We start from the raw sequence: 57671 nt of genomic DNA, 5'->3' as shown, positions 1-57671 counted from the left end.
TTATAGTAGAATCAATAATCCAAATTTGGAAATATTAGAAAATAGATTATGTCTTTGGGATAAAGCAGATGATTGTGCAGTTTTCGAGAGTGGAATGTCTGCAATTAGTACGGTATTACTAGAGTTTCTGAAACCTGGTGATTTATTGGTGTATAGTAACCCTGTATATGGAGGAACGGATCATTTTATTCATCATTTTTTGGATAAAATTGGAGTAGATACGATAGGAGTGATGCCTAACCAAAGTATTGAAGAAGTAGAGGGAATGATTAAAGCTTCTGGTAAGGCTGATAAACTGGCAATGATTTATTTAGAAACTCCCGCTAATCCTACTAATGATATTGTGGATATCGAAAAGTTTAGTCAGATTGCCACTAAGTATAGTACAGAAGAAAGAAAAACGTTAGTGGCCGTTGATAATACTTATATGGGACCGTTATGGCAACATCCATTACAGTGTGGCGCTGATCTTGTATTATATTCTGCCACAAAATATATTGGTGGTCATAGTGATTTAATTGCTGGAGCAGTATTAGGAAACGCTGAATTGATGGTGCGTGTAAAAACATTACGTACATTCTTGGGTAATATGGTGAGTCCCCATACAGCTTGGTTATTGCTAAGAAGTTTGGAAACTTTGAAAGTGCGAATGGATCAGCAAACTCAGAATGCTCAGATTGTTGCTGATTATTTGGATAAACACCCTAAAGTTGAAAAAGTATATTATTTAGGATTATTGAAAGAAGGAACAGAGGCACATGGTATTTACAAGAAGCAATGTTCTGCTCCGGGAGCAATGGTATCTTTTGATATTGTTGGAGGAGAAAAAGAAGCATTTATGTTCCTTAATAATCTTAAGTTAATGAAACTTGCGGTAAGTTTAGGAGGAACAGAAAGCTTATCCGAACATCCTAAAACTATGACACACGCTGGTGTAGATGAAATACAGCAACAGCAAATGAATATTACAGATCAATTGATAAGATTGTCTATTGGAGTAGAAAGTGCTAAAGATCTGATTTGGGATTTAGAACAAGCTTTGGAAAAAGTAGAAGCTCCTAGTACATTAGAAATAGAAACTGTATAGAACAGACAACACTATATTTGAAAGCTCAGATAATATCTATCTGAGCTTTTTTTTTGGAAAATTTATTCTTGCGAAAATTTTTCGGTCAACAGATCCCAAAACTCAGAATAACCATCATCATATCCCAGTGCCCAAATTCCAACTCCTCCGATCTTGTTACTCTTTATCCAATCATATTTAATAGATAATGATTTTACATCTTCAAAAAATAATTGTCTATATTGATTAGTATCGTCTTTGATAATGATATAACTAGAGGCACTTTTTGGGTCAAATTGTATGGGGATTTTTAATGAATCGATATATAATCGTCTTATTGATTGATACCTTGGGTGAGATTTAAATTTCGTAACTACTGTGCCTGTTTCGGGTTTTTTAGTATACCATTCCACGCCATAATAAGGTAATCCAACAATTAGTTTATCAAAATGAACGCCTTTGTTTTTATAGTAATTAACTGATGTTTCAAGACCGTTTCCAAATTTCTTACTATTTTTAAAAGGGGTAACAGGTCCAGTCTTTTTACTAAAGCTTCCGTAATAGTCATATCCCATCAAAGTATAAAAATCTATATATGGATCTACGGCTTTTATATCAAAAATATCATTCCAATCGATAGCATAAAGACATAGAGAAACCATATAGTTGGGGTTTTCTTGTTTTAGGCTTTTTGAAATCTCAATTATAAATTTGGTAAAGTATTTTTTGTCTTTTTTTGGAACTCCTTCAAAATCAATATTTATTCCGTCTGCGGATCTCAAGGCTAATAAACTGGATAGACTATCTATTAGGGTATTCTGAGCTTTTTGATTTCTCAAGAAAGTGGTATTATTTTTACTTCCAAAATTAGAAACTGAAAAAAAAACTTTACAACCTTTTGTTTTAGCACTATCAATCAAAGAGGTTGTTTTCCATTGATGAATACTCTTATAACTACCAGTTTCTGGTTGAACGGCGTATGAAAAATACGAGAGTCCCCATAGCATAGAGAAATTATAGTTTTTATAAGTAGAACCATTAGAATAGATATGCCACCCAAACGTGCGAATATCAGGATGAACTTTTCCTTTTTTATGAAGTACTTTTTTATGAGTAATAGTATTTAAACTATCCCACTGTTCTTCTGTTTTAAAATTAAGAGTATCAAACTTTTGATTTTGTAAATGACGCTGACTAATAAAATCGATGTTATCTATTGAGTTTGGCGAGTTTTCACTATTATCCTTGGATGTGCGATCAATGTTACAGCTAATTGATAGGGCTAACGGAAAAATCGCAAAGAATAGTTTTTTCATATAAATTGATATAACCTATGAGTGTGCGTATTAAAGATAACGATATACCTTTCATATTTATATTATTAGTAGCAATTAAGATAAAATCTTGTTATAAAACGCTTCTTTTTATTGATTAATTATTTGTGTAAATAATTGTTTTTAAGTTGACTGTGTAAGTAAAGGGGATATCATACTATACAATTTGGGTGTTTTCCCCCATTGTGCGATGTGTATTCCTGAAGTATATTTGTATTATAATTATAAAGAAAAATATACGAATCATTTTTACACTCACAATATTATGAAACTATTAAACATCAACTTCCGTTCTATTTTAGATTTTTTAAGAGAATTACCTAAAGCTTGCAGTCACGCAATCCACAGATAATAGATATAAGCTGTTTTTTTAGAAAACAGTATTAGATTTTTTTAATCTTATGTAATCAAAAAACTTTACAAGTACGTATATGAGGTATTTTGATATATAAAAGTGGTTTAAACTTTATTTTTTCACAAAAAAAGTATTATAAGATTTTTTATCAATAATTATCTTTAAAAAATAACTTCCAGAAGGTATGTTTTCTAAATTTATATTTACCAGATTTTCATTAGCAGTTGTTTTTCGCAAGAGCTTGCCCGTAAAATTATATACGTTGATTTGGAAAGACTTACCAAAATGATTATCAGATATTTTTACATTTAGAACACCATCTGTAGGATTTGGAAACAATATGATTTCTGATGTTTTTAAATCTTCTATACTTAAGGTTTGTTCTTCTAAAAATTCAAAATTAAATTCTCTATTTTGACTATTATTTGTCACACAATCCCATAATTGAAAATGTGTTCCGTCGGCACTATTTCCACTTTTTAGATCCAAGCATTTATTAGAAGTTTTGGCTATAATATTGAATTTACAATTGTTTGTTTCTAATATTTTCCATTGTTGACTATCATTACCAGAAAAAGCAGCTTCTTCAATATGATCTCCATTAGTATTACCTGTTGTACTCATATATTTACCGGTTTCGATATTTTTAATATAATAATATCCTGTATCGGCATTTTCTAAGTCCCATTTTCCAGTACTACTATCACTACAGCTTTGTTGTGTGATAGCATATCCATTACTTTCTATAGCATTTATACATTTACCATGAGTTGTTTTTATTCTATAAATACTCCCATCTTCAATCACAGCATTATCGCAATCTAGCACTTCTTCACTGCAATTACCGATTAGATATTTTTCAAAATCTATAAGAGGCCAAGCGATTTTACACCAGTTTGTTATTCTATTAGTAATACTACAATGAACAGTAAAATTATCTTTAATTCTAGGGATAATATCATAAAACTTATCGGCATAATGATATAATAATCTACCTTGATTAGGGTTTCCGAAATGTGGAACTGATATTAAATCTGTTGTTGTCTTAGAAACAGCATCTAACTGATAGTCTCCGCCATCTGCCGTTCTAGGCCAAGTACTTAAATCATATTTTTCGGCTTCATTAAGAAATTGGAGCAGCATAGCTTCTAATACCTTATCAGATAAACCAGCTTCTATGTTGTCTAGTTGTTTTACAATATCATAAGAAGGATCATGAAATTCCTGATTGCTATTACTACTTCCCATCATTTCCCATATACCTTGATTGGATATTCTAAACCCTTCATTTCCTGGGCCATTATTTCCTGACCAAGTACGTATTTGGTACATATGATTAATAGCAGAGAAACGGCGAATTGGTTCTGATATACCAGAATAATATGCTGAGAACCCCATAAAAGGTGTATGATAATTAAAGTCTGTAGGAGTGGTTCCTCCTACAAAACCATTTCCTCCATTAATTACAAATTGGAGGTTGTACCAGGCTGTTGTTTCATAATGGGCTGTCTTATGCTCTTGACCTGTATAATGTCTGCTATTGTCTGAAGTAAAATGAGCAGGGACTTCAAAAACCGAATACCATTTTACAGGCCATTGTCTTTCCAGAGGTTGATCTTCTTCTAAATTTGGAACTGTTTGAGGTGCTTTATTCTGTAGATTAAATTCATTCACTAATTCAAAATACTTTACGGCCTGAAGTCTAGCCATACTGGTTTTTGCCATTTCTAAATCAATACCGTCGGCTAAGTGTTGATTCGCATTTCCTCCTTCAGATCTCCAGTGTTTTGTATCAACTGCACCATGTTGGTAGAAATATCTAAAACCAGTTCTTCCGTCAAGTCCGATTCCTAAATACCGTAATTTTTGAGGAACATTAAAACTACTTATATTGTTAGGATCATAATTGTTTACAAATTGATCCCTTATAACTTCATAGTTTTTTATAGGGTTTTGAGGATCTGGTAAGGTAGTATTCCACCATTCATTTTTAGTATATGCATCTTTAGGATGTACAATTGGTAACCAATGTTTCCAATCAGGAAATTGTATTGCAAGCGGTAATAAAGTTCGATCATCCATTTTATCAGAATCAAAAACACTTCGAATACCTATTTTACTAGTTCCATTTGTAAAAATATAAGGAGCCATATCGGCATCATTTTCTAATACCCATTCTAAACCAGCTCCAGCTGCCCATTGTTCTATAGGTATATCTTTTAGTACAGGGCCAGGTTGATAAGGAGGATTCCAGGGTCTTCCGTATCTACCAACAGTAGAATTTGATGATAAACTTCTAATATAAGCAGCAATGTCTTTTCCTTCTTGTTCTGTCATTCCATGGAATTTGGAACGTTCTATTATTGATAGGTTAGAGTAGCCGAACATTTCAAGATCTCTTCCATCTTGTGTATGACAGTCTGTACATTTAGCTCTAATTGTTCTTCTATTAGGGATAGTCTTTCCATACCAAAATCCCTCATTATTATTTAATGTATAGTGATTCCATAAATCTTTATTATACCATAGATTTTCTCCATTTTGAACAGAACTATTATCTGGAGCTGTCCAATTACTTGGGGTGTCTTGTATAAAAGAATTTTCTGCTAAAAGTCTAGTGTTATTTGAATCTATTAAATTCATTTTGATAACACGATATCCTATAGAAATACCATCAGATGTGTCAAATCTAAATTGTATAGTATTAGTACCTTCCTGTAATCCATTTGCAGGTATAGTAAGTCGGATAGTATTAAAACCTCCATATACCATACCACCGTAAGCTAACTCTTTTTGATATACTTCGGTTGTGTTATGATTTAAGGGTAGCCAAGGGTTGTCATTAATTTTTACCGATCCTTTATTTTGGTAACTTAGGTTATTAATCATTAACCAAATTTTGGAGGTATTATTTAGAGTTTGGTTATCTACAGTAAATATGCGTTCTACAATTATTCCTTCTTCTCCAAGAACTTCAATAGGCATCATAATACTATTGGTGGCTGTTATCGGTACATAGGTAGTTGTATTTTTATCAGTGAATTTAATTAGGAATAGTAAAAAGATAGATAAGTATATTCCGGATATAATACTATTTTTCATTACTGGTTATTTTTGGGATAAGTAATATAATATTAATCCTTTTAAACAATGTAGTTTTTTATCTACTATTTTGATTATAGCTTAGAGGAAATTGTAAAATTATTAGAAATCTGTATCTTTTTAGAATCTGAAAAGGGGTTGAAGATTTACATTATTTATCAACTAAAGAAGTAAAAGAAAGGTATTAAATCAAAATTTTAAAATAATTCAAAGAAATATGTAGATTATTATACTATTAAGAAAGGGGTTAAAATATTGTTATTTAATAAGTTATGTTTTTCAAGGGGATATCCCACTAGTCATTTCGGGTGTTTTCCCCCATTGCACGATGTGTATTCCTGAAGTATATTTGTACCAGAGATATTAATAAAAGATTTACTAATCATTTTTACACATACAATATTATGAACTTACTGGGCATTAACTTTCGTTTTATTTTAGATTTTTTACAAGAATTACCTAAAGCTAGCAGTCACGCTATTCATAGATAATAGTTAGCAATTACATTGAAGAATGAAATATGAACGTTATTACTTATTTCATTAGATAACAGAAAAAATCACTTTTATATTAAATAAAAAAATCAAGATCTATTCAACAACTTTACACAATAATATTATGAAACCATTTAGAATTAATTTCAAATTTATAAGAGAATTTTTAAAAGAACTTCCAAGTGCCTGTAGTCATGCGATACATAGATAGGATGTAATTGTAAATTGGGAGATACAAAATATTAGAATTTTGGGGGAAATTCTAATAGTTAGTTATAAAAATGGGGACAAAAAACCGGATGTGAAAGCATCCGGTTTTTTATTGACATTATTCAATACTTTATTAGTTAAATTATTGAATGATAAACTTACTACTAGTTTTATCAGATTTTAGAATATAAATTCCGCTAGATAATTTTGATATATCTAAGTCTAATTCATTAGAATCGATATCTAATTTCATAATTTCTTTTCCCGTTAGATCGTATAATTTTAGATACAGATTTCCTTTTTGATGTATAGTGATACTTGATCCTTTCGAAACAGGGTTAGGAGTTATCATAATAGCACTTGTATTTTCTTTTTCAAATCTAACTCCTCTTAAAGACTGAGGTAATGCAGTCAATATGATGATCTTTTTGGTTCTTTGTCCAGTATTATTTATGGCAACTACTTTAATTCTATAACTGCCTTCCGTAACATTTTGTAGTTCTGAAGCACCTCCCCAACCATACGGAGCTTCGGTATCGGTTCTAATAAGTTCTCCGTTAAGGTATAATCTAACTTCTTTGATTCCATCAGGATCATTAGCTGCTACATTGATAACAATGTCATTTCCTTCGATAATGGTTCCTGTTTCTAAAGATACGTTTGATACTGGATCTATAATAGTTTCTAAATTTCTTGGGTTTAAAATTGTTAATTCGGGGGATTGATTTTCATTACCATCATTGTTAGTATTAGTAATAAGCACAGTCCAATCCTTAGCGTTGTTATTAGGAGGGTTTCCAATACTTCTAGAACCACCACCACTTATATTTGTGATAGAGCCATTTTTAAGAGTTCCTCCATTACGAGGGTCATACCATTTTACATCAAAGGAGCCTGTAACTCCGTTAAGATTTAAGTTTTTGCTTCCTCCATTGGGTAAATATATAATGTATGTATCTCCTGTTTTTGCAAAACAATATCCATTACTATTGGTATTTGACGCATTCCCTATAAGATTGTTTCTGTTTTCCATTTCAGCAAATGGAATTTGATTATCTCTAAAAAAACGCAGTGCATATCTAGAATAATCCCAGAATGTATTGCGACTTCTGTAATTTTCTAAATTAAGATCTGATTGGTCAAATGCCCCTCCAAAATACCATTCATTTCCTGTTCCACCAGCCATAAAGGTTCCCCACAACACGTTTTGTCTACCTGATTTGTAATTACCAGGACCTACGTCATTATTTTCACTATCATTGGTAAGTCCGTGTCTTCCACTTCCTGGTTCGTCATAAGAAACTACCCATTGTTTACCTGCATCTTTAGATTTTTGTAACCATTCTAATACATCAGTATGTATTTCGTCAAAAGTTTCTTGTCCTCCTTGAAGTGATAAACCCGTAAGCTTAGAATTATTACCTAATAGTGGTGTATAGATAAGTTCTTTTTGTCTAGGATATGTATGTAATACCACGAGATGGCGATACGGATCATTGTCAAAGAAATATTGAGCCATATCCTTACGTTGTTGATCTGTTTGATCTCTATTTTCTTCACCAAGATTCCAGTTTAGTGCTAGATGATGTCCAAATCTTGCGATCAATTCGCGATAGTATAATTTACGTTGAGTTCCAAGGTTTCCATTATCTAATAATAGTTCATTTTCTGTTTCTTGAGTTTTAAAATGTAGAAACATCCCTTGAGTATCTGCGTAATTAAAAACTACTTCCCACTGATCAAGTCTAGAAACATCTAGACGAGTTCTATTAGCAGATTGAATGTAAGGAAATACATTTTCATCATCACCTTCAATATTCATGGTTAAAAATGAAAAAGCGTTTAAGTCTTCTGAAACTAAATAATTTATGGCTCCAATTATTCCTTTTCCTTTTCCATTTTTCCAAGTAGGATTTCCCTCTTCCCAATCTCGAATATGTGGTGACCAGGTTTTAATTCTATTGTCTTGTATGCCATCTGATTTGAAATTTCCGTCAAAATCTTGATATGCCAAAAAGTTTTCTGGAGAATCTGGTCCTTGTTTGATAAAATAGTCTCCAGTTTCAGACCATTTTAAATATCGAGTTCCATCGTATACCAGACGTCCTTTAGCGCGGTTATCTCTTCCTGTTTTATTAGAATTAGTAATTGAAAAGGATCCCGTTTCAATTCCATTAGCTTTTCCATTGATGGTAGCTGCGCTCCCTGCTGTAACAGATGCATTTACAGCAATATTATTTCCTCTTCTAAACTGCGTTTTATATGTCCATTCTCCTCTTTTTGAAGGAGCAAAATGTACTCTCCAGATATTTCCAGAATCAGCGCTAGAGTTACCAGCTATACCATCTGCGGCATAATATCCAGGGACGATATATTTTTCTCCAGTACTCGTATGTGTAAAAGTAACATTCAATCGATAGTTTAAGAAAGGATTATTTGATGCTGTTTCAGAAACATTAGGTCCTTCAAAAGCTATAGTAACTCTATGCCATTTTTTAAGTTCTCCATAGATACCTTTGCTCGTTGTATTTAATACTGCAGTGCCAGTTTGACTACCTCCGTTATCAGAACAGGTTGTTTCTTCAGTAGTGTTGGTGTTAAAGGCTTGATCCTCTGTGTATTCTGATTTTTTGTAAAAAATAATACGATCTACATTATTTTGCTTGGCACGACCAGACATAACGAATGTGTAGGTCTCGCCAGCTTTAAAATTATAAACAGGGTTTTTCTTAAATCTATTATCTACATCTAATTTCCTAGATCGACCCCATCTGTTTCTTTCTCCTCCAAATATCTTAGTATCACTTCGAAGATCTACTAGAAGCGCATCATTCTCATTTCCAGTAGCTGTATAATCTCCTTCCACGCGTACATAACAATCATTGCTTTTATCACCTAGATCAGTACCAGTAATGCGTTTCCTTGTTCTCATAAGAAGTTGATACGTACCTCCACTATTAATTTTGAAAGTATATGTAAGTGGTGATCTAGCAGGACCAGAGCTGGTATTATTTCCTGTGAACTCTAGATGTCCAGACCCCGTATAACCATCAACATCTGTTTTTTTTATCCATAGATCATAATCTGATTTCGTATTTTCAGCTTCGATAATAACAAGTCCATTCTGTTCTTCGTATTCTGTGCAATCACTTTGCGACCATGTAGGTAATGACGCGATAAAAAGAAATAAGAATTTTAGTGTATTTTTCATTTTTTTGGTTTTAAGATTTTTATAATTAATTAAAGTATTGGTAACGCGTATAATTATAAGTTGTGCGCGTTACCAAATTTCTTGTGTGTTTAATAATAGTATTATTGAATAATAAATTTACTGGTAGCGGTATCAGATTTTAGAATATAAATTCCGCTAGATAATTTTGATATATCTAAGTCTAATTCGTTAGAATCAATATCTAATTTCATAATTTCTTTACCCGTTAGATCATATAATTTTAGATACAGATTTCCTTTTTGATGTATAGTGATACTTGATCCTTTCGAAACAGGGTTAGGAGTTATCATAATAGCACTTGTATTTTCTTTTTCAAATCTAACTCCTCTTAAAGATTGAGGTAATACAGTCAATATGATGATCTTTTTGGTTCTTTGTCCATTATTATCTATGGCAACTACTTTAATTCTATAACTGCCTCCCGTAACATTTTGTAGTTCTGAAGCACCTCCCCAGCCATACGGAGCTTCGGTATCGGTTCTAATAAGTTCTCCGTTAAGGTATAATCTAACTTCTTTGATTCCATCAGGATCATTAGCTGCTACATTGATAACAATGTCATTTCCTTCGATAATGGTTCCTGTTTCTAAAGATACGTTTGATACTGGATCTATAATAGTTTCTAAATTTCTTGGGTTTAAAATTGTTAATTCGGGGGATTGATTTGTGTTTTGTTCTCGTTTGTAATGCACAACATACATTGAATATGGTCTTAAACGATATAATCCTCTATTTGGATTGATATTTGAAATACTTTTTTTTAGTCGAGCATCTTCTGAAGTATCATTAATAGCCCTTAAGAGGTTTTGATTTTTATCAGGTGTAATTTCTTTGAACTCTAAAATTTCGCCATCAAGATTATTTTCAAAAGAAGATTTTGATAATGTGTAAGCACTCTCTTTTTTATTAAAAATAATCGTGTAACCTTCTTTCGTATTTGGGTTATAAAAAGTGCCAGCATCGATTTCATCATATCGGCCTTCAAATCTCCCAAGACCATCGTACTTTTTTGAATTTTCTATTTCGGTTTTAATAAATTTTGTTGAATTTTTTACTGGATCTTTAAACATCTTAAAAAACGAGTAGTTTACTAATTCTTCGTATTCAAAATTATCAGGCATTAATTCTCCTCTTCTGGATCTAAAAGTTAACCATTGTTGAAAAGAATGCCAACTACTCAATTCTATTTGAGGATTACTGAAGAGCTTCATCATAAAATTAGCATTAAAGAGACCTCCTAAATAGGATAATCTCATTTTATATTGCCTTAGATTACCTCCAAAACCTCCTGTATGATATTCTGTAAGCCATATTTTTTTTGTTGGAAAATCTCTTTTAAGCCTGTTAAAAGTACTTTGCAATCTATTGTCGTTGTGAGATATACCATAAGTATATGAAGTTTCATAAGGAATGTAATTAGCAGGGTTGACATTACTTTCCATACCTGTCTCAGCATATAAATGAACAGCTAGTGCGTCATACCAATCTTGTGATAAAACATCTTCATACCAATTTTCTAGTCTGTTACCAATAGGAGCAGGACCATCTAAAAAAGATTCTTTTGTATAAAATTTAGCTGGTAATACCACGGCTACTTTAGCTTCAGGAAAAATAGATTTAATCATTTCTGAAGCTTCTCTTGCTTTTCTGAGATAAAAAGTACCACTGGGAAAAGGAGTTTCATAAGAGCCAAAAAACACTTCATTACCAATTTCGAAATGATTTATTGTAGCTCCTATATTTTTAATTCCTTGTAAAACTTCTCGATTTTCATTTAAAGTCATCGTAGATAGATTTATAATATAAGTAACTTCTGGATTTTCACTTTTAACAAACTTTGCAAATTCCCGCCAATCTTGCCCATTTTCACCTTTTCCATTTCTCCTAAGTCCTTCATTGGTTTCAATAACGTGTTTTTGAAAATCCTCTGGCGTCATTCTTCCTCTTACATAATTATTTGCAAAACCAGTTTTGATGTTTAGATAATTAGATCCCGTACCTGCCGGATATCTTACTGTTGGTTTACCAAGATCATTGTATACACTTTTAAAGGTATTGTTGGTAGAATAATAAGGTTTATTCAAGTTCTCATCATTATATCCATATACTTTCTTTTGTAGGCGTGTAGATTGATTGTAATCTAACGATACATTGATTCGATTCTGTGACGATCCTTTGAATGCAGATAATAGTATTGTGAGAATACATAATATCGTAAAGTTTAGTTGTAAACTGTAATTAATTTTGTTTTTCATTTTTTTGGGTTTTAAGATTTTTTTGGTTTTCATTTTTTTTGGTTTTCATTTTTTTTGGTTTTAAGATTTTTTGGTTTTAAGATTTTTTTGCGAATAGCTATAGTATTGGTAACACATATAATTGAGGGTTATATGTGTTACCAAATTTCCTATATCTGAGTTTATATTCTTATTGAATTATAAATTTACTAGTAGCGGTATCTGATTTAAGGATGTATAGTCCATTAGATAGTTCAGATGCATTTATGTTTAATTCATTAGAATTAACATCTAATTTCATGACCTCTTTTCCAGTTATATCGTATAATTTTAGATAAAGATTTCCTTTTTGATATACAGTAATATTTGATCCTTTTTTAACAGGGTTGGGAGTTACCATAATAGCAGGTATATTTTCATTGTCAAATTCTGCAACACGCAGTGATGGGGATATTGCAGTAAGTCTAATGATCTTTTTGGTTCTTTGATCATTATTATCTATGGCAACAACTTTAATCCTATAACTGCCTTCGGTAACATTTTTTAGCGCAGAACTAGCTCTCCAACTATAAGGAGCTTCTGTATCTACTCGGATTAGTTCTCCGTTAACATATAGTCTAACCTCTTTGATTCCATCAGGATCATTTGCTTCTGCTCTAACCACAATATCCTCCCCAGCAAATAGGGTAGTAGTCTCTTCTGTGGGTTGTAGTACTGTTAAAGTAGGAGCTTCATTTGTTCTATAATCTGCCGGGTTTATTCCGATGATATTAATTCTTATATCTACGCCAGTAGTCTCACCTGTTCCTCTATCGGTAATGAATTCTGTTAATGTGGTATAAACTCCTCTTGAGTCTTCTTCGATACCATACCTGTTTAAATAATCATCGAGTTTGTCTATGTTTTCAAAATCATATATTCTTTCTCGTATCGTAGGAAAACGGCGAAAATAACTATGTCCAAAAGGGTAGGATCCTAAACGATCGGTTATGGTTCCACTTACTACCACTTTAAAGTCTCCTCTATTTACATTGATTTGAGTGTCCATTTGCGCATTAGGCTCTAATTCTATATCGACATTCGTATTGAGTACATCTGCGGTATACACTTCTTTATTCGTATTATCTAATTCTCGGTAGATCCTATTATTATTAAACCCTGGAATTCGAACATTAACAAAGTTTAATTGATGATCTGGAGACGATTGAGTTCCTGATCCATCCGTAAAACCTTTATCTCCCCAATCATAGTAGGTCGTATTTACGACACATAAATTATCGGTAGAACCACCTAGAAGACCCGCACCATTACCATCCCAAAATTTTCCATTTCGAATCATATATCCAAAATTAGTCGTAATATATAAAGCTCTATTAGTGTTCCAGACTCTATGATTATCTATTATTGATAAATTATGATGATATGCCTGTTCAGCTCTAAATTTAGATCTAAACCCACTACTACAACCATATGCTTCATTATCCTTAAACTCTAATAAAGGAGCTGCTCCTCTATCTACATATTCTTGCAAAGGAAACATATCGACAGGATAGACATTAGTTCTTACTTTATCTCTTAACGTCATAACAGTACCAGCAGCATCATACGCATATGCCTCTCTAGAAGAAGCAGCTACATTATTAACCATCCTTACAGCTCTCCCTACGAGTGCATAAGCTTCGCCTGCTCTAAAATCATCATCTAATACTCGTTCTACTGTGGCATTAATAGTACTGGGTTCATCTCTATGTAATTGTGCAAAATAATAATTTGGATGATCAGCTCTGGCTGTAGTTACAAGATTATCTTTCCAAATACCAGTTTCGGAACCACTTTCTGCTACCATACCAGCACCGTTGATAAAATATACTACATTATCTTTAAATGAAGCATGACTATCGTGATGTACCATACCCCAACCTGGTGAACCCCAAACGGCTAATCCGTGTGCTTCTGCCATTCTGGTTTGAGAGTCTTTCATTCTATGGAAATGCATTGCATATCTACCACGTTGGTTTTCTATGTTTTGGGGTAGTGCTTTTTCTTCTACAAAATTTCTTATTTCTACAAAATCTTTGTCATCTTCATCTTTTTCACCTGTTCTAACTAGAGTGTACTTAAAATCATCCAGAATATTAGATTTGTTAGATCTCCCTAGGTCTTTAAACAACGCATTATGTATTTTTACATTTGTAGTTCTCATAAACATGGTGTGTCCACGACGTGTAACATCATCATTTTTATTATTGTTGTTGTCAGTAAAATCGATAGATTTAAAGGTGATGTTTCTTGTTAAATTTGATAGATGACAAAAAAGGTTTTCTTGCGCAATACCAGTATGGGCATAAATAGTTTGACGATCAAAAGTAATATCGGTTCCATCAATAGCGGTGATTATAAACTCCTCATCTTGGGATCTAGTGGGATTAGCAATAGAATTTCTGAAAATCGATTTTGTTCCAGATAGAACTACTTGATCACCTACTTCCCAGTTTTCAGGCACAGATTCTAATGATACGTTATTATCTCTTCTAGGGGTTGCTTCTGTAGTTCTTAAAAAACTAGTTTTTTCTTGTCCTAAAATAGTAACTTTTCCCATAGTCATTAGACCTAAACTAGCTTGTTCAGGATCCCATTCATATCTACCTAGAACACCAGGACCATCATTAGCCAATCTTCCATTAAAATGATTATTTACTCTTCTTCCATCAGAGTAGTGGTTTCTTGCCTGACCGTTCCATGGAGCACCATTGATACCTCCACTTTTCTTTCTTTCTATATCAAAAGGTTTAAAATGAATATCTATAGTACCATCACTAGGGCTCTGTGCCCGCATATCTAGCTCAGACATCATACCACAAAAGAACGTGTCGACTATTAATTTTCTATTGGCACCTCCAGGTGCTCTAAACGTTATTTTACCTTCGTTCCGTATCGCAAATATATGAGCGTTACTATTTACATTGTAATTTACGGTAAATCCATTTGGTATTACTACAATAGATGCTAATCCAGGAATATATCCTCTGTTCCAAGTGTCTGGGTCATTCCAATTTCCAGATTTAATTGCTGTGTGGGTTGCGGTATTATCAGGAACTATTTGTTGGAGCATAATCATTTGCGAATTGCCATAAAATGAGCAACAAATAAGGAGAACTAATAGATAAGAATATCTATACAAATTAAATTTTTTCATGATTTTGTAAACGTTAGTATTAATATTAAGATCCTTAAAGAAAAGGATCAATGAATTTTAAAAAGAACAATCATTCTTACAAATAAAAATCTGGCACAAATAATATATACCTTAAGTTTATTTATATAGTTGTTCTATTCGTGTTAATACTAGGGGGAAAAGATCGTATTTGTATGTGTAGATTTAGGGTTTTACATAGGCTTTTCTTTAAGATATTATGAATTTTGATTTAACAACTAATAAATGAATCTGGTAACATTTATAAAGTTTCTTAACTCAAAATTACTCTAAGAAGGTTTATTAAATTTAATTATAAGGTTGATTTTTGGTAATCAAGGTAACATTAGTAGGTTGATAAGAGGTAAACATTATTTTTTTAACTAATTGATATTTAATATTTTATGATTTACCTCTTTAGTTTTGACTTTGAGTATTGACTTTTTCTCAATTTGCAGATGCCGTCTTATTAATTTTTGTTTAGATTTAAATATCCAATGATTTGTTACGAATGCTAGTTCCATCATTACGTTATGAGGATCTATTCAGAATTTATTATGAAGAAAAGAATATGTTGTTTATTAGTATTGTGGTCTATAGGGTTAATGTCTCAAATAGTTTCAGAATCAAAAAGCTATAAAGAAATAGATAGTTTACTAAGTCAATTAGATATATATAACAGTTCATCGACGGATTTTTATATGCTATTGGATAGAAGTAGAGGTGAAGGTTATGAAGAAATAAGAGGAAAAATTTATCTTAAACTTAGTGTGTACTATAGAAAGAAAAAGATGATCGATAGCGCTTTTTACAATATAAACAAGGCAATGTTTATTTGTAGGGAGAATGATTTTAAGCCAGGTTTACATTATTCTTATCTTTCTTTAGGTAATTTATATGGAGAACTACAGAATTATGAAAAATCTTTAGAGTATTTTTTGAAAGCATATGATTTTTACAAAAAAGGAAAAGATACAGAACGGTTTAAAAATGTATTACAAGTTTTAACTATAAATATTGCATCTACTTATAGTTTATTGGGTGATTACGAAAAAGCAAGAACATATTATTACAATCATATTAATGATCCCTTATTTGATAAAAAATCGAGATACGGAATTCAATTGTATCAAAACATTGGTACTAATTATAAGAGAGAGGGAGATTATGATAATGCAGTATTATGGCTAAAGAAGGGATTAGAATCAGCCATTAAAAATAATTATTCAACGATAAAGAACGATATTTTACTGGATCTGTGTAAAACATTTCTTATTCAAAATAAAAATAAAGAAGCAAAATATTTTTATGATAGAATAGATACAGAAACTTATAATTGGGACAAAGATTATTACTTAGGAGTAATTTATCTAGGGATGAATAGGTTAAAAGTAGCTGAAAGTTTGTTACGGCAAAATGTTAAAGGAAAACAAAGTGCTTTAAAAAGAATGAATACGTTTTTAAAACTATCAGAAGTCTATTCCAAAAGACAAATGTGGGAAAAAGCATTTAACAGTAAAGAACGTTATTATCGAATAAAAGATAGTATAGGTATTGAGCGAAATAAATCTGTGATAAAAAACAACGAATTAGGTTTCAAGCTTATTGAAGAGGAAATGTCCAATAAGCAGTTAGAAACTGATAATAAGCTTCTACAATCTAAAAATCGTATCCAATTTTATGTTCTTATAGGTGTTGTTATATTTTCTTTTGGGGGTGTATTTTGCTTTTTTTTACTTATTAAGAACCTTAGAATCAATAAGAAATTAAAGGAGTTAAAAAAGGTAGAAAGAGAATTATTAGAGGATAAAGTACAACTTAGAGAGAATGAATTGAATATGACATTAATAGCAATTTCTAATAGACAAAAAATGCTGTCAGAAATCAAAAAAGAAGTTAATCAATTAAGTAATAAAGATAGCCAGGTTAAAAAACTTAGAAATAAGATAAATACTTTAATCATAAATGGCAATAATCTCACTGCAATAAGTGATCGAATCGAATCGAGATATCCAGGAATGGTAACGAAATTAAGGGATATGTATCCCAACCTATCCGATACAGAGATAAAATATTGCTTATTTGTAAAATTAAATCTTTCGACAAAAGAAACAGCCAATATTTTAGGAGTCACTCCCGATACTGTAAAAACTTCAAGAAGCAGAATAAAGAAAAAAATGAATATTCCAGAGTCTTTAACGCTTGGTATGTACCTGGAACAGCTTTAAATTAGGAGTAATTTAAAAATCCGAATTATAATATGCTTATAATTCGGATCTTTAGCTTGTATTGTATATTTATTTAAGAGCTCCAACCATATCTTCTGGTTTAACCCATTGGTCAAATTCCTCTTCGGTTACATACCCTAATGCTACAGCTTCTTGCTTTAGCGTAGTTCCATTTTTATGCGCTGTGTTAGCAATTTCTGCTGCTTTATAATATCCTATTTTGGTATTAAGAGCAGTTACCAACATCAATGAATTATTCAACAACTCTGTAATTCTTGCTTGATTTGGTTCTATTCCTTGAGCACAATGTACATCAAAAGAAACACAAGAATCACCTATTAATTGAGCACTCTGCAATAGATTTGCCGCCATAACAGGTTTAAATACATTAAGTTCAAAATGTCCTTGCATTCCGCCAACATTAATAGCAACATCATTACCCAATACTTGAGCACAAACCATAGTTAAAGCTTCACATTGAGTAGGGTTTACTTTTCCGGGCATAATTGAACTTCCAGGTTCATTAGCAGGAATGATAAGCTCACCAATTCCACTTCTTGGTCCTGAAGCTAACATTCTAATATCGTTTCCTATTTTATTCAGAGAAACTGCAATTTGTTTTAATGCTCCGTGCGTTTCTACAAAAGCATCATGAGCTGCTAATGCTTCAAATTTATTTTCTGCAGTGATAAAAGGTAAACTTGTAAACTGAGCAATAAATTCTGATACTCTTTTAGCATATCCTTTGGGTGTGTTTAGACCTGTCCCAACTGCCGTTCCACCTAAAGCAATTTCTGCTAAATGTGGCAATGTGTTTTCCAAAGCTTTAAGCCCATGATCCAGTTGAGAAACATATCCAGATAGCTCTTGTCCAATGGTTAATGGAGTAGCATCCATAAAATGCGTACGACCAATTTTTACAACATTTTTAAAAGCTTCTGATTTCTTTTTTAGCGTATCTCTTAATTGTGTAATACCAGGTATCGTAACTTCTAGAATCTTTTTGTAAGCCGCAATATGCATACCCGTAGGGAATGTATCGTTAGAAGATTGAGACTTATTTACATCATCGTTAGGTTGAATGGTTTTTTCTCCTTCTCCAATAGTTTTTCCTGCTAATTGATGTGCACGATTCGCAATAACTTCATTTACATTCATATTACTCTGCGTACCGGATCCCGTTTGCCATATTACCAATGGAAACTGATCATCGTGTTTTCCTTCTAGAATTTCATCACATACCTGAGCAATAAGATCTCTCTTTTCAATAGGAAGAACACCTAATTCGCAATTAGTAAAAGCAGCAGCTTTTTTAAGATACGCAAAACCGTATACTATTTCTAAAGGCATTGAAGATGGTGCACCAATTTTAAAGTTGTTTCTGGAACGTTCTGTCTGAGCTCCCCAAAGTTTATCAGCAGGCACTTTTACTTCGCCCATTGTATCTTTTTCTATTCTATATTCCATAGCTGTGATGATTTGTTTTTCGAACGGCAAATTTAAGAATTTGTATAGCTATTTCTGAATAAAGATGTACTTTTTAAAACAGAATTGTATTAAAGTTTTAGTTTTGAAAATAAATCATATTTATGTTATGAGATAAAAGGAAGAGTTATTATCTTTGGCAAAAATTGAAATTAGATTACTGTTATGTTCGAATTTGATCAATACCTTGGTTTTTTAGCATTCTTAACGATCCTTACAATAGGATTTTGGTTAATGATATTTTTATTAACCTTCGTGGTTCCTTACTGGATTTTTGGAGCTACTATTGAAAACTTTAAGTTAAAGCAAGAAGCTAAACGTAAGGCTAGAGAAGAAGCTTAAGTAAAAATATTAGTTATATATTAAAAAGAGGGATTGATTTATCAATTCCTCTTTTTTATTTCACTCTTATTGATATTTGTTATTCTGTTATTTAAAGGTTTATTGAGCCTAAGACGATGTACTGATTATTATGATAAATGGTAATAAAATAGTTTTTTTTATATTTTTTTTGAAAGTGAGTTTTTAAAAATATAACTTAGAAGAAGGTATTATGATTAGAGAGATGCTAAGTGATGTATTATGTTCATTGTAAGCCTATTGTGTCTGTCTAATGTTGTATTGAATTAACAGAAAAATAACAACGTTCATATTTTTTTGTGATTTGAAAGAATTTAGTTACAATAAAGACACAATATTTATAGTGCAAAATACGTTTGCGTTTTTTAGTTTTGCAGCTGTTTTTACGGGAAAATGCAAAAAATAAAAATTATAAAAATTATAAAATAGAGTTTATGAAAAAACTTATAAGTACTAACTTATTACTAGTTGTCTTTATTCTTTTTTCTTCCATTACCATGTATGCTCAGAGTCATAAAACTGCACTGTCATTAACCGGTGGTTATGCAGATGGAGGTTTTGCAGGATTAGCTGCGTTTGATTATAAGGTAAATGAATTTGATTATTTACAATTTGGTATTCAAACTAATTTTACAAAATTAGAGTATGAGGATATAAAAATACCTGTTAATTTGTATGCTTTTAACACAGGGTTCTTTTTTGATGTACTTAGGAATAATAAGAGAACATTTGCGCTCGCTTTAGGGGCAGGAGCAACCGTGGGTTATGAGTCTATTAATAATGGAGACGAGATTCTAGAAAACAATCAGGTTTTGAATATTGAGACAAGTAATGTAGTTTTCGGAGCGTATGCAGGATTAGATGCAGATATATTTTTAATTCCTACAGTGGCAATTAATATTAAAGCACAAGAGATATATCACTTCAATAGCGATATTGGAGAACTTACTCCTTATTTTGGTATTGGAATTAAATTAATACTGAAGTAATTTTTTCGGAAAGAAACTTCTGTAAAAGAAGTTTTTAACAATTGGATCATTAAAATAAACAAACATAATATAGATGAAAAAGTTTTATCAATATGTCGTTTCAGGTATCATTCTTCTATTTATTGGGATTGCCTGTACAAAAGAGATAACAGATGATTTAGTAGTGTTTTTTAAAGTAGAATTTAGCGAGACTACTATAGAAACATTTGTAGATACTAAAAAGGAATCTCAATTTACTATAACAAGTGGTGCAGATATCAATGCAGGAGATTACCAGATAAAATATAATGTTACGGAAGGTGCTGGATCATATTTTTTGAATACAGTAGCTATAGCAGAAAATGAATTTATTGATTTACCCGAAGGTCCTGAATACACAATAGAATACCAGGGAACTGCGATTGGTACCAATAAAGTAACTTTAACTATAAGAGATCAATCTAATAGAGAAGAAGAATTTGTGTTAACATATAATGTAAACGATACAGATTTCACATTTGATGTAATAACATCTCCAGAAGCTATTACATATGTTAATGGAGAGATTGATTTAAATCTTACTATCGAAGAAGTTAGTTCTGCAACGTATGATGTGCAATATGCTTTTGGAGTATCAGATGCGGATGTATCAGGAACAGGAAGTGTTATTGTAGATGGAACGGTTCTGGATCCAGAGACTGCGGTCGAAATTCCGGTTGGAGATTCTACTTGGAATTTCGAAGGACTAACCGTGGGAGTGGTTAAGGTTACATTTACTGCTACTAGTAGTTTAGGAGTTTCTAAATCAAATACTGTTAGTATAGAAGTAGGAGAAACACCAGATTTTACTTTTACAGCAGCAGCTACTGTAACCACATTGGCAACCAATACAGCTGCTGATATTAATTTCGAAATTATCGAAACTGTTGGTAATTCGTCTTATACAATGAGGTACAGATCTTCACAGGCTGGAAGTTTTGTTTATGATGACGTTATATATCAACCCGGAGATGAGATACCAGTTGTGGTAGGAACTTCTACAGGTCAATATACCGGTACTGTTATGGAGGATCACGATGTGGAATTTATTGTTGCTAATGCTAATACAACCCCTATAACTAAAATGGCAGAGGTGAATCTTACTTTTATCGATGCTGATACAGATTCTCCTGTAATTAATCTTAATGGTTCCGATATGCTTACGCTAACCGTTTTTGATACTTACACAGAAACCGCTACAGCAACTGATGACGTAGATGGTAATCTTACAGATCAGATAGTCTTTGGAGGAGATTTTGTTAACACAGATGCTCTTGGAACTTTTACAAGAACATATAATGTAACAGACGCATCCGGTAATACGGCTACAGAAGTTTCGCGAACAATTACTGTAGTTGATGATGTAATTCCAGTGATTACTATTCTTAGTCCTTCAATAAATGTTGGTGTTGGAGAAACTTTTACAGAAACAGTGTCAGCTTCAGACAATTTTGATGGAAATATTACAAACAACATCGAGTTTGGAGGAACCTTTGTGAATACAAATACTGTAGGGTCTTATACGAGGACTTACAATGTTATGGATTCTTCTGGTAACCCTGCGGTAGAAGTTGTACGAACTATTAATATAGTAGACAATGTGCAACCCGTAATATTATTAAATGGTCCTAGCACAATAACATTATCAGTTAATGAAACTTATATAGAAACGGCGACTGCTTCGGATAATTTTGATGGTAATTTAACTAACGACATTGTGTTTGGTGGAACATATGTCAATACAAGCACAGCAGGAACCTATACCAGAACATATGATGTGGTAGATTCTTCTAACAATCCTGCAGATCAGGTAACCAGAACTATTATTGTGGAAAGTTTAAGTACAGGGCCTACTTGGGATTTAAGTACAGGTCTTCTAACTGCGAATGCAGGAGATGCTGTAGAAATTAGTGTCAGTTCAGGAGGAAGTACCGGATATACTATTCAGGTAGAGGCAAGAGCAGACTCTCCATCGGGAGCATTACTTGGTAGTCTAAGTGCAGGAACAAGTAACTCTAGTGATTCAGACCTTTTTGTAATGCCTGCCAGTGGACAGGTGTATATTAGAGGAGAACATAACAGTATTGGTAGTGGATCTACTTTAACCATAGCAGTTGAGGGAGCTACAGTTGCTTCTGAAAATATGGGGCCTTCTCAGCCAGTTCCAAGATAGTGTAATACTACAGTAACTAGTTTTTAAGAATTGCAAAAAAAAGACTCGTTTTCTCCTGAAAACGAGTCTTTTTTTTTATAGAATATTGTCTCGTCCTGAAATATCGTTACACTAAAATGTTATTTATGGAGTCATTACATTCAAATTATGTAAAGCGTACACAGAAGGATTACAGTTTATCCTTTAAGCTACAAGTTGTTCAAGAGATTGAACAAGGCTTATTAACAAGAACTCAAGCTTTGGATAAGTATGGTATTCAAGCAAGATCTACGATTCGCACTTGGTTAAAAAAATATGGTAAATTTGATTATGATTTTAGTGTAAATAGATCCATGTCCAAAACACCTGAACAACGTATTTTAGAATTAGAACAGCAAGTCAAGCTTTTAGAGAAACAAAAAGCAAGAGCTGAATTTTTAGCAGAGCGTGCGGATAAGAAAGCAATTATATTTGATATGATGATTGATATCGCCGAAGAGGAATTTAATATTCCGATCAGAAAAAAGCACGTACCCGAGTTATCGAAAAATATAGCCAAGAAAAACAAGAAAGCATAACTGCTACCTGTGATTTACTCGGGGTGAATAGACAGGTGTATTATAGAGCTATTCGGTCTTATCAAGACAAACAAAAACTAAGTAAAAAGGTAATTGATTTAGTAAATACCATTCGCATATCAATGCCTAGAATCGGTACAAGAAAATTATTTCATCTTTTAAAATCTCAACTCAAAGTAATCGGAGTTGGTCGCGATAAGCTATTTAAAATACTAAAGGCTAATAACTTGTTGATTTTACCTAAAAAGAACTATCATGTAACTACGGATTCTCATCATAGATTTAGAAAACATAAAAATCGAATAAAAGATGTTGAATTTATCAGACCAGAACAAGTATGGGTCAGTGATATAACTTATATAGGAAATAGGGAAAATCCATGTTATTTGGCTTTAATCACGGATGCTTATTCTAAAAAAATAATGGGATATAATGTATCAAATAGTCTAAGTGTAAAAGGATCTTTAACAGCTTTAGATATGGCTATTTCTAATAGAGATTATAATGAAAAACCTATAATTCATCATTCCGATAGAGGATTACAGTATTGTTCCAATGAATATCAAAAAACATTAAACATCAATAATATTAGCCCTAGTATGACTGAAAAATATGACCCTTACGAAAATGCCATAGCAGAAAGAATTAATGGAATTCTTAAACAAGAATTTGCTATTGACAAGTATGATACTTCAATGCAAATCAAAACCAAACTGGTTCAAAATGCAATCCGCATTTATAATCAGATAAGACCTCATTTATCTAATTCAATGTTAACACCTGATCAAATGCATCAACAAAATAAATTAAAAAGAAAAAGCTACAAAAAACAAAAGGTAGCAAATTAAAATTGCTACCTTGTATTTATTAATTCCTGTAACGATTATTCAGGACGTCACATATCAACAACTTTTTCCGGAGGTCTTCCAATAATTGCCCTAGTATCTTTTATTACAATAGGCCTTTCAATAAGTTTTGGATGCTCACACATAATTCTTATAAGCTGATTATCTGTTAAAGTTTTACCTTTAAATTCTTGTTTCCAGATCGCTTCATTTTTTCTAACTAAGTCGATGGGTTTTATTCCAAGAAGATCAATGATTTTAGATAATTTTTCTTCACTCAAAGGAGTGTCTAAATATTTAATAATATTCAAGTCCTCATTTTTTTCTTCCAAAATGGCAAGACATTGTCTGGATTTGCTACATCTTGGGTTATGATATATTGTTGTCATATCTATTCAATAATTATTAATCTTCAACTCTTTGTCCCATCATCATAAGGTATGCTTTTAAGAAAGCATCAATGTTTCCATCCATAACAGCATCCACATTTCCGGTTTCTTCTGCAGTTCTTACATCTTTTACCAGTTTATAAGGGTGCATTACATAGTTACGAATCTGAGATCCCCATTCAATTTTCATTTTGGATGCTTCAATTTCATCTCTTTGGGCTTGTTGTTTTTTGAGTTCAAGTTCAAAAAGTTGTGATTTAAGCATTTGCAACGCCTTTAATCTGTTCTCTTGTTGTGATCTAGTGTCTGAACAGGAAATTTGGATTCCAGTAGGGAAGTGGGTAAGTTGTACTTTGGTCTCTACTTTGTTTACATTTTGTCCTCCGGCACCACTGGATCTGGAGGTGATGATCTCATAATCAGAAGGATTAATGTCGATTTCGATACTATCATCTGCTAATGGATACACATAAATGGAAGCAAAAGAAGTATGTCTTTTAGCATTACTGTCAAAAGGAGAGATACGTACTAATCTATGTACTCCATTTTCGCCTTTAAGCCATCCAAATGCGTATTCACCGTCTATTTCTAAAGTTACTGTTTTGATTCCGGCAACATCTCCTCCTTGATAGTTAAGTTCTCTAATTTTATAACCTTGTTTCTCTGCCCACATTAGATACATACGCATAAGCATGCTCGCCCAATCACAACTTTCTGTTCCACCAGCTCCGGCTGTGATTTGAATTACAGCACTCATGCTATCACCTTCTTCGCTAAGCATGTTCTTAAACTCAAGGTGTTCTATAAGATCTAAGGCAACGGAATGGCGTTCATCTACTTCCTTTTCGGTAGCATCTCCCTCTTTATAGAACTCGTAAAGAATTTCGAGATCATCAACAAGGGTTACACTTTTTTTATATTCAGAAACCCATTTTTTTTCTGCGTTAAGAGCACGCATTAGTTTTTCTGCTTCCTGGGCATTATCCCAAAAATCAGGAGCATATGTTTTTTCTTCTTCGTTAGCTATTTCGATAAGTTTGGCATCAATGTCAAAGATACCTCCTTAACGCAACCAGGCGCTCCCTAAGATCTTGTAAAGTCTCAGTATTAATCATATTTCAATTATTTTAAGCAAAAATAGGATTTAACAGTTCAGTAGGAAATAATTTTACTATTATTTTATAGTTTTAGTGTTTTTTCCAATCACATAAATCATTTCATGATGAAAATAAATATTACTTGCTTGTTTTTAATAGTTTGCCAATTTCTTTCTGCGCAGTTTCTAGAAAAACAAAAGGATTTAAAATCTTATACGGGATATTTTGATTTTCATTATAACGAAAGTCAGGATGCGATATATTTAGAAGTAAATAAACTAGATGAAGAGTTCTTATATGTACATTCTTTAGCTACAGGTTTGGGATCCAATGATATAGGATTAGATAGAGGGCAAATAGGGGATGGTGTAGTTGTAAAATTTCAGAAAGCAGGAAACAAATTGTTATTAGTGCAACCTAATCAAAGATACCGCGCGATTACGGAAAACAAACTCGAGAGAAAAAGTGTAGAACAGGCATTTGCTAAATCTGTATTATTTGGTTTTCCTATAAAAGAACAAAAAGTGAATAGCTACATTATTGATTTGACACCTTTTTTATTACAAGATACTCATGGTGTTATTAATAGATTGATAAGTCAGAAAGAAGGCACTTATAGTGTAGATAAAACTAAAAGTGCTTTAAGTTTGGAAAGAACAAAGGCTTTTCCGAAAAATGTTGAATTCGAAGCATTGATAACCTATAAAGGATCACCGAAGCAAGGAAATATTTGGTCCGTAGCGCCGGATGCTAAGTTTCTTACTGTAACCCAGCATCACTCTTTTGTAGAATTACCAGATGATAAGTACAAGAAGCGAGAATTTGATCCAAGGAGTGGAGCTTTATCAATTTCTTATCTGGATTATGCTTCGCCAATACAAGAACCTATTGTAAAGAGATATATCACTAGACATAGGTTGGAAAAGAAAAATCCGGAGTTAGCAGTAAGTGAAGCCAAAGAGCCTATAACTTACTATTTAGATCCCGGAACTCCAGAACCTGTGCGGTCAGCTTTATTAGAAGGTGCAAGATGGTGGAATCAAGCGTATGAAGCTATTGGATTTAAAGATGCTTTTCAAGTAAAAATGCTTCCGGAAAATGCAGATCCAATGGATTTAAAATATAATGTAATTCAATGGGTACATCGATCTACGAGAGGATGGAGTTATGGTGCTAGCGTGGTAGATCCAAGAACTGGTGAAATATTAAAAGGGCACGTAAGTTTAGGTAGTTTAAGAATTCGTCAGGATTTTCTTATTGCCCAGGCTTTATCAAACAAACCTTTTGCTGGTAATGATGATAATTATAAACCCATGTTAGAGATGGCTCTGGCTAGGATTAGACAATTGTCAGCACATGAAGTGGGACATACAATCGGATTTGCACATAATTTTGCGGCCAGTACTAGCAATAGAGCATCTGTTATGGATTATCCGCATCCGACGATTAGGCTAAAAGACGGAGAAATAGACTTTTCTGATGCTTACGATACTAAAATAGGAACTTGGGATAAAGTAACTGTAGCTTATAGTTATTCGGAATTTAACAAGGAAGTAGATGAAAGTCAGGAGCTCTATAAAATTTTGGATGATGCGTATACTTCTGGATTGCGTTTTATTTCGGATAGTGATGCAAGACCTAAAGGAGGCGCGCATGGTTTGGCGCATCTTTGGGATAATGGAAAAAGTGCTTCTGAAGAATTAAAAAACATATTAGAAGTTAGGGAAACGGCAATTCGTAATTTCTCTGAAGATAATATTAGAACCGGTGAAGCTTATTCGGTTTTAGAAGATGTATTCGTTCCTTTGTATTTTTTTCATAGGTATCAAACCGAAGCAGCAGTAAAGTTAATTGGAGGTCTAAATTATAACTATGCTACCAAAGGGGATAAACAAACAATCGTTGAAACGATTTCAGAAAAAGAACAAAATGAAGCGCTAAATCAAATCCTGAAAACGTTATCTCCCGAAGTTTTGGCTATTCCTGAGGATAAATTGAAATTGTTTCCGCCAAGAGCTTTTGGTTATGGTCGTTCCAGAGAATCTTTTAATAGCAAAACAGGTGTAGCTTTTGATCCGTTGAGTGCCGCATCTACTGCCAGTGATATGAGTTTGTCGTTATTGCTGCATCCAGAAAGAATTTCGCGATTAGTACAACAAAGTAGTCTAGATCCAAAACAATTAGGAGCATCAAAAGTTTTAGATAAATTGGTTAAAGCAGTTTTTGAAGCTAAGCCTAAAAATAATTATCATAGCGAAATTCTAAATACAGTAAAAAGCAATACATTAAAACACCTAATGAACCTGAGTATTAACAGTAGTAGTTATCCTCAGGTACGAGCTTTAGCGTATGCTTCGCTAAACGACATTAGATACCTACTAAATCCTGATAAGCGAAAAGATTCAAATACAGTTTATAATAACTATTTTTTAAAGCAAATCCAGGATTTTATGACTAAACCTGAAAAATTTAAAATGCTACCTTCACCAAAAATACCGGATGGCTCTCCTATAGGAAGCTTTAGATGTGAGTTCTAATTGGTTCATAAAATTGATAAAAAGTAATAAACGTTTTAATTAAAATACTATATGATAATAGATCTTAGGAGTGATACAGTCACCAAACCTTCCCCAGAAATGCTTAATGCAATAATGAATGCAGAAGTGGGAGATGATGTGTATAAAGAAGATCCAACGGTTAATGCTTTAGAAGAGAGAATAGCCAATATGTTTGGTAAAGAGACTGCTTTATTTTTTCCATCTGGTAGTATGGCGAATCAGGCGGCTATAAAATTACATACACAGCCTGGTGAGCAACTGATTGCGGATAAATATGCACATGTGTTTAATTATGAGGGAGGAGGGGTTTCTTTTAACAGTGGAGTTTCGTGCAAGTTGATTGATGGATATAGAGGGATGATTACATCGGATCAGGTGCTAGCATCTATTAATCCACCGGATTTTTATCATAGTCCTTTAACAAGTTTAGTATGTGTAGAAAATACCACTAATAAGGGTGGAGGCGCTTGTTATGATTTCGAAGAGATTATTAAAATAAAGAAGGTGTGTACTGATCATGATTTGGGGTATCATCTTGATGGAGCACGTTTATGGAATGCTTTAATAGCTATGAAAGAAGACCCTAAACAATATGGAGAAGTATTTGATACCATTTCTGTATGTCTTAGCAAAGGATTAGGAGCGCCAATGGGATCTGTATTAGTAGGTAATCATGAAATAATGCAAAAAGCTATTCGGATTAGGAAAGTATTAGGCGGTGGTATGCGTCAAATTGGATATATGGCCGCTGCAGGATTGTATGCAGTGGAGAATCATGTAGATCGTTTAAAAGAAGACCATAAAAAGGCAAAAGAGATTGGACAGGTTTTACAAGAATTACCCTTTGTGACAGGTGTTGAGCCTATCGATACAAACATTATTATATTTACTATTAGTGGTAATGAAGAGGAATTTATAGCAAAGATGGGAGCCAAGAATATTCACTTTTATGGAATGGGACAAGGAAAGCTTAGATTTGTAACACATTTAGATTATACTACAGAAATGCACGAATATTTTCTAGGGGTATTACAAACACTATAAAAAAGTAAAGCTGTTCATTTATTTTGAACAGCTTTGCTTGAATTTTTATAAAATATAATGCTTACTACATTTAAATTTCTTTAGTGTCAGCCTCTGGTGCATTTTCTTTTACAGAATTAATACCATTTTCCATTCCGGATTCGGAAGAATACATTTGACTACTACCAATTACTTGACCATTAGATGCTTTTAAATTAAAAAAGAATCTTCCGTCCTTGGCTGTTTTTCGTTCATATCGTCCATCTTCAGCAGCATTTTTTTGTACAGAAGCTATTCCGTTAATAGCAGCAGCTTTACTGTTGTACACTTCACTGCTTAGAATTACTTGTCCATTTTTTGCTTTTAAAGTGAAATGATAGCTGGATCCCTCCTTATTTTTGAGTTCAAACATATTGTCGAGTTTTAAAAAATTTTAGAATGATTTTGATAAAAATATAGAATAAAAAGGAGAAAGAAAAATATAAAAAAACACAAATACAGGTTTTTGGGTCTTTTATCGAATAAAAGAACAATACATCGAAAATAGATCAGTTTTCTTAAATGTTAATTTTAACATTTCTTTTTCATATTCATAATTTCGTATCTTTAAGTGTAACATAATAATAACCACAAAAATCATCAACTATGAAAAAACACATTTTATTCGTGTTTCTTGCGATTGCAGGAATTACTGTTCAAGCTCAAGACCTACCTGCTAATCCTGAACCGGGGAAATGCTACGTGCGTTGTACAACGCCTGATGTGTATGAAAATCAAACAGTACAAGTACAAATCACACCAGAGTATAAAAAACTAAAAACATATCCTGCTACTTTCGAAACTGTAACAGAGAAAGTGTTAGTGAAAGAAGAAGGGAAAAAACTTACTGTTGTTCCTGCTAAGTATAAAAATGAAACTGTAACTTTTATTAAGAAGCAAGGTGCTTCAAAACTAGCTGTTATCCCAGCTAAGTTTGGTAAAGGAGCAGAAACAGTAGAAATCAAACCAGCTTACGCTCAATGGGAACTTGGATCTCCGGCTCCTGATTGTGCATCAAGTAATCCAGACGATTGTCGTTATTGGTGTTATAAAGGATATCCAGCTGAATTTACGACTGTACCAGTTCAGACATTAAGTGCTGACGCTAGTACAACAAGTTCGTCAATTGCAGAACAACCTAGTTCTTATACGAAAAGAGTAATAGCAGAACCAGCTCGAGTTGTAGAAGCAGTGATTCCTGCAGAATATGCAACGATCACTAAAACTGTTATGGTAAAAGATGCATATACAGAAGAAGTAGTTGTGCCAGCTACTTTTAAAACAGTATCTAAAGAAGTACTTACTCAAAAAGGAGGATTGACGCTTTGGAAAGAAGTAGAGTGTTCTTTAGTAGAATATTCTGCGTTACCAATTAACTGGAATCTTGGTAGTGCTTCATTAACTGCTCAAGCTAAGAGTATCATTGATACTAGATTAATGCCTGTATTAGCAAATAACCCAGGTTCCAAAATGGAAATAGCTTCTCATACAGATGCTAGAGGTTCTAAATCAAGTAATAAAAGTCTTTCTGAAAGAAGAGCACAGGCTGTAGTTACTTATTTACTTTCTAAAGGAGTAAATGGAAGTAGATTAGTTGCAAATGGATACGGAGAAAATAGATTAAAAAATAGATGTGCAGACGGAGTTACCTGTACAGAACGTCAACATGCTTCAAATCGTAGAACAGAATTCAGATTAATAAATAATTAATCCATCTTATAATAAAAAAAGGAAGCAATTACGCTTCCTTTTTTTATTTCTGCCAAAGCCGATTTATTTAAACATATCTAAACCAGGGATATCAGGCATTCCTTCTTTGGCTACTGCAGCTAGTTCAGCTTCATTAACAGCTGTAGCGCCGGTAATAGCCTTGTTAAGTGTAAGGATTAGATAATCCTCCAATTGCTCTTTATCATTTAGCAATTCGTTATCAATAGAAATACTTTTGATTTCACGATTTGCCGTAATAGTAATTTTCAGAAGATTATCTGCACTATTTTCATCTACTAAAACAGTATCTAATCTTTTCTTCGTTTCCTCTACTTTTTTCTGGGTTTCCTTTAGTTTACCCATCATTCCCATCATATCTCCAAACATTGGTAATTTTTTTAATGATTAATTAAGAACAAAATTAGTATTTTACCTGTTAATAAACTAAGAGATTATTGTGAAAAGCCATAGAGTTATTATGATCGTTAACTATTACTTTTGCAACTTCGCGTAATTATAATAAAGAAAGAACATTGGATATAGAAATTCACAACCCAATCGCTGACAGGAAAGCTACACATCTGGAAAAACACAACGATATTCGTGTTGATAATTATTTTTGGCTTAATGATAAGGATAATCCAGAGGTGATTGATTATTTAAAGCGTGAAAATGATTACAATGATAGAATGACAGCTCATACAAAGGATTTTCAAAAAGATCTTTTTGAAGAGATGAAAAGCCGAATTAAAGAAGATGATGCATCGGTACCATATAAGCTAAATGGGTATTGGTATATTACTCGCTATGAGACAGGGAGAGATTACCCAATATATTCTAGGAAAAAAGAAAATCTTGATGCCCCTGAAGAAATATTGTTCGATTGTAATAAAGAAGCAGAAGGACATGCTTATTTTAAAATGGTTGGATTAAATGTGAGTCCAGATAATACTTTAATTGCTTTTGGAGTAGACACTGTAAGCCGGAGAAAGTATACGATACGCATTAAAAATTTAGTAACTGGTGAGATATATCCGGAAGAAATAGAAAACGCAACTGGAGGAAGTACTTGGGCAACGGATAGTAAAACGCTGTTTTATACCAAAAAGGATGCCGAAACATTGAGATCATATAAGATTTTTAGACATACTCTAAACGCGAATGCTGAGGATGATGTAGAAGTTTATCACGAAAAAGATGATACTTTCAATACTTTCGTTTACAAGACAAAATCTAAGAAATACATAGTAATAGGGTCTAGTAGTACATTAACTTCTGAATATCATATATTAAAAGCAGATAATCCTACTGGAGAGTTTACCGTGTTTCAACCTAGAATTAGAGGTTTAGAATACGGAATAGCCCACTACGAGGATAGTTTCTATGTATTGACCAATGCTGATGCTGCCAAGAATTTTAAGCTAATGAAAGTGTCAGAAAAAGATACTTTGAAAGAAAATTGGAAAAATCTTATTCCCCATCGGAAAGATGTTTTATTGGAAGATGTTGATATTTTCAAGGAGTATTTAGTAATAAGCGAGCGTAGTAATGGATTAAATAGAATTAATATTAAAAGATGGGATGGTACGGATGATTACTATCTACCATTTGATAATGAAACTTATACAGCGTATGTAAGTACTAATGTAGATTTTGACACTAAAATACTTAGATATGCCTATAATTCATTGACGACTCCTAATTCTGTCATTGATTTTGATATGGATACTAGAGAAAAGGAGGTGAAGAAAGAACAAGAAGTATTGGGAGGTGATTTTGATAAAAATAATTATATATCAGAAAGGGTATGGGCAACGGCAATTGATGGAGCTAAGGTGCCAATATCATTGGTTTATAAAAAAGGAATTAATAAAAATGGTGCCAATCCTTTACTTCAATACGCATATGGATCCTATGGTTCTACAATAGATCCATATTTTTCTACAGTACGTTTAAGTCTATTGGATAGAGGATTTATTTACGCAATAGCACATATAAGAGGAGGCGAATATCTTGGACGTTCCTGGTATGAGGATGGTAAATTATTTAAAAAGAAAAATACATTCACGGATTTTATCGATTGTTCTAAGTTCCTGATTGAAGAAGGATACACATCCTCTGAACATCTTTATGGAATGGGTGGTTCTGCAGGTGGTTTACTAATGGGAGCTATAGTAAATATGGCACCAAAATTGTACAATGGGATTGTAGCTGCTGTACCTTTTGTAGATGTAGTGACTACTATGTTAGATGATAGTATACCATTAACAACAGGAGAATATGACGAATGGGGTAATCCAAATGAGAAGGAATATTATGAGTATATGAAATCTTATTCGCCCTATGATAATGTAGTAACACAAGAATATCCAAATATGTTAGTTACTACAGGATTACATGATTCTCAAGTACAATATTGGGAACCTGCAAAATGGGTGGCTAAGTTAAGAGAATTAAAGACGGATACGAATCTATTATTATTACATACCAATATGGAAGCGGGTCATGGAGGAGCTTCAGGAAGATTTGAAGCACTTAAAGAAGTTGCTGAAGAGTATGCTTTTTTGCTAGATTTAGAAGGGATAAAGAATTAATTAAAAAAATTAACGTAACTTCGTAGCGTTTTTGTAACAGTTTGTAGACTCCCCTTTTTCAGTTCTATAGACTTGTTTAAAACACAACCTTATGAGAGAAGATATACAGGCTTATAACAATGTTTTAGAGCTTATAGGTGATACGCCACTTGTAAAATTAAACAGAATTATGAAAGGCTATCCAGGAAATTTCTATGCGAAAATAGAATCTTTTAATCCTGGACATTCCACTAAAGATAGAATTGCACTTTATATTATTGAAGAAGCCGAAAAAAAAGGTATTTTAAAACCTGGAGACACCATCATTGAAACTACTAGTGGAAATACTGGTTTTAGTTTAGCTATGGTAAGTGTTATAAAAGGTTATGAATGTATACTAGCAGTTAGTTCTAAATCTTCTAAAGATAAGATCGCCATGCTTAAGAATATGGGAGCAAAAGTATATGTGTGTCCAGCACATGTAAATGCTGATGATCCTAGATCTTACTATCAAGTAGCAAAAAGACTTCATGAAGAAATAAAAGGATCTGTCTATATAAATCAATATTTTAATGAATTGAATATTGATGCGCATTACAATTCTACTGGGCCGGAAGTTTGGAATCAAACAAATGGCAATATTACCCACTTTGTAGCTTGTTGTGGTACTGGTGGGACGATTTCTGGAACTGCAAAATATTTAAAGGAAAAGAATAGCGAAGTTCGAGTACTTGGTATCGATGCTTATGGTTCGGTATTAAAAAAATATCACGAAACTAAAGAATTTGATAAAGAAGAGATATACCCTTACCGAATTGAAGGTTTAGGCAAAAATCTTATTCCGAGTGCAACAAATTTTGATGTAATTGATAAGTTCGAGAAAGTGAGTGATGAGGATAGTGCGCATACAGCCAGAGAATTGGTGAAAACTGAAGGAATGTTTCTTGGATACACTAGTGGAGCAGCTATACAAGGTGTAAAACAATTAGCGCGACAGGGAGAATTTGATGAGAATAGTAATATTGTAATTATTTTACCTGATCATGGATCTCGTTATATGAGTAAGGTGTTTAGTGATGAATGGATGATGGAACAAGGATTTTTCGATAGTGTTCATGAAGAAGATACTACAAAAGTTCAGTTTGTTAAGTAAAACCTAATAGAATAAAATATGAGCATCTGATATTTTACAGGTGCTTTTTTTGTGAAAAAATAGTTTATAGTAGTGATTTCGGATATAATTATGCTATCACGTCAATTTTCTGTATTTTCGCACACTTAAAGAAATCAAATTTGCGGTAGATGAGAGATTTATTTGATAAAATATATGAGGACAAAGGACCTTTGGGGAAATGGGCAGATCAGGCAGAAGGATATTTTGTTTTTCCAAAGTTAGAAGGGCCAATATCAAATAGAATGAAGTTTCAGGGTAGAGAAGTAGTTACCTGGAGTATTAATGATTATTTGGGGCTTGCTAATATGGAAGAAGTTCGTAAAGTAGATGCTGAAGCTGCAGCTGCATACGGTTCTGCATATCCTATGGGTGCTAGAATGATGAGTGGACATACAGATCTTCACGAGCAACTACAAAATGAACTTGCGGAATTTGTGCATAAAGAAGCTGCTTATTTATTAAATTTTGGATATCAGGGAATGGTATCTACGATTGATGCATTGGTAAGCAAAGATGATATCATAGTATATGATGTAGATGCACATGCTTGTATTATTGATGGAGTTAGATTACATCAAGGACAAAGATATACGTATCGTCATAATGATATTGAAAGTATAGAGAAAAACCTTATGAGAGCTACTAGAATGGCTCAAAAAACTGGCGGTGGAATTCTATTAATCTCTGAAGGGGTTTTTGGGATGCGCGGTGAGCAAGGAAGGTTAAAAGAAATAGTAGCATTAAAAGAAAAATATAACTTCAGATTGTTTGTTGATGATGCCCACGGTTTTGGAACATTAGGAGCTACTGGAGCAGGAGCAGGAGAAGAACAAGGAGTTCAGGATGATATAGATGTATACTTTGCTACATTCGCTAAATCTATGGCGAGTACGGGAGCTTTTATCGCTGCTGATCAAGAAATTATAGACTATCTAAAATATAATTTACGTTCTCAGATGTTCGCTAAATCATTGCAGATGCAATTGGTAGTGGGAGCGCTAAAACGATTAGATATGTTGCGTACCATGCCTGAATTAAAAGCGAAACTTTGGGAAAATGTAAATGCTTTACAAAATGGGTTACGTGATAGAGGTTTTGATCTCGGAACTACACAAAGTTGTGTAACTCCAGTATACTTAAAAGGAAGTATTCCTGAAGCAATGGCGTTAGTAAAGGATCTTAGAGAAAATCATGGGATCTTTTGTTCTATTGTCGTGTATCCTGTTATTCCTAAAGGGTTGATATTATTACGATTAATACCAACTGCTTCTCATACAATGCAAGATATTGAAGAGACATTAAATGCTTTTTCAGCAATTAGAGAAACATTAGAAAACGGAACCTATAAAAAAATGTCTGCTGCTCTTGCAGAAGCAATGGGAGAGTAAGAAAGACTGACAAATATTAACAAAAAAAAATCCGCTATTTAGCGGATTTTTTTGTTAATATAATGCATTTCTTTTAGCATCCTGGGTCTAAAAATGCGATAGAAGGATTGAAACATGTTCCCATACAACAAATATGCTGAGGTGTACAATCAAAATCACTTGAGCAAGCTAAACGATCAGTATTTAAAAGATCACCACCATTAATAGTTTTTTGTTTTTCTTTGTGTAACTTTTGAATTCCATTAATTTTTAAAAGATTGTCTAACATGATATTGAGTTTTAGATTTAGATAATGACCAGAAAAAGATAAATGGACTTATCTATATATTATGTTGACTAATTTAGAAATTACATTGGTGAATTTTCTCACCCTAAAAGGGTAGTTTTATTTAGGAAGTACTTTAAATACCTTTTCTATATGTTCTTCTCATTTTGTGTTGATCGTGTTCATAGTCATTCCATAATGCTTGTATAGCTTTGTTCTCTTCCAACTCTGGATTGGTTTCTACCATTTCTATACCATTACGAATAAACGTTTCATTCATTTCTTTAAAAATAAGTGCTGTCACTCCTTTATTTTGATATTCTGGATCAACTCCAATAAGGTAGAAAGCAGCAGTATCATTTCTTCGTTGCGCTTTAAGAATATGAAGGAATTTCAATGGATATATCTTACCATTCATTTTTTTCAAAGCTTTAGAGAATGATGGCATAACAATCGAAAAAGCAATTAATTTTCCAGTATTATCAGCAATACAAGTTATGTATTCAGGGTTTAAATAGGGTAAGTATTTTTTCTTATACATTTCTATTTGATACTGCTGTATGGGTACAAATGTCTGTAGACTACTGTATGTTTTATTAAGTAAATCGAACATATCATCTGCATATTTCAATAGCTCTTTACTTTTCTTAAATTTAAGTAATTGCAGTTGATAGCGTTCTTTAATAATTTTTGCAAATTTTATTACCTTTTCTCTAGTTTCAGTAGGGACTTTTATTTTGTATTCTACCCAAGTTGCTGCATCTTCAAAACCAAGTTGTTCCATATGCTTTTGATAATATGGGTAATTATACCAGGTAATCATGGTATTGAGTTCTTCAAACCCTTTAATCAATATACCTGCCTTATCCATATTAGAAAAGCCTACAGGACCTTCCATATATTCAAGAGAATGCTGTTTTCCAAACTCTGCTACTTTTGCTAAAAGAGCTTTGGTAACTTCTATATCATCAATTACATCAAACCATCCAAAACGAACTTTCGATTTTTGTTGTTCCTTTACTTCAATCCAATTAATAATTGCAGCTATTCTTCCTACTATCTTGTCGTTTCTATATGCTAAGAAATATTTAGCAACCGCATTTTTAAAAACGGGGTTTTTTTTAGGATTCATTACATCTAACTCTTCTTTAATAATAGAAGGAACGTAATAGGGAGAGTCTTTATATAATTCAAAAGGAAACTTAACAAATATAGTCAAATCTGCTTTGGAGGTAATTTCTTTAATCGTAATCATACAACTTCGCTAGTTCATAACAAATATATGACGCTTTTATTAAACATTTTAATGGAAACGCTTCAATTTATGAATCAATCGATAACTTATTAGTATTAATTGTTAACTAAGAGATTTGAATAAAAAAAATACTCCATTGACCAAACTAATGATCAATGGAGTAAAGGATACATAACAAACAATAATTTTACTTATTATTCATACACACACAACTTTAGTATCCAGGATTTTGACTAATTTTTAATTAGTTGCATTTATTTCGCCAGTAAAAGTCTAATTCAATCAAACCATTAATGATTTTAGAAGGCTAATTCAACTCATTTTTATGATTTTATTATATTTTTCCAAAGCGATTATATATTTTAAAATAGTGTTATGGTTTAATATCCAGGGTTTTGAGTGATTACACCATCGCTAGCAAGTATTTCTGAAACTGGAACTGGAAATACATGATAATTAGGGTTAATCGTTTCTCCCATTTCTGCATCTACAGTACCTGTTCTAACTAGGTCAAACCATCGTTGTCCTTCAAAGGCTAATTCTAATCGTCTTTCGTTTGCAATAGCTTGTCTAACCTCTATTTGCGTATTTGCAGTACCGCTTAAACTTGCTAAGCCAGCTCTAGTTCTAATATCATCTAGTAAACCTAAAATAGATGCTGATTGCGAACCATCTGCATTGGTGTTTTCATTAAGTGCTTCTGCATATAACAAAATGACATCTGCTAATCTTAATTCTATCCAATCTTGATCTGGATTTTCTGATAGATATTTTATTCCTCTTATACCAACTTCATCAACTGTAAGGTCTTTTCTTGTGATATCACCCGCAGCATCAAAAGCAGCAACTAAATCCAAATCTAATGGCTCAAAAGATTTTGAATCATTACCGATATACCATCCTGTAAATTCTGTAAAACCATATTCATCTGGAATTGAACTTGATACTTGAGTTGCAAAAAGAACTTCTGGGTTTAAATCATTGGCATCTCCAAAAATATCAGCAAAGTTTGGTTGTAAACTTACACCAGCAGCAGCTGCGCCATTTACTACAGCAGAAAGATGAGATTCTGCACTGCTAAAGTTACCAATTTGCATATATACTTTACCTAATAATCCTTGAGCTGCTATTTGCGTTGCTCTGCCACTAGATAACCCTGAATTATCTAATGCTGCTATAGCATCTTGTAAATCAGGAATGATGATAGTATTGTATACTTCTGTAGCTGGCTGCCTCGTTGTATCTAAATTAAGATCTCCAGAACTTAAATTTACAGTTACATCTCCAAAAACACGTACTAATTTAAAGTAAGATAAGGCTCTTATAAACTTTGCTTCACCAATATCATTCGAACTAGCTGAATTTTCAATAACGTTATTTGCACTTAAGATTGATCTGTATAGGGCAATATAAAATGGTTCAAAAAACTGATCTTCCATATCTAACAAATCACTATTAAATCTATCAAAAGAAGGGTAGGGTTCCTCTATCATTAAGGCATTGTCTGCTCTAAAATCTCCCATCACAGCCATTGGTGTTACGGAACCTAACTGGTAATAGTATGCAGCATTTAAAACACCTTCAAAATCTGTTAATGAATCTGAATTTGCAATATTTGATGGCACTTGTTCTAAATCTTCGCAAGCAGTGAAGAATGAAACTATAGCTAATAATAAAATTATTTTTTTCATTTTTCTTTTTTTTAAAAATTAACATTTAGACCAAACGTAAAACTTCTTACAATAGGGCTTGCACCAACTTGAACACCATAGGTTGTTGGTCCAGCATAACCAGAATTTCCGGTTTCAATACCTTCTGGATTGTATGAAGTATAATCATCACCCCATATATATAACAGATTAGTAGATGCACCATAAATTCTAATAGAACTTAAACCTGTTTTGGATATTAATTTTTGATCGAAGGTGTAGCCTAAAGTTAAATTTCTTAGTGCTATAAAAGATGCATCTTGAATACCGTGATCCGTTTGTCTTCTGTTACCTATATAAAACTCTCCATTATGATCAGCAATTCCGTTATCATCAACATCAAAAGAATCTACAAGTCTGCCAGACCATTGTGACTCGTAGTAAAGAGGATCAATGTTATATACCTCTGCTCCATGAGAACCTTGAAATTGCATTGATAAATCAAAAGCCTTATAGCTCATAGAACTATTTAATCCCCAGTAGAAATCTGGAGTAGCTTGTCCTATTTTTACATAATCATCACTATTAATAACTCCATCTCCATTTTGATCCACTACATAAGATTCACCGGAAGTGTTATTAGGATGTCTTGTTGGGTCTTCTAAAAATCGCATTTCTACTTCGCCAATGGTTTCTAAACCCCACATTTCACCAATTTCTCCTCCAACATAGTTTCTAAAAATAGGCCCTCTACCGCTCTGACCATATTGTATTTGTGGTAGCTCATCTACCGAGTCCAAATCTGTAATTTCTGTATTAATAGTAGATAAGTTAGCACTAATATTCCAAGAGAAATCTTGATTTTGAATAATACCTGCAGAAAGTTCAAATTCCAATCCAGAACTTGTCATATCACCATTGTTTACTATTATAGAAGGTTGCCCCACGGTTGTATAAGACACTGTTCTTCCTATTAACATATCTTCAATATCTGAGTTGTAATAATCCACACTCAGTCTAAAACGGTTATTTAGGAATCCTAAATCTATACCATAATTCGTTTCTGTATTGGTTTGCCATGTTAGATCTGGATTATTTACGTTTCCAGAAATTCCAAACCCAGTACCAAAAACAGTAGGAATAGGATTTAAAAGACTTTGTGCATCAAAATCATTTAAGAATGCACTTGTCCCTAAGGATCCCGTGCTAAATCTTAATTTAAGAAGACTAAATGTATTTGATTTCCAAAAGCCTTCATTATGAACATTCCAACCTAAAGACATTGCAGGAAAAACTCCATATTGTTTATTAGTTCCAAAACGAGAATCACCATCTCTCCTTAAAGATGCAGATACTAAATAACGGTCATCATAAGCATACTGGACTCTACCAAAGACACTCTTTCTTGCTCTTGTGATCTCTGTTTCCGTTGTTGTAATATCTTCTGGATCCAATAAGTTATAATTGATAATATCACTATTAGGGACGTTAGTTCCTACAAGAGAAATGGCATTGATGTAGTTATTTAAAAATTCATAACCTATCACAGCATCAATATCGTGTTTGCCTATTAATTTCTTGTAATTTAATGTTGTAGTACTTAAAATAGAAGTTGCATTCCTGGTGCTTTCATCTAAATCTGTTTGATCTGTACGTGCTCTAGAATCTGCCCCAAGACCTTGGTAATAATAATTTTGAGTATTGTTATAATCACCACCTAAAACAGCTTTTATGGTTAAGCCATCAATGATTTCATATTGTAAATACGATGAAATATTGGCAAAATAGATTTTCTGCCAAGCATCTGCATTGTCCAATTTTTGAGCAGGTCCGGCATCCCCTGAACCTCCAATACCATTATTAGCTCTACCATAATGCCAATCGTCAACTCTATCTCCCGGCGCTAATTCATATATGCTCGTCGGACCAATACCTCCTCTGTAACCATTATCGAATGCCGCTAATCCTAATCCTTGAGCCTCTACGTCTAATGACTGCACAAATGCAATAGATTCGGCTGTATGATAAACAGGATGAACGCCATAGGATCTTAATAAGTCTCTCATATCGTGAGCCAAAATGTCTCTTCTCGAAGTAAAACCATTAAAGCTAGCACCAGCCTTAAATTTTTCGCCTAATTTAGTATCAATGTTTAAACGAGCATTAAATCTTTCAAATCCTTGTGTTATCGCCACACCTTCTGCATTTTGATATCCTACTGAAGCGAAGTACTTAGAATTTTCAGAACCACCCGCCATACTAAAATCATGATTGATGGTAGTACCAGTTCTAAATAACCAGTCTTCTGGACTGATAGCTCCTGGTGAGTTTTCATATGCTCTTAATCTATACTCTACAAAAGCAGGGTCAACTTGAGATAAATCCCAATTACCAGCTGCAATTTCTTCTCTTGAAATTGCTGCCCATTCTGGTCCCGATTTTAAGATGTTCTTACGATATTTATTTGAAAAACTAACAAATGCATTATAATTGAATTGCGGCTGACCTAATTTACCTTTTTTTGTGGTTACTAAAATAACACCATTAGCACCATTGGCGCCATAAATAGCTGCCGAAGCTGCATCTTTTAAAACTTCTAAACTTTCAATATCATTTGGATTTACAGTAGCTAAATTTCCTGAAATCTGATAACCATCCACTATAATTAATGGCCCAGAATCACCCGCAAGAGAAGAAGCTGCTCTTATTTGAATTTTTGGGTTTGCACCTGGTTCTGGATTTTGATTTTGAATTAAGACTCCAGATAATTTACCTGCTAGCGCTTCATCTACACGAGTTGCCTGTATAGCAGCTACATCACTTCCTTTAACCTGAGCAATAGCACCAGTGTTGTGTGATTTTTTTCTGGTTCCATATCCAACTACTACTATTTCATCTAGAGCTTCAGAATCTTCTTCCATGGATATATTCAGCGTGGTCTGCCCAGAGATAGTAACATTTTTTGTAGTGAGTCCTATATAAGAGAATTGTACGATATCACCTGATTTTACATTCAGAGTATATTTTCCGTCAAAATCTGTTACTGCTCCTGTAGAGGTTCCAACAACAACGACGCTCACACCAGGGATTGGTGTATTTGTTTCTAATGATGTTACTATACCAGTCAACTCATAACTTTCTTGCCCATATGAGGTGAAATGATATAATAACGATAGTAATAAAACTATAGTTATTTTGTGATTCATGTGTAATTGTTTCAATGATTAGTTTTGTTTTCAGATATAAGTCTATCTGCTTTTTTAAGCTATTTTGACTTGTGTGTTACTTAACTAAACATTAACAAGAGCAAAATATCATCCATAGTATGAATTATTATATTTGCTGCTGCATGTTTACTTAGGTAATCGTGTACTATTATTCTTGTTAATTGACTTCTCCCTCTAAATTGAAGTGATTACAGAATAATTGAAAAGGATAGGTTTTGCCTGTCCTTTTTTCTTTTAATATTAAAGTTTACATAGGCTAGTTTTTTAATTAGTATGACAGTAATTGTATAAGTCTTTAAAATGAATTTTTAGACTTTTTATAGCTTCTTCTGGGTCATTATTTTTTATGGCATTTACAATATCTTGATGTTCTTTTATCAAACTTGAAAAGTTTTGTGCGTCACAAATTTTGTTTGTAACGAAATTGGTAATTATTTCAGGTGTGATTACTAGCATCAAGGAGTTAATAACACTGTTACAACTTGCTTCTGCTACCTTCAGATGAAACAATAAATCTTCATCTAATGCATCTTGTCCATTAATGGCTTTTTTAATATACGCTTCGTGCGCTTTTTCTATTTGATATAATTGTTTTTCAGTTCTTCTGATTGCTGCTAATTTTACAGCTTTTGTCTCTAGTATTAATCTAGTTTCTACTAAAGACTTAAAATCGGGTGCTTGTAAGTGCAAAATATTTGCCATCATAGAGTTTAGGGCTCCTACACCAATTTTGGATACAAAAGTTCCACTTTTGGGATATCTTTTTACTATCCCATAAAATTCTAACTTTTGTATGGCTAGCCGTAATTGGCTTCTACTAGCGTTGAATTTATCGGATAATGTTCTTTCTGACGGTAGTTTATCTCCAGGTTCGAGTTGCCGGTTTATGATTAGGTCTCTTATTTTTGAGATTACGGTTTCAACTTCGGTTTTAGAAGATAAAGGGTCGTTTCCTAGGTTAATTCTCATATTTTTAAATTGGTCAACCAAATTGGTTAACCAAATATAAGAGTTTTATTTTAACCTACGTATTATAAATGTTAAAAAATGACAGAAACATTAAAAAAAACATCTTTTTTATATGATTTTATCATTTCCGGTTCAATTGGATTAATTATATAATTGTATGTGTGATATATAAAAAGGGCTAAACATATAATGTTTAGCCCTTTTTATATACAAAGAGGTATTAGAAACTAAGAAGAACTAACCTTCATTATTATCATCACCTTCTTTTTTCTTTTTCTCTTCCGCTTTTTTACGTTTTTCTTCTTCTTTTTTTCTTTTCTTTTCTTCTTTCAGGCGTTTCTTCTCTTCTTTCTTTCTACGTTTTTCTTCTTCTTTTTTAGCCTTGGCTTGTTCTTTTTGAAGTTTGTCATAAGCCGCATCTACATCTTCTTCCTCTTCTTCAACTTTTTTCTTTTCTTCTTTCTGCTCTTTTTCCTTTTCCGGATCAACGTCTTTCTCCATCTCCTCTAGTTTTTTGAGTTCTTCATCAATCTTCTTTAACTCATCATCTACACCTTCATCTTGTTCCATTTTATCCAATTCAGCATCTATATCCTGAATCATTTTTTGCTTTTCTTTTTCTGCTTTGATTCGAGCTTTTTCTGCTTGCTTAGCTTCTTTGGCTTCACGCTTTAATCTTCTGCGTTCTTCTTTTTGGAACTTTTTGTCGTCTTTTTTATCTTGTTTTTCTTTTTCGAGTCGCTCGCGTTCCAAGCGTTGTGCCGTTCTTCTTTCGTCGAGATCCTTTTCCATTGATTCTCTGATACTGCTATCTTCGAACTCATTTATGAATGGTGTTTTCTCTAATTTTAAACTATCATTTTCGATTTCTTCGAATTCGCGATCGATACTTAGACTATCATTTTCTTTTTCATTTAATTCCTCTTCGTTCTTTATACCACTTTCAAAGCCTGGTTTTTCTATAATTTCGTCTTTTTTATGCCAGTCAAATCTATAAGATGCACCAACACTTACTCGAAAAATAGAAGGAGTATCTTTAAAGTTCGTCGCTATATTGGCATCAATCTGTAAATCATCATTGAACAAATATGCACCACCGAGCCTTAGTATATTGTCGCTATAAAAATCACTTTTCTGTCCCTGATATTCACCAAAGACGGCCCATTTATTATTGAGTGTATGAGTACTGGTAATAATCCAACCATATGCAGGATTATCTGTAGTTATTTTATCTACGATTAGGTTAGTAACCAAAACCCAGCTTCCTGCATTACTAGTCCACCAGTTATTTTGTGTCATTACAACGATTTTCGGACTAATCGTTTGGTCATTAGGAAATGTAAAAGCATTGTCTGTGTTCACGTAGTTCATGCCAACATAAGCCGATACAGCGGGGATAAGGCTTTTCCATTTAAATCTGTAGCGCTCCTTCCAGCTTTTTAATTCATCATAATTTATTGAATCCTGATCTTTTGGTTTTTTGTAAGGATCATATATAAGATATTTAACTCCTATAGTATTATATTCAAAATCGGTACGTCTTATTTTTTCTTCGTTGGCACCTACTGTTTGTTTAATACCTTCACTTCTAAAGCTACCATTCAAATTGATTTCCAGTTGTTCTATCAATAACCCATATCTAACAGTGTAGTCGAAGTTAAATGTATTTGTCTTGGTATCAAATAGTTTGTGTTTTTCTTTTCCGAAACCAAAACCACCTTCCAATTGTAATACATTATTTCCAACAGAGAAAGCACCTTGAGAAGTCCCAGGTCTATTAGTGTTTATTTTCTCAGTATATTGTGCAGATGCAGTTAAGCCAAGTAGGAATAGGCTTACCAACAATAGCAAAGATTTAGGGCTCATATTCAATAGATTTGGTTCAAATATAGCAGATTTTATCATTTTTTTAGGATTGACTTCATGTAATTGTATAGAGAGTTCCCTATTTTTGAAAAAAAATAATATGCAAGAGGCTTCGTTATCAGGGGTATTAAAGGTAATTCTCATTCTGTTATTGATATATTACGGATTAAAGATATTAACGCGTTTATTTGGTCCTCTATTGCTTAGATACGTAACAAAGAAAGCTGGAGAAAAGTTTCAACAGCAATTTCAGCAATACCAACAACCCCAATCTTCACCAAAGGAAGATGTAACCATTGATAAAAAAACCAAACAAAAATCTACGAATAAAGATGTAGGAGAGTACATCGATTATGAGGAAATTGATTAATTTGGCGCTTCATTAGTAAATTGTTTCGCACATGATGGCTTATCTAAAAAGATTTATTCCTCACTTTCTTGTTATTTTAGGTTTTATAATTGCTTCGCTCACATTTTTTAGTCCTGTTCTTAGCGGGAAAATGATATTTCAGAATGATATAAAGTTGTATGAAGGTACAGCAAGACAGCAAAATGAGTTCCGTAAAAATACAGGAAAAGAAACATTTTGGAATAATGCAGCCTTTGGTGGAATGCCAACCTATGCTATCGGGGCTAGGTTTCCTCATGATTATATGGATAAGTTGGATCGCTTGATTCGTTTCTTACCAAGGCCTGCGGATTACTTATTTCTGTATCTTACTAGTTTTTATATCTTACTACTAGTTATGAGAATTCCTTGGAAAATGGCAATTCTCGGGGCATTAGCGTTTGGATTTTCGGCGTATCTTATCATAATAATAGGGGTAGGGCATAATGCAAAAGCACATGCGATAGCTTATTTTCCACTTGTAATTTCTGGTATTTTGCTAGTTTTTCAAAAAAGATATGTCTGGGGTTTTATGCTAACAGCGTTAGCGATGGGATTAGAAATACAGGCGAATCATTATCAGATGACCTATTATCTTGGTTTATTGGTGTTTGTAATTGGCGTCACCTATTTTATTGATGCTTTTAAAAGAAAAGAGATTCCACATTTCTTGAAATCTTCAGCTATTTTAATTGTTGCTGCTTTATTAGGTCTGGCGACTAATGCTACCACCTTGTTATCGACATCAGAATATGCAAAAACCAGTATAAGAGGAAAGAATTTATTAGCAGAAGAGACGTCATCTTCATCAGTAAAGGATGGATTAGATTACGATTATATTACAGCATATAGTTATGGTAAATTAGAGTCTTTAAATCTTTTTGTTCCTAAATTAATGGGATTGGGAAGAGCTTCTGATTTAGGCAAAGATTCTGCTTTTTATCAAAAATTGATTGAACTAGGTCAACCAGCGGAACAAGCCGATTATTATGCAAATGTTACTGGATTATATTGGGGAGCACAGCCTTTTGTAGAAGCTCCTCCTTATTTAGGTATTACAGTAGTATTTCTCGCATTATTAGGATTATTATTAGTGAAAGGTAGACTTAGATGGTGGTTACTGAGCGGAATTATTTTATCGCTTACCTTAAGTTGGGGTAAGAATTTGGACTTCTTGACTCGATTCTTTGTAGAGTACGTCCCACTCTATAATAAGTTTAGAGCTGTTTCTAGTATTCAGGTTATTCTAGAATTCGTAATACCAATTGCAGCAGTATTTGGTTTATATCAATTATTTAATGAGAAAACCTCATTTCAAGAGCGACAAAAGAAATTTTTTATATCTCTAGGCGTTTTTGGAGGATTGTGTTTAATATTTTGGTTATTTGGAGGAAGTTTATTTAGCTTTAAGTCTCCTAACGATGTTCAGGTAGCCATAGAACAACCCGCTATTTTTGATGCCATAAAAGAAGATCGAATTACTATTATGAAAAGTGATAGTCTGCGATCCTTTATTTTTATTCTATTGATCGGAGGTTTACTTTGGTTTACTTTAAAGAAAAAACTTTCTGAAAACCTAATGATTATAGGTGTTGGAATTCTTATCCTTATTGATTTAGTAGGAGTAGATCGTCGTAGTGTGGATAGTGAATCGTTTATTTCTAAGCGAACCTATAAATCATATTTCCAGCCAACTGCTGTAGATCAGGAAATTTTAAAAGATAAATCTTATTATAGAGTATTGGACCAGGCAAGAGGTTTTAGAAATTCTCATACAAATAATTTTTTCAATTCCATAAACGGGTATTCTGCGGTTCGTCCTAGAAAAATAGACGATATCTACAATGAACATATTGCCAAAGGCAATCTCCAAGTAATAAACATGCTTAACATAAAGTATGTAATACAACAAAATGAAGAAAGACAATTAGATGTACAAGAGAACCCTTCGGCAAATGGACCAGCTTGGTTTATAGAAGAATTAAAGTTTGTAGATGATTATAAAACAGAATTTGAGTCATTAAGTACTATAGATACTAAGAAAACAGCTGTTATTAGAAAAGAATTTAAAGCAGCATTAGAGAACTATAAACCGATTAAAGATAGCATTGCTACTATTTCTATATCTAAAACAAATCCAGATCATCTGGCGTATAATTCATATACTGAAAATCCAGGATTTCTTGTTTTTTCTGAAACGTATTATAAAGATGGATGGAATGCATATATAGATGGAAAACCAGAAACTATCTATCCTGTAAATTATATGTTGCGGGGATTAAAGGTTCCTGCAGGAAAACATACTATAGAGTTTAAGTTCGAACCACAAGTAGTAAAAACGGGAAGTACAATTACGTTGGCAAGTTCTGTTATCTTTGGATTACTATTTTTGGGAGCCTTGTTTTTTGAATATAAAAAACGAAAATTGGAGGTTTCAGAAGAGAATTCTTAAAAAATTTTGAAAGTATTACTCATCACATATTATTGGCCTCCTGCTGGTGGTCCTGGAGTACAGCGATGGCTTAAATTCGTTAAATACTTTAAAGATTTTGGAATTGAGCCTATAGTGTATATTCCAGAAAATCCAACATACCCTTTAATAGATGAATCACTAGCATCAGAGGTTTCTGACGAAATCATCATTTTAAAACAACCTATTTTTGAACCTTACCGTTTAGCTGAAATTTTTTCTAAAAAATCATCCAAAACGATTAGTAAAGGTATTATTGCTAAAAAAGAAAAACAATCTCTTATCCAAAAGCTTTTGCTGTATATAAGAGGAAACTTTTTTATACCAGATGCACGTAAATTTTGGATAAAACCGTCTGTAAAATATCTAAATGAATATATTTCTCAAGCTAATATAGATACCATAATCACTACAGGTCCACCGCATAGTGTGCATTTGATAGGGAAGGAGTTAAAAGAAAAACTTGATCTTAATTGGATAGTAGATTTTAGAGATCCTTGGACTACAATTGGATATCATGATAAATTAAAACTCACCAAAGGTTCCATAAAAAAGCATAAGCAATTAGAGAAAGAAATTTTAGCAAATGCGGATCATATAACCGTAACAAGTTATACTACGAAAGAGGAATTTCAGAATATTACCAATAAATCTATTTCTGTAATTACTAATGGATACGATACAGAAAAAGTTTCGGAAGTACAGTTAGACAATGAATTTACAATTTCGCATATAGGTTCCTTATTATCAGGAAGAAATCCAGAAAAATTCTGGCAGGTACTTTATGAACTTACACAAGAAAATAATGAATTTGCTAAAGCTTTTAGATTGCGATTAGTAGGAGCAGTTAGCGAAGATGTATTATTCTCTATTAATGAAGCTGGATTATCTGATTTTTTGGAGAATAAAGGATATGTTTCTCATAAAGAGGCAATAGAGATTCAACATCGTTCTCAGGTTTTATTATTAGTAGAAATTAATCGACCAGAAACTAGATGTATCATACCAGGAAAGTTATTTGAATATATGGTTTCTAAAAGGCCTATTTTAGCTATCGGACCTAAAGATGCAGATATATCAAGATTAATAGAGGAAACAAATTCTGGTTATTTCTTTGAGTATTCTGAGGATAGCGAAATGAAAAGCGCAATACTTGGTTGTTTTAAAGAATTTCAGGAAGGGAAACTAATATCTAAAACTGAGGAGGTAGAAAAATATAGTAGAAGAGCACTTACAAAGGAGATGTCTTTGGTGTTGAAAAATTTAAAACAAAATAGAACCGTAGACTAAAGTAATGGGAATAGTAGTCAATCAATCCATAAAGAATGTGATCATTACCTGTTTGGGTTTTGGGATTGGTGCAATTAATACATTATTTCTATTTACTAAGTTTTTGGAGGAAGAGTATTACGGACTTGTGTCTTATTTGCTCTCCGTATCCAATTTAATTTGGCCTTTGATGGCTTTTGGTGTTCATAATACATTGGTGAAGTTTTATTCTTCTTATGTAAACAAAGGAGAACAAAATAAGTTTTTAACTATGATGCTTATTTTACCAATGTGCATTGCATTATTTGTAGGAGCTATTGGTTCTGTACTATACGATTATGTTCTTGGTTTTTTTAGCAACGATAATACAATTGTGCAACCTTATGTATGGACTATTTATATCCTTGCAATTTCTTTATCTTATTTTGAAATATTTTTTGCCTGGGCTAAGGTAAAACTGAAGAGTGTCTTTGGTAATATCTTGAAAGAGTTATTCGTACGTATATGTACTATGATCCTTTTGATTTTTGTGTTTTTCGAAATGATTACGGTTCAGCAATTTATATACGCTATTATAATCGTTTATATAGTTCGATTAGTAATTATGTCAGCGTATGCATTTGGATTGCATGAGTTTAAGTTTAATTTTTCATTACCCGGTAATTACATTTCAGTTTTTAAGTATTCCCTATTGATTTTATTAGCAGGATCAGTTGCTACTTTATTGATAGATCTTGATAAGACGATGATCGAACGGTATCTTCCTATAAAGTATGTCGCTAAATACGGTATTTGCGCTTACATTGCCAGTGTAATTATCATTCCATCAAGAGCAATGCATCAGATTACATATCCATTGACCGCTAAATTAATTAATGAAAAAGGCTTTGAGCAACTACGAGAATTATATAAAAAAAGTTCTCTGAATCTTTTTGCAATTAGTGGATTGTTACTTGTACTGATTGTTTGTAATGTAAATCAACTTTTTGAGCTAATTCCTTCGGAGTATGAATTATTTATTTGGGTAGTATTATTGATAGGAGCAGCTAAGTTGTTTGACAACTTGCTAGGTAATAACAATTCAATATTATTCAATTCTGATTATTATAGGTTGATTTTGTACATAGGAATCGGAATGGCAATTCTAGCATTTATTCTTAATATAATTTGCATTCCAATTTTTGGTGTTACTGGAGCTGCCATAGCTACATTTGCCGCGGTATTTTGTTATAACGTAGCGAAGATATGGATCGTTCAAAAGAAGTTTAAAATGCATCCATTCTCTTCTAAAACACCTTTTATAATATTACTTATTGTTATATTTCTGTTTGGGTTTTATTTTTGGGATTTTGGATTTCACCCTATGGTAAATATTAGTCTAAAAAGTATCATTATAGGGATAATTTACGTTAGTTTATTATATCTTTTTAAAGTCTCAGAAGATATTAATGATATACTAAAGAAAATCCCCCGAGGTGCCTAAGCATACAACTCTGGGGGATTTTCCAACTAACCAACCAAAAAAATAAATTCTTTATATTTTTTAACTTCTACTTCTTGCAGTACGAGATCTAGAATTATTCGATCCTGATTTTCTGTTAGAAGTATTTCTTCTTTGTTTCTGAACTTTCGATCTAGAACTATTTCCTTTACTAGTATATCGACTCTTATTAGAACGTTTTGTTACATTTCCAGATCGATTATTTCCATTACTTCTAGTCGTTTTTACTTTATTGTTACTTCTGTTAGAAGTATTTGCAACAGTGTTTCTACTTCTCTGAGATCTTTGAGTGGATTGCACTCTATTTCTATTCTGAGTATTTCTTGGTTTTGATACTACTCTGTTTCTATCATTACGTCTTACTTGATCTCTTGACTCAGAATTTCTAGTAGAACGATTGGCTACTGTATTTCTGGTTCTTTGAGTTGTCTGTACTCTATTTCTATTTTGAGTACCTCTTGTATTAGCTTGTACACGATTTCTTGATTCAGAACTTCTTCTGTTTACAGAACGATTTCTTGTTGTACTTCTAGAAGTATTATCATTTACTCTTGCTCTGTTTCTGTTTACAGACGTTGATCTACTACGATTTACAGTTCTATAATTACGATCATTTCTGGTATACATCGCCGTTCTTCTATCACGGTTTCTGTAGTCTAAACTTCTAGCTCTACTCGTTCTATTCCCTCTGTTATAACTAGCTACTCTATTGTTAGGTCTGTAATAGTTACGACTTCTATATGGTTTAGCGTAATAACCGCTGTAGTAGTTATTTCTGAATACATTATATGAACATCTATATGGGTTATAGAATCTTCTATATGGTCTATTGAATACGATACATCTGCTTACAACAGGAACCGTAAAAAAAGCGTGAAATGGTCTGTATACATAATGTCTATTAAAATTATTAATATATCCTGTACAGTTTACAAAATTCCCATAGCTGTTATAGTTCACATATAATCCACCAACTCTAGATACTCTTCCAAAACGATTATAGTTGATATATACATCACCAGCCTGACTAATTCTACCATAGTAGTCATAAAAGACTGGAACATCTTCTACCTGTACTACCGCTCCATAATCGTCATACTGCACATAAGCATCATAATTATAACCAGAATTAAAACTTATGTTTACTCCAGGGTTGTTGATATTTACACTCACACCACCTCTTGGCCTATTTACGTAAAAATCAAACTGTCCATCTGCGTATACAGAAAACTCGACTCCGTTTTCGCTAAAGATGAAAGATTTTCCATAATTGTAGTATCGAGATACGGTTTCTGAATTTGTATCAAATGCATTAGCTGTAAAAGATGCTAATAATAAGCCTGTAAAAAGTAAAACAATATTTTTCATAATCTGTGATTTTAAAAGAAGCACCAAAATTAATTTTTCGTACTCTCTTTTATAGTATCAAGCAGCGTGCCAAAAACCAGTTTTAGGATATGGATATAGGTGTTTTATAGGGTGTCAGCAATCTTTTTAGTATATAAATACTTGTAATTCAGAGCTTTTTAGGGTTTTATTTTTTTTGAATCAAAAGTTAACCTTATAAGTGAAATCTCCACAAAGAAATACTTATTCATCTTAAAACTTTAAAATATGAAAACTTATTTCTTTACACTCAAATGCGTAATGATCCTATTTATAGGAATCTTTACCAATGTAACTTTTGGACAATGTACTACAGGACAACCTAATATTGCTGTTCAGGCTGAAGCTTTTTCAACGATGACTATTGTAGAAGGTACTTCTATAACGCTAACATCTCCCATATCCGGATCCTCTTATCAATGGACACTGAATAGAGGTAATCTTAGTGGAGAAACCAATTCTTCATTAACAATAAACAATTTTGGGGATGTTAATATTGGAGAGTATAATGTAATTGTAGATGGTGTTCCGCTAGCGAATACGGTTGACTTAGGTATTTTTAGCAGCAGTATTAGTGACTATGATCTTGATCGACAAGTCTTGGTGGAGTTTTATAATGAAACTAATGGTCCTTCTTGGACTAGAAATACTAATTGGTTGTCTGGTCCTATGGAAACATGGGAAGGAGTTAAAGTAGAAAATTGTAGAGTAACTGAACTTCGTTTATCCGGTAATAATGTATCAGGGACTATTCCTAGTTCTTTTCAAAATCTTACGGAGTTAAAAAGATTAAGTGTTAGAAACAATGACATATCGGGTGTTTTAGATATTACGGCGATGCCTTCTCTTCTTAATTTGTATACTTCAAATAACAATTTAACCGATATCAGATTTGGAAATAATAATTTATTACAGCGAGTACATATTCAAGACAATCCGTTTATACCAGGGAAAACAATTGATATATCTACAATGAGACAATTAATTGATTTTAGAGCAGCACGCCTAAGTTTGGGAGGTCTTACTGTTTCTGGAGATTATGACAGCTTATTATATTTTATTATTGCTGATAACCAAATATCAGATACTCTTAATATTTCCAGAATGCCTAATCTTCAGCTTTGTTATGCTTATAATAATCAATTTACAGATTTTAATTTAGGAACGGGTGCGGAGTTAAGTAGATTCTATTTCTATAATAACCCAGTTACTCCCGGAAGGACTATGGATATCTCTGGTATGAGAAAATTATTAGATTTTAGAGTACAAGGTTTAGGACTAAATCAATTAGCTATGTCTGGGACATATAATGAGATGTTATATTTTATAATCAGAGATAATCAAATTACAGGCACACTGGATATTTCTACAATGCCTAACCTCCAACTATGTTATGCATTTAATAATCAATTCACTGATTTCAGATTAGGACCTAACTCAGAATTAGCGAGGTTTTATTTTTATAATAATCCAGTGACTCCCGGAAAAGCAATGAATATTTCTGGAATGAGAAAATTATTGGACTTTAGAGTACAAGGACTTGGGTTAAGTGAATTAACAATGTCTGGCTCGTATGATGAGATGTTATATTTTATAATAAAAGATAATCAAATCAGCGGAACTCTGGATATTTCTATGATGCCAAAAATTGCTTTATGTAATGCACAAAATAACTTCTTTGAGAATTTGATTTTACCATCTAATATTACAGGACCAGACAGAACTTTGAGTCATTTACATATACGAAACAATAATTTACATTTTGATGACCTATTACCTTATAGCAGTGCGATAGGAACTTTTAATTTTTCATATAATCCACAACGTAATGTTATCCCTGAAGTATTAGGAAGTACCGTTTCTGTGAATGTTGGGGGAGGTATTGATTATACCTGGAATCCTTCCGGACCTAATGCTTCTTCTTTTGTGGTTCCATCAGATGACTTCTATTCCTGCGATGTTCGTAATGCTGCTATTCCTAATTTAGTGATAAAAAGTGATAGCGTATTTGTGCCGGCTTCTTCAAGAACATCAATTAACAATAATTCCTTAAATAAAGGGCTTGGAAAAATAAATAGTGTAAAAACATATCCGAATCCTATACAAAGGAGTGCGCCAATTAGTGCCGATATTGTTTTAAGTGGTGATACATCAATTCGTTTTGCTTTGTATACTATTAACGGTCAAAAAGTAAAAGAGTTTACTTATCAAGGAAAGAATGGTCTAAATACCTTCCAATTAAACTCTGAAGGATTATCAGCTGGACAGTATATGTTAACCTCAGAGTTTGGGGTAAAGAAAGTTTCTAGTATGATTATTATTAAATAAGATTTTTTAAAAATAATAAGAGAGTATTTTTTTAAGTACTCTCTTATTTACTTATACACTAGTTTGGAAATAAGCTTTTATCAATATTTGGAATTACTTGTAAAGCATTCTTATAGTATAGTTTTTTCAAAACTTCGTCATCTAGATCTAATCCATACATTTTCCAGAATGCGTGGTACCTTTTATAATAAGGGAAGTATTCATCATTTGATTCCAGAACTCTAAAATAAGTATAGTATTCTTCAGGATTCCAGGAATCTTTACCGAACATAATTCTATCTTGATACTTGGTTAAAAAAGCTTTGGCGTTATGAGGTTGTCTTCCAAGTTCTGCAATTACAGCTCCAATTTCAGAATACATATTAGGTATTTCATCCATTAATTGAGCAAGCTTAGCTAAATTATTACCATACCAGCCTAAGTGGGCATTAATGAATTTAGTGTTCTTGTGCTTTCTGAAAATATTGTGTTGTTCTTGTATAATAGTTTCCCAAGCCCCCGTTACATTAGCATCTCTTTTTCTTCGGGAGCGCAACTTTAATTCTAACCATCTCTCATTTTGATTATCGTGAGCATCCCAAAAAGGTTTTGGATCAGCAGCGTGTATCAATACTGGAATTCCTAATTCTCCGCATTTTTCCCATACCGGTCCTATACGCGGATCATCAATTTTTATCCGATTACCGTTATTATCCTTATTATCCATTCCTTGGCTTTTGTATATTTTTAAACCATTAGCGCCTGCCGCAACGTCATTTTCTAACTGATTCACGGTTTTTTTAGTCCAGTCGGGATCGTCAATTCCTTGTAGGTTAATATTCGTAAAGACTATAAAACGATTTGATGCGTTAGTTTTTACATTTTCTAAAGCTCCTTTAAGATGTTCATCAGAGCCTCTTCCACGTCCAGATAAATTTACCATTACCGCCATGTTTAGTTTATTCATTTCCGCGACAACTTTACTAAGATCTTGAGTAGGCATTCTAAATTGATGATTATGAACATCAATAAAAGGAAATTTTGCTTTTTTAATAATGGTTTCTGGAACAATTAGGGTAGAAGGTGGGTCATAATCTTCGAATTGCATTTTTTGAGCAATAGCTTCATGTATAAACAACATAAAAAGTAGTAGAACTGAGAATTTGTAAAATTTCATAAGATGATCTAATTTTTATATTACTTCTATAAATATAAAATAATCGCTCAGTCTAAAAGAAAGCTTAACATTTTTAGTTAAAAAAAGAAAGCCCGCTACCAAGACAGTAACGGGCTTTCTAACAACTAACTAACCATTTATACTAATGATCATCTTGATTACTATATTTCTTTTTTTAAATAGTAAAATAACCATAACCACAACTGTTTTTTTAGAATTTAGTTCGTGTGTTGTTTGAAATCTTCTTTTAGATGTTTGTTTTATTAAAATATAGCTTTTTTTACCTTTTTTATAGTAGTTAAATTTTTATTCAAAACCATTTGTTATCTATTTTAACCGAAATGTAGAAGTGTAAAAATTTGATTGTTAATACATTGTATTTATTAACCAATTTAATTATACAATTATGAAAATTCACGAATTTAAATTCCTATTGATTTTTTTTTTAGCTTGGATAGGAACAAATGCGCAACAAGCTTCTGTCAACTGTAGTAGTTTACCTTCTTCATTGAGCCCAGGAACGGCTATTCAAGTTTCTGTTTCTTATACTGCTGATCAAAACCGAGATGTTGTTATAGAGTTATGGAACTCTGGATGGTTAGGACAAGGTAAGAAAACAGTTGGTGCCGGTTCTGGTACTACTACGATAACAATCAATGTAAATAATGCTCCATCTGCAGGGTCTAATTATTTATTAAAAGCAAGTATTAGACCGGTAGGAGCGTCATGGCAACAAAATATTAATGCCTGTTCCAAAAATGAAATAAATATAACCAATGGAAATTCTGGCGGTGATAATGGAGGAGAAGTATCTATAAACTGTAATAGTTTACCATCTTCTTTAAATGGTGGAACTTCTATTCAAATTCCGATTTCTTACGTTGCTGATCAAAATAGAGATGTTGTTATTGAATTATGGAACTCTGGATGGTTAGGGCAAGGTAGAAAGACTGTAGGTTCTGGATCGGGTACTACTACGGTTACTGTAAATTTAAATAATACTCCATCTTCAGGTTCTAATTACCAGTTAAAAGCTAGTATTCGTCCAGTAGGAGGCGGGTGGCAACAAAACATAAAGTCATGTTCCAAAAATGGAATTACTATAGGAAATGGTAATCAAGGAGGAAATGTCGGCAATCCTAATAATGGTCCTGATACAGGTTGTACAGGTCAAGATACCTTTGATCAAGGTGTGAGAATTGTACCAAACGCAAATTCGTGGAAAGACAGTTACAAAGCTAATGGCTATTGCTTCTGTCAATCTTCTTTTGACCATGGAGTTGGTAATTTTAAAATTACAATTAATGGACAAGGGCGAAATATTAGAGATATTTGTGACGAACTTAAAAAGCATCCTAAATATAGAAATTTACGAAACGGAGATCCTAAATATAATACGATACAATGTGGGAATGATCCGGGTCATAATGATGCTATAACGATACAGGGTAAAAGAATAAAAGACGAGAAAGTATGCCCTGGACGGGTAGATCAAGGTAGTAAAGGATGTAAATGTAAAGGTCCTAAATTTGATATGACTTGGCTATCTAGTCGTGCGCGTTTTGGTGGCGGAAGAGCAAAATCATTGGATCTTGAATCCAAGGAGTTGAATTTCTATCCAAACCCAGTTAATGTAAATGGAGAATCTTATTTGAATGTATATACCGGACAAAGTGGAACTGCCGAAATTTCAATACACAACATAAGAGGTGAGTTTATTACTTCAATGAAATATGATGCGGTAAAGGATACTAATTCTGCAATCGAGATCACCCAACTGCTTAAAGTTATTTCTGAAACCAAAGGATTATATGTGATTTCTTATAAGTCTGAATCCGTTTCAAAATCAAAAGTAATTTTGGTTAAGTAAGAATTTACAGTTGTAGAATATGATTTGTATTTTCCGTTTATCATTCAAGTCATAATATTCTAAGTTTATTTATAGAAAATCCCATTACCTAAAATAAGTGGTAATGGGATTTTACAAAACTAACTAACCAACTAACTAAATTTTTATATTAATCATCATCATCGTCGTGATTTTTTCTTTTTCTGTTTTTATAGTGACGACTATCATCGTCATCGCTATCATCTCCTTTATAATGATTTGATCTTC

General features: G+C 32.7%; 38 protein-coding genes (2 of these 38 running past the window's edge). 19 read left to right on the top strand and 19 right to left on the bottom strand.

Annotated features, from left to right (window positions below):
* Window positions 1–1087, top strand: the 3' portion of a protein-coding gene (locus D1818_RS04065; RefSeq protein ID WP_118456523.1) for a cystathionine gamma-synthase family protein. The gene continues 197 nt to the left of window position 1, outside the view; only the last 1087 of its 1284 coding nucleotides appear in the window; its start codon lies beyond the left edge, outside the window; it ends in the stop codon at window positions 1085–1087.
* A gap of 62 nt (window positions 1088–1149) precedes the next feature.
* Here the strand turns inward: D1818_RS04065 and D1818_RS04060 are convergent, their stop codons facing one another.
* The 5 genes from D1818_RS04060 to D1818_RS04040 all read right to left on the bottom strand — a co-directional run bounded on the left by D1818_RS04060 (window position 1150) and on the right by D1818_RS04040 (window position 15139).
* Window positions 1150–2382, bottom strand: a complete 1233-nt coding sequence (locus tag D1818_RS04060) for a glycosyl hydrolase family 18 protein (RefSeq protein WP_118456522.1) — start codon at window positions 2380–2382, stop codon at window positions 1150–1152.
* Window positions 2383–2866: 484 nt separating this feature from the next.
* Complete coding sequence (locus D1818_RS04055; protein WP_118456521.1) at window positions 2867–5857, bottom strand: RICIN domain-containing protein; 2991 nt, start codon at window positions 5855–5857, stop codon at window positions 2867–2869.
* An 846-nt stretch (window positions 5858–6703) separates the two neighbouring features.
* Window positions 6704–9772 carry a DUF5060 domain-containing protein gene (locus D1818_RS04050; protein WP_118456520.1) on the bottom strand — a complete coding sequence of 1023 codons (3069 nt, stop codon included), beginning with the start codon at window positions 9770–9772 and terminating at the stop codon, window positions 6704–6706.
* Between the two features lie 101 nt (window positions 9773–9873).
* Window positions 9874–12048, bottom strand: a complete 2175-nt coding sequence (locus D1818_RS04045; protein ID WP_162897259.1) for a T9SS type A sorting domain-containing protein — start codon at window positions 12046–12048, stop codon at window positions 9874–9876.
* A gap of 169 nt (window positions 12049–12217) precedes the next feature.
* Window positions 12218–15139 carry an Ig-like domain-containing protein gene (locus D1818_RS04040; protein ID WP_158597045.1) on the bottom strand — a complete coding sequence of 974 codons (2922 nt, stop codon included), beginning with the start codon at window positions 15137–15139 and terminating at the stop codon, window positions 12218–12220.
* Window positions 15140–15777: 638 nt separating this feature from the next.
* Here D1818_RS04040 and D1818_RS04035 point away from each other — a divergent pair.
* Window positions 15778–17448, top strand: coding sequence for a tetratricopeptide repeat protein (locus tag D1818_RS04035; RefSeq protein WP_162897258.1), 1671 nt, complete (start codon window positions 15778–15780; stop codon window positions 17446–17448).
* 69 nt (window positions 17449–17517) lie between these two features.
* Here the strand turns inward: D1818_RS04035 and fumC are convergent, their stop codons facing one another.
* Window positions 17518–18915: a class II fumarate hydratase gene (fumC, locus tag D1818_RS04030; protein WP_118456516.1), complete on the bottom strand. Its 1398-nt coding sequence runs from the start codon at window positions 18913–18915 to the stop codon at window positions 17518–17520.
* Between the two features lie 183 nt (window positions 18916–19098).
* Between fumC and D1818_RS25215 the strand changes: the two genes are divergently transcribed.
* From D1818_RS25215 to D1818_RS04015, 5 genes are all read left to right on the top strand, one after another.
* A complete protein-coding gene (locus D1818_RS25215; RefSeq protein WP_162897257.1) occupies window positions 19099–19275 on the top strand; it encodes a hypothetical protein in 177 nt (58 codons plus the stop codon).
* 452 nt (window positions 19276–19727) lie between these two features.
* A complete protein-coding gene (locus D1818_RS04025; protein ID WP_118456515.1) occupies window positions 19728–20282 on the top strand; it encodes a conjugal transfer protein TraO in 555 nt (184 codons plus the stop codon).
* A 73-nt stretch (window positions 20283–20355) separates the two neighbouring features.
* Window positions 20356–22473 (top strand): immunoglobulin-like domain-containing protein, encoded by a 2118-nt coding sequence (locus D1818_RS04020; RefSeq protein ID WP_118456514.1) that lies wholly within the window; start codon window positions 20356–20358, stop codon window positions 22471–22473.
* 125 nt (window positions 22474–22598) lie between these two features.
* Window positions 22599–23030: a helix-turn-helix domain-containing protein gene (locus D1818_RS25575; RefSeq protein ID WP_205487253.1), complete on the top strand. Its 432-nt coding sequence runs from the start codon at window positions 22599–22601 to the stop codon at window positions 23028–23030.
* On the top strand, window positions 22994–23878 hold the full coding sequence (locus tag D1818_RS04015; protein WP_205487267.1) for an IS3 family transposase: 885 nt from the start codon (window positions 22994–22996) through the stop codon (window positions 23876–23878). Before D1818_RS25575 ends, D1818_RS04015 begins: the two co-directional genes overlap by 37 nt.
* A 47-nt stretch (window positions 23879–23925) precedes the next feature.
* Here the strand turns inward: D1818_RS04015 and arsC are convergent, their stop codons facing one another.
* Both arsC and prfB read right to left on the bottom strand, forming a co-directional pair.
* Window positions 23926–24264 (bottom strand): arsenate reductase (glutaredoxin), encoded by a 339-nt coding sequence (gene arsC / locus D1818_RS04010; protein WP_118456513.1) that lies wholly within the window; start codon window positions 24262–24264, stop codon window positions 23926–23928.
* A 16-nt stretch (window positions 24265–24280) separates the two neighbouring features.
* Window positions 24281–25379 (bottom strand): peptide chain release factor 2 gene (prfB, locus tag D1818_RS04005; RefSeq protein WP_118456512.1). Its coding sequence is split into 2 segments (ribosomal slippage): window positions 24281–25315 and window positions 25317–25379, totalling 1098 coding nucleotides; the frame shifts between segments, so codons are not numbered across the junction.
* 107 nt (window positions 25380–25486) lie between these two features.
* On the opposite strand from prfB, the gene D1818_RS04000 reads away from it, so the two are divergent.
* Both D1818_RS04000 and D1818_RS03995 read left to right on the top strand, forming a co-directional pair.
* The gene (locus tag D1818_RS04000; protein ID WP_118456511.1) at window positions 25487–27898 is read left to right on the top strand and encodes a zinc-dependent metalloprotease; all 2412 of its coding nucleotides are present in this window, start codon (window positions 25487–25489) and stop codon (window positions 27896–27898) included.
* A gap of 51 nt (window positions 27899–27949) precedes the next feature.
* Window positions 27950–28963 (top strand): low specificity L-threonine aldolase, encoded by a 1014-nt coding sequence (locus D1818_RS03995; protein WP_118456510.1) that lies wholly within the window; start codon window positions 27950–27952, stop codon window positions 28961–28963.
* 70 nt (window positions 28964–29033) lie between these two features.
* On the opposite strand, the gene D1818_RS03990 is transcribed toward D1818_RS03995, so the two are convergent.
* Window positions 29034–29354, bottom strand: coding sequence for a YegP family protein (locus D1818_RS03990; RefSeq protein WP_118456509.1), 321 nt, complete (start codon window positions 29352–29354; stop codon window positions 29034–29036).
* Between the two features lie 233 nt (window positions 29355–29587).
* Here D1818_RS03990 and D1818_RS03985 point away from each other — a divergent pair, with 233 nt between their 5' ends.
* Window positions 29588–30691, top strand: coding sequence for an OmpA family protein (locus tag D1818_RS03985; protein ID WP_118456508.1), 1104 nt, complete (start codon window positions 29588–29590; stop codon window positions 30689–30691).
* A gap of 63 nt (window positions 30692–30754) precedes the next feature.
* Here D1818_RS03985 and D1818_RS03980 read toward each other — a convergent pair whose 3' ends face one another.
* Entirely contained in the window at window positions 30755–31078 is a 324-nt protein-coding gene (locus D1818_RS03980; protein ID WP_118456507.1) for a YbaB/EbfC family nucleoid-associated protein, read from the bottom strand.
* A gap of 152 nt (window positions 31079–31230) precedes the next feature.
* On the opposite strand from D1818_RS03980, the gene D1818_RS03975 reads away from it, so the two are divergent.
* The 3 genes from D1818_RS03975 (at window position 31231) to D1818_RS03965 (ending at window position 35826) form a co-directional block, all read left to right on the top strand.
* Window positions 31231–33285 (top strand): S9 family peptidase, encoded by a 2055-nt coding sequence (locus D1818_RS03975; RefSeq protein WP_370449406.1) that lies wholly within the window; start codon window positions 31231–31233, stop codon window positions 33283–33285.
* A 91-nt stretch (window positions 33286–33376) separates the two neighbouring features.
* A complete protein-coding gene (locus tag D1818_RS03970; RefSeq protein ID WP_118456505.1) occupies window positions 33377–34417 on the top strand; it encodes a PLP-dependent cysteine synthase family protein in 1041 nt (346 codons plus the stop codon).
* Between the two features lie 149 nt (window positions 34418–34566).
* Complete coding sequence (locus tag D1818_RS03965; RefSeq protein WP_118456504.1) at window positions 34567–35826, top strand: aminotransferase class I/II-fold pyridoxal phosphate-dependent enzyme; 1260 nt, start codon at window positions 34567–34569, stop codon at window positions 35824–35826.
* 73 nt (window positions 35827–35899) lie between these two features.
* On the opposite strand, the gene D1818_RS03960 is transcribed toward D1818_RS03965, so the two are convergent.
* The 6 genes from D1818_RS03960 to D1818_RS03935 form a co-directional block, all read right to left on the bottom strand.
* Complete coding sequence (locus D1818_RS03960; RefSeq protein ID WP_118456503.1) at window positions 35900–36094, bottom strand: hypothetical protein; 195 nt, start codon at window positions 36092–36094, stop codon at window positions 35900–35902.
* 133 nt (window positions 36095–36227) lie between these two features.
* Window positions 36228–37346, bottom strand: a complete 1119-nt coding sequence (locus D1818_RS03955; protein ID WP_118456502.1) for a GTP cyclohydrolase — start codon at window positions 37344–37346, stop codon at window positions 36228–36230.
* A 380-nt stretch (window positions 37347–37726) separates the two neighbouring features.
* Window positions 37727–39037 carry a RagB/SusD family nutrient uptake outer membrane protein gene (locus tag D1818_RS03950; protein ID WP_118456501.1) on the bottom strand — a complete coding sequence of 437 codons (1311 nt, stop codon included), beginning with the start codon at window positions 39035–39037 and terminating at the stop codon, window positions 37727–37729.
* Window positions 39038–39048: 11 nt separating this feature from the next.
* Window positions 39049–42201, bottom strand: a complete 3153-nt coding sequence (locus D1818_RS03945) for a TonB-dependent receptor (protein ID WP_118456500.1) — start codon at window positions 42199–42201, stop codon at window positions 39049–39051.
* A gap of 285 nt (window positions 42202–42486) precedes the next feature.
* Complete coding sequence (locus D1818_RS03940; protein WP_118456499.1) at window positions 42487–43191, bottom strand: FadR/GntR family transcriptional regulator; 705 nt, start codon at window positions 43189–43191, stop codon at window positions 42487–42489.
* Between the two features lie 237 nt (window positions 43192–43428).
* Window positions 43429–45057 carry a transporter gene (locus D1818_RS03935; protein WP_158596946.1) on the bottom strand — a complete coding sequence of 543 codons (1629 nt, stop codon included), beginning with the start codon at window positions 45055–45057 and terminating at the stop codon, window positions 43429–43431.
* 85 nt (window positions 45058–45142) lie between these two features.
* On the opposite strand from D1818_RS03935, the gene D1818_RS03930 reads away from it, so the two are divergent.
* Genes D1818_RS03930 through D1818_RS03915 form a run of 4 tightly spaced genes read left to right on the top strand, consistent with a single transcriptional unit; the run spans window position 45143 to window position 50667 of the window.
* Window positions 45143–45427: a DUF4834 family protein gene (locus D1818_RS03930; protein WP_370449405.1), complete on the top strand. Its 285-nt coding sequence runs from the start codon at window positions 45143–45145 to the stop codon at window positions 45425–45427.
* Between the two features lie 31 nt (window positions 45428–45458).
* Window positions 45459–47897: a YfhO family protein gene (locus D1818_RS03925; RefSeq protein WP_118456496.1), complete on the top strand. Its 2439-nt coding sequence runs from the start codon at window positions 45459–45461 to the stop codon at window positions 47895–47897.
* Between the two features lie 3 nt (window positions 47898–47900).
* Window positions 47901–49205 (top strand): glycosyltransferase family 4 protein, encoded by a 1305-nt coding sequence (locus D1818_RS03920; protein ID WP_118456495.1) that lies wholly within the window; start codon window positions 47901–47903, stop codon window positions 49203–49205.
* 4 nt (window positions 49206–49209) lie between these two features.
* Window positions 49210–50667: a polysaccharide biosynthesis C-terminal domain-containing protein gene (locus tag D1818_RS03915; RefSeq protein ID WP_118456494.1), complete on the top strand. Its 1458-nt coding sequence runs from the start codon at window positions 49210–49212 to the stop codon at window positions 50665–50667.
* A 60-nt stretch (window positions 50668–50727) separates the two neighbouring features.
* On the opposite strand, the gene D1818_RS03910 is transcribed toward D1818_RS03915, so the two are convergent.
* Window positions 50728–52053 carry a hypothetical protein gene (locus tag D1818_RS03910; RefSeq protein ID WP_118456493.1) on the bottom strand — a complete coding sequence of 442 codons (1326 nt, stop codon included), beginning with the start codon at window positions 52051–52053 and terminating at the stop codon, window positions 50728–50730.
* A gap of 246 nt (window positions 52054–52299) precedes the next feature.
* Here D1818_RS03910 and D1818_RS03905 point away from each other — a divergent pair, with 246 nt between their 5' ends.
* Complete coding sequence (locus D1818_RS03905; RefSeq protein ID WP_118456492.1) at window positions 52300–54399, top strand: T9SS type A sorting domain-containing protein; 2100 nt, start codon at window positions 52300–52302, stop codon at window positions 54397–54399.
* Between the two features lie 58 nt (window positions 54400–54457).
* On the opposite strand, the gene D1818_RS03900 is transcribed toward D1818_RS03905, so the two are convergent.
* Window positions 54458–55555 carry an amidohydrolase family protein gene (locus D1818_RS03900; protein ID WP_118456491.1) on the bottom strand — a complete coding sequence of 366 codons (1098 nt, stop codon included), beginning with the start codon at window positions 55553–55555 and terminating at the stop codon, window positions 54458–54460.
* Window positions 55556–55961: 406 nt separating this feature from the next.
* On the opposite strand from D1818_RS03900, the gene D1818_RS03895 reads away from it, so the two are divergent.
* On the top strand, window positions 55962–57425 hold the full coding sequence (locus D1818_RS03895) for a T9SS type A sorting domain-containing protein (protein ID WP_118456490.1): 1464 nt from the start codon (window positions 55962–55964) through the stop codon (window positions 57423–57425).
* 148 nt (window positions 57426–57573) lie between these two features.
* On the opposite strand, the gene D1818_RS03890 is transcribed toward D1818_RS03895, so the two are convergent.
* A protein-coding gene (locus tag D1818_RS03890) for a hypothetical protein (protein ID WP_118456489.1) crosses the window boundary here: on the bottom strand, window positions 57574–57671 show its end. 550 nt of this gene lie beyond the right edge of the window; 98 of the gene's 648 nt are visible here — the last part of the coding sequence; its start codon lies off the right edge, out of view — the gene reads right to left on this strand; it ends in the stop codon at window positions 57574–57576.

The sequence above is a fragment of the Aquimarina sp. BL5 genome (assembly GCF_003443675.1).
In the GTDB taxonomy this organism is placed as follows: Bacteria; Bacteroidota; Bacteroidia; order Flavobacteriales; family Flavobacteriaceae; genus Aquimarina.
The sequence above is the reverse complement of the archived record's forward strand: the minus strand, read 5'-3'. Positions and strand labels throughout refer to the sequence as shown.

What these genes read in the sequence shown, in the direction of transcription:
- D1818_RS03995 (WP_118456510.1), top strand. Translation starts at nt 27,950, where the DNA reads ATGATAATAGATCTTAGGAGTGATACAGTCACCAAACCTTCCCCAGAA.
- fumC (WP_118456516.1), bottom strand. Translation starts at nt 18,915, where the DNA reads ATGGAATATAGAATAGAAAAAGATACAATGGGCGAAGTAAAAGTGCCT.
- D1818_RS03970 (WP_118456505.1), top strand. Translation starts at nt 33,377, where the DNA reads ATGAGAGAAGATATACAGGCTTATAACAATGTTTTAGAGCTTATAGGT.
- D1818_RS04060 (WP_118456522.1), bottom strand. Translation starts at nt 2,382, where the DNA reads ATGAAAAAACTATTCTTTGCGATTTTTCCGTTAGCCCTATCAATTAGC.
- D1818_RS25215 (WP_162897257.1), top strand. Translation starts at nt 19,099, where the DNA reads ATGTTCGAATTTGATCAATACCTTGGTTTTTTAGCATTCTTAACGATC.
- D1818_RS04045 (WP_162897259.1), bottom strand. Translation starts at nt 12,048, where the DNA reads ATGAAAAACAAAATTAATTACAGTTTACAACTAAACTTTACGATATTA.
- D1818_RS03925 (WP_118456496.1), top strand. Translation starts at nt 45,459, where the DNA reads ATGATGGCTTATCTAAAAAGATTTATTCCTCACTTTCTTGTTATTTTA.
- D1818_RS04035 (WP_162897258.1), top strand. Translation starts at nt 15,778, where the DNA reads ATGAAGAAAAGAATATGTTGTTTATTAGTATTGTGGTCTATAGGGTTA.
- D1818_RS03980 (WP_118456507.1), bottom strand. Translation starts at nt 31,078, where the DNA reads ATGTTTGGAGATATGATGGGAATGATGGGTAAACTAAAGGAAACCCAG.
- D1818_RS03985 (WP_118456508.1), top strand. Translation starts at nt 29,588, where the DNA reads ATGAAAAAACACATTTTATTCGTGTTTCTTGCGATTGCAGGAATTACT.
- D1818_RS03960 (WP_118456503.1), bottom strand. Translation starts at nt 36,094, where the DNA reads ATGTTAGACAATCTTTTAAAAATTAATGGAATTCAAAAGTTACACAAA.
- D1818_RS03900 (WP_118456491.1), bottom strand. Translation starts at nt 55,555, where the DNA reads ATGAAATTTTACAAATTCTCAGTTCTACTACTTTTTATGTTGTTTATA.
- arsC (WP_118456513.1), bottom strand. Translation starts at nt 24,264, where the DNA reads ATGACAACAATATATCATAACCCAAGATGTAGCAAATCCAGACAATGT.
- D1818_RS04050 (WP_118456520.1), bottom strand. Translation starts at nt 9,772, where the DNA reads ATGAAAAATACACTAAAATTCTTATTTCTTTTTATCGCGTCATTACCT.
- D1818_RS03955 (WP_118456502.1), bottom strand. Translation starts at nt 37,346, where the DNA reads ATGATTACGATTAAAGAAATTACCTCCAAAGCAGATTTGACTATATTT.
- D1818_RS03990 (WP_118456509.1), bottom strand. Translation starts at nt 29,354, where the DNA reads ATGTTTGAACTCAAAAATAAGGAGGGATCCAGCTATCATTTCACTTTA.
- D1818_RS03905 (WP_118456492.1), top strand. Translation starts at nt 52,300, where the DNA reads ATGAAAACTTATTTCTTTACACTCAAATGCGTAATGATCCTATTTATA.
- D1818_RS03915 (WP_118456494.1), top strand. Translation starts at nt 49,210, where the DNA reads ATGGGAATAGTAGTCAATCAATCCATAAAGAATGTGATCATTACCTGT.
- D1818_RS04040 (WP_158597045.1), bottom strand. Translation starts at nt 15,139, where the DNA reads ATGCTCCAACAAATAGTTCCTGATAATACCGCAACCCACACAGCAATT.
- D1818_RS03950 (WP_118456501.1), bottom strand. Translation starts at nt 39,037, where the DNA reads ATGAAAAAAATAATTTTATTATTAGCTATAGTTTCATTCTTCACTGCT.
- D1818_RS04055 (WP_118456521.1), bottom strand. Translation starts at nt 5,857, where the DNA reads ATGAAAAATAGTATTATATCCGGAATATACTTATCTATCTTTTTACTA.
- D1818_RS04025 (WP_118456515.1), top strand. Translation starts at nt 19,728, where the DNA reads ATGAAAAAACTTATAAGTACTAACTTATTACTAGTTGTCTTTATTCTT.
- D1818_RS03965 (WP_118456504.1), top strand. Translation starts at nt 34,567, where the DNA reads ATGAGAGATTTATTTGATAAAATATATGAGGACAAAGGACCTTTGGGG.
- D1818_RS04020 (WP_118456514.1), top strand. Translation starts at nt 20,356, where the DNA reads ATGAAAAAGTTTTATCAATATGTCGTTTCAGGTATCATTCTTCTATTT.
- D1818_RS03940 (WP_118456499.1), bottom strand. Translation starts at nt 43,191, where the DNA reads ATGAGAATTAACCTAGGAAACGACCCTTTATCTTCTAAAACCGAAGTT.
- D1818_RS03945 (WP_118456500.1), bottom strand. Translation starts at nt 42,201, where the DNA reads ATGAATCACAAAATAACTATAGTTTTATTACTATCGTTATTATATCAT.
- D1818_RS03895 (WP_118456490.1), top strand. Translation starts at nt 55,962, where the DNA reads ATGAAAATTCACGAATTTAAATTCCTATTGATTTTTTTTTTAGCTTGG.
- D1818_RS03935 (WP_158596946.1), bottom strand. Translation starts at nt 45,057, where the DNA reads ATGAGCCCTAAATCTTTGCTATTGTTGGTAAGCCTATTCCTACTTGGC.
- D1818_RS25575 (WP_205487253.1), top strand. Translation starts at nt 22,599, where the DNA reads ATGGAGTCATTACATTCAAATTATGTAAAGCGTACACAGAAGGATTAC.
- D1818_RS04000 (WP_118456511.1), top strand. Translation starts at nt 25,487, where the DNA reads ATGAAAATAAATATTACTTGCTTGTTTTTAATAGTTTGCCAATTTCTT.
- D1818_RS03910 (WP_118456493.1), bottom strand. Translation starts at nt 52,053, where the DNA reads ATGAAAAATATTGTTTTACTTTTTACAGGCTTATTATTAGCATCTTTT.